At 27.8% G+C, this 43904-nt stretch carries 41 protein-coding genes and 1 pseudogene; 23 read left to right on the top strand and 19 right to left on the bottom strand.

Going from position 1 to position 43904, the window contains the following annotated elements:
* Window positions 1-913 precede the first annotated feature (913 nt).
* The 5 genes from CRU95_RS14415 (at window position 914) to CRU95_RS14395 (ending at window position 4644) form a co-directional block, all read left to right on the top strand.
* Window positions 914-1144: an addiction module protein gene (locus CRU95_RS14415; RefSeq protein ID WP_129101821.1), complete on the top strand. Its 231-nt coding sequence runs from the start codon at window positions 914-916 to the stop codon at window positions 1142-1144.
* 3 nt (window positions 1145-1147) lie between these two features.
* On the top strand, window positions 1148-1438 hold the full coding sequence (locus CRU95_RS14410) for a type II toxin-antitoxin system RelE/ParE family toxin (RefSeq protein ID WP_129101820.1): 291 nt from the start codon (window positions 1148-1150) through the stop codon (window positions 1436-1438).
* Between the two features lie 85 nt (window positions 1439-1523).
* On the top strand, window positions 1524-1958 hold the full coding sequence (locus CRU95_RS14405) for a hypothetical protein (protein WP_129101819.1): 435 nt from the start codon (window positions 1524-1526) through the stop codon (window positions 1956-1958).
* A gap of 119 nt (window positions 1959-2077) precedes the next feature.
* Complete coding sequence (locus tag CRU95_RS14400) at window positions 2078-3418, top strand: GntP family permease (protein WP_129101818.1); 1341 nt, start codon at window positions 2078-2080, stop codon at window positions 3416-3418.
* 119 nt (window positions 3419-3537) lie between these two features.
* Window positions 3538-4644 carry a PQQ-dependent sugar dehydrogenase gene (locus tag CRU95_RS14395; RefSeq protein ID WP_129101817.1) on the top strand — a complete coding sequence of 369 codons (1107 nt, stop codon included), beginning with the start codon at window positions 3538-3540 and terminating at the stop codon, window positions 4642-4644.
* A gap of 63 nt (window positions 4645-4707) precedes the next feature.
* On the opposite strand, the gene CRU95_RS14390 is transcribed toward CRU95_RS14395, so the two are convergent.
* The 3 genes from CRU95_RS14390 to CRU95_RS14380 form a co-directional block, all read right to left on the bottom strand.
* On the bottom strand, window positions 4708-6705 hold the full coding sequence (locus CRU95_RS14390; protein ID WP_129101816.1) for a choline BCCT transporter BetT: 1998 nt from the start codon (window positions 6703-6705) through the stop codon (window positions 4708-4710).
* Between the two features lie 98 nt (window positions 6706-6803).
* On the bottom strand, window positions 6804-7325 hold the full coding sequence (locus CRU95_RS14385) for a hypothetical protein (RefSeq protein WP_164969805.1): 522 nt from the start codon (window positions 7323-7325) through the stop codon (window positions 6804-6806).
* A 61-nt stretch (window positions 7326-7386) separates the two neighbouring features.
* Complete coding sequence (locus tag CRU95_RS14380) at window positions 7387-8568, bottom strand: NAD(P)/FAD-dependent oxidoreductase (RefSeq protein ID WP_129101814.1); 1182 nt, start codon at window positions 8566-8568, stop codon at window positions 7387-7389.
* Window positions 8569-8884: 316 nt separating this feature from the next.
* Between CRU95_RS14380 and poxB the strand changes: the two genes are divergently transcribed.
* From poxB to CRU95_RS14355, 5 genes are all read left to right on the top strand, one after another.
* Window positions 8885-10609 carry a ubiquinone-dependent pyruvate dehydrogenase gene (gene poxB, locus CRU95_RS14375; protein ID WP_129101813.1) on the top strand — a complete coding sequence of 575 codons (1725 nt, stop codon included), beginning with the start codon at window positions 8885-8887 and terminating at the stop codon, window positions 10607-10609.
* 131 nt (window positions 10610-10740) lie between these two features.
* Window positions 10741-11997 carry an MFS transporter gene (locus CRU95_RS14370; RefSeq protein ID WP_129101812.1) on the top strand — a complete coding sequence of 419 codons (1257 nt, stop codon included), beginning with the start codon at window positions 10741-10743 and terminating at the stop codon, window positions 11995-11997.
* A gap of 62 nt (window positions 11998-12059) precedes the next feature.
* The gene (locus CRU95_RS14365; protein WP_129101811.1) at window positions 12060-14648 is read left to right on the top strand and encodes an ABC transporter substrate-binding protein; all 2589 of its coding nucleotides are present in this window, start codon (window positions 12060-12062) and stop codon (window positions 14646-14648) included.
* A gap of 46 nt (window positions 14649-14694) precedes the next feature.
* Entirely contained in the window at window positions 14695-15960 is a 1266-nt protein-coding gene (gene bioA, locus CRU95_RS14360; RefSeq protein WP_129101810.1) for an adenosylmethionine--8-amino-7-oxononanoate transaminase, read from the top strand.
* Window position 15961: 1 nt separating this feature from the next.
* Window positions 15962-16618, top strand: a complete 657-nt coding sequence (locus tag CRU95_RS14355; RefSeq protein WP_129101809.1) for a CoA pyrophosphatase — start codon at window positions 15962-15964, stop codon at window positions 16616-16618.
* 4 nt (window positions 16619-16622) lie between these two features.
* On the opposite strand, the gene CRU95_RS14350 is transcribed toward CRU95_RS14355, so the two are convergent.
* Window positions 16623-16967 (bottom strand): DsrE family protein, encoded by a 345-nt coding sequence (locus CRU95_RS14350; RefSeq protein ID WP_129101808.1) that lies wholly within the window; start codon window positions 16965-16967, stop codon window positions 16623-16625.
* 114 nt (window positions 16968-17081) lie between these two features.
* Between CRU95_RS14350 and CRU95_RS14345 the strand changes: the two genes are divergently transcribed.
* The 3 genes from CRU95_RS14345 to CRU95_RS14335 all read left to right on the top strand — a co-directional run bounded on the left by CRU95_RS14345 (window position 17082) and on the right by CRU95_RS14335 (window position 18927).
* A complete protein-coding gene (locus CRU95_RS14345) occupies window positions 17082-17513 on the top strand; it encodes a DoxX family protein (RefSeq protein WP_129101807.1) in 432 nt (143 codons plus the stop codon).
* Between the two features lie 338 nt (window positions 17514-17851).
* Window positions 17852-18397: a glutathione peroxidase gene (locus CRU95_RS14340; RefSeq protein WP_129101806.1), complete on the top strand. Its 546-nt coding sequence runs from the start codon at window positions 17852-17854 to the stop codon at window positions 18395-18397.
* Between the two features lie 68 nt (window positions 18398-18465).
* Complete coding sequence (locus CRU95_RS14335; protein ID WP_129101805.1) at window positions 18466-18927, top strand: MarR family winged helix-turn-helix transcriptional regulator; 462 nt, start codon at window positions 18466-18468, stop codon at window positions 18925-18927.
* 42 nt (window positions 18928-18969) lie between these two features.
* Here CRU95_RS14335 and CRU95_RS14330 read toward each other — a convergent pair whose 3' ends face one another.
* Window positions 18970-19851, bottom strand: coding sequence for a DMT family transporter (locus tag CRU95_RS14330; protein ID WP_129101804.1), 882 nt, complete (start codon window positions 19849-19851; stop codon window positions 18970-18972).
* Window positions 19852-19961: 110 nt separating this feature from the next.
* Between CRU95_RS14330 and CRU95_RS14325 the strand changes: the two genes are divergently transcribed.
* Entirely contained in the window at window positions 19962-20576 is a 615-nt protein-coding gene (locus tag CRU95_RS14325) for a Crp/Fnr family transcriptional regulator (protein WP_129101803.1), read from the top strand.
* Between the two features lie 69 nt (window positions 20577-20645).
* On the opposite strand, the pseudogene nhaD reads toward CRU95_RS14325, so the two are convergent.
* A pseudogene (gene nhaD / locus CRU95_RS14320) lies at window positions 20646-21710 on the bottom strand (sodium:proton antiporter NhaD); the annotation flags it as partial.
* A gap of 112 nt (window positions 21711-21822) precedes the next feature.
* Here nhaD and CRU95_RS14315 point away from each other — a divergent pair.
* Together CRU95_RS14315 and CRU95_RS14310 are read left to right on the top strand one after the other, a co-directional pair.
* The gene (locus CRU95_RS14315) at window positions 21823-22452 is read left to right on the top strand and encodes a fumarylacetoacetate hydrolase family protein (protein ID WP_129101802.1); all 630 of its coding nucleotides are present in this window, start codon (window positions 21823-21825) and stop codon (window positions 22450-22452) included.
* A gap of 93 nt (window positions 22453-22545) precedes the next feature.
* Window positions 22546-23397: a bifunctional methionine sulfoxide reductase B/A protein gene (locus tag CRU95_RS14310; RefSeq protein WP_129101801.1), complete on the top strand. Its 852-nt coding sequence runs from the start codon at window positions 22546-22548 to the stop codon at window positions 23395-23397.
* Here CRU95_RS14310 and CRU95_RS14305 read toward each other — a convergent pair.
* Window positions 23394-23735: a hypothetical protein gene (locus tag CRU95_RS14305; RefSeq protein WP_129101800.1), complete on the bottom strand. Its 342-nt coding sequence runs from the start codon at window positions 23733-23735 to the stop codon at window positions 23394-23396. The two genes, CRU95_RS14310 and CRU95_RS14305, sit on opposite strands and share 4 nt — an antisense overlap.
* Before the next feature lie 151 nt (window positions 23736-23886).
* On the opposite strand from CRU95_RS14305, the gene CRU95_RS14300 reads away from it, so the two are divergent.
* The 4 genes from CRU95_RS14300 (at window position 23887) to CRU95_RS14285 (ending at window position 27776) form a co-directional block, all read left to right on the top strand.
* The gene (locus CRU95_RS14300) at window positions 23887-26103 is read left to right on the top strand and encodes a cache domain-containing protein (RefSeq protein ID WP_129101799.1); all 2217 of its coding nucleotides are present in this window, start codon (window positions 23887-23889) and stop codon (window positions 26101-26103) included.
* 61 nt (window positions 26104-26164) lie between these two features.
* Window positions 26165-26875 carry an energy transducer TonB gene (locus tag CRU95_RS14295; protein ID WP_129101798.1) on the top strand — a complete coding sequence of 237 codons (711 nt, stop codon included), beginning with the start codon at window positions 26165-26167 and terminating at the stop codon, window positions 26873-26875.
* 5 nt (window positions 26876-26880) lie between these two features.
* Entirely contained in the window at window positions 26881-27390 is a 510-nt protein-coding gene (locus tag CRU95_RS14290; RefSeq protein ID WP_129101797.1) for a MotA/TolQ/ExbB proton channel family protein, read from the top strand.
* Complete coding sequence (locus tag CRU95_RS14285) at window positions 27387-27776, top strand: biopolymer transporter ExbD (RefSeq protein ID WP_129101796.1); 390 nt, start codon at window positions 27387-27389, stop codon at window positions 27774-27776. Before CRU95_RS14290 ends, CRU95_RS14285 begins: the two co-directional genes overlap by 4 nt.
* Before the next feature lie 21 nt (window positions 27777-27797).
* On the opposite strand, the gene ureG is transcribed toward CRU95_RS14285, so the two are convergent.
* From ureG to CRU95_RS14255, 6 genes are read right to left on the bottom strand one after another with little or no spacing between them, the layout of a single operon-like run.
* Window positions 27798-28385, bottom strand: coding sequence for an urease accessory protein UreG (ureG, locus tag CRU95_RS14280; RefSeq protein WP_129101795.1), 588 nt, complete (start codon window positions 28383-28385; stop codon window positions 27798-27800).
* 13 nt (window positions 28386-28398) lie between these two features.
* Window positions 28399-29097 (bottom strand): urease accessory protein UreF, encoded by a 699-nt coding sequence (locus CRU95_RS14275; RefSeq protein ID WP_129101794.1) that lies wholly within the window; start codon window positions 29095-29097, stop codon window positions 28399-28401.
* Window positions 29072-29518 carry an urease accessory protein UreE gene (locus CRU95_RS14270; RefSeq protein ID WP_129101793.1) on the bottom strand — a complete coding sequence of 149 codons (447 nt, stop codon included), beginning with the start codon at window positions 29516-29518 and terminating at the stop codon, window positions 29072-29074. Before CRU95_RS14270 ends, CRU95_RS14275 begins: the two co-directional genes overlap by 26 nt.
* A gap of 9 nt (window positions 29519-29527) precedes the next feature.
* On the bottom strand, window positions 29528-31231 hold the full coding sequence (gene ureC / locus CRU95_RS14265) for an urease subunit alpha (RefSeq protein ID WP_129101792.1): 1704 nt from the start codon (window positions 31229-31231) through the stop codon (window positions 29528-29530).
* A 1-nt stretch (window position 31232) separates the two neighbouring features.
* Entirely contained in the window at window positions 31233-31913 is a 681-nt protein-coding gene (locus CRU95_RS14260) for an urease subunit gamma (RefSeq protein WP_129101791.1), read from the bottom strand.
* 18 nt (window positions 31914-31931) lie between these two features.
* Entirely contained in the window at window positions 31932-32684 is a 753-nt protein-coding gene (locus tag CRU95_RS14255; RefSeq protein ID WP_129101790.1) for an urease accessory protein UreD, read from the bottom strand.
* 232 nt (window positions 32685-32916) lie between these two features.
* Here CRU95_RS14255 and CRU95_RS16855 point away from each other — a divergent pair, with 232 nt between their 5' ends.
* Together CRU95_RS16855 and CRU95_RS16920 are read left to right on the top strand one after the other, a co-directional pair.
* The gene (locus CRU95_RS16855) at window positions 32917-33657 is read left to right on the top strand and encodes an ATP-binding protein (RefSeq protein ID WP_258238731.1); all 741 of its coding nucleotides are present in this window, start codon (window positions 32917-32919) and stop codon (window positions 33655-33657) included.
* Window positions 33654-34223 (top strand): DUF234 domain-containing protein, encoded by a 570-nt coding sequence (locus CRU95_RS16920; RefSeq protein WP_309109226.1) that lies wholly within the window; start codon window positions 33654-33656, stop codon window positions 34221-34223. Before CRU95_RS16855 ends, CRU95_RS16920 begins: the two co-directional genes overlap by 4 nt.
* A gap of 356 nt (window positions 34224-34579) precedes the next feature.
* Here CRU95_RS16920 and urtE read toward each other — a convergent pair whose 3' ends face one another.
* The 6 genes from urtE to CRU95_RS14220 form a co-directional block, all read right to left on the bottom strand.
* The gene (gene urtE, locus CRU95_RS14245; RefSeq protein WP_129101789.1) at window positions 34580-35275 is read right to left on the bottom strand and encodes an urea ABC transporter ATP-binding subunit UrtE; all 696 of its coding nucleotides are present in this window, start codon (window positions 35273-35275) and stop codon (window positions 34580-34582) included.
* A gap of 120 nt (window positions 35276-35395) precedes the next feature.
* Window positions 35396-36184 carry an urea ABC transporter ATP-binding protein UrtD gene (gene urtD / locus CRU95_RS14240; RefSeq protein ID WP_129101788.1) on the bottom strand — a complete coding sequence of 263 codons (789 nt, stop codon included), beginning with the start codon at window positions 36182-36184 and terminating at the stop codon, window positions 35396-35398.
* On the bottom strand, window positions 36184-37323 hold the full coding sequence (gene urtC / locus CRU95_RS14235) for an urea ABC transporter permease subunit UrtC (protein ID WP_129101787.1): 1140 nt from the start codon (window positions 37321-37323) through the stop codon (window positions 36184-36186). The genes urtD and urtC overlap by 1 nt, the downstream gene beginning before the upstream one ends.
* A gap of 10 nt (window positions 37324-37333) precedes the next feature.
* On the bottom strand, window positions 37334-38929 hold the full coding sequence (urtB, locus tag CRU95_RS14230) for an urea ABC transporter permease subunit UrtB (protein ID WP_129101786.1): 1596 nt from the start codon (window positions 38927-38929) through the stop codon (window positions 37334-37336).
* Window positions 38930-38995: 66 nt separating this feature from the next.
* Entirely contained in the window at window positions 38996-40273 is a 1278-nt protein-coding gene (gene urtA / locus CRU95_RS14225) for an urea ABC transporter substrate-binding protein (protein WP_129101785.1), read from the bottom strand.
* 93 nt (window positions 40274-40366) lie between these two features.
* The gene (locus CRU95_RS14220) at window positions 40367-42643 is read right to left on the bottom strand and encodes a response regulator (protein ID WP_258238730.1); all 2277 of its coding nucleotides are present in this window, start codon (window positions 42641-42643) and stop codon (window positions 40367-40369) included.
* Between the two features lie 96 nt (window positions 42644-42739).
* Between CRU95_RS14220 and CRU95_RS14215 the strand changes: the two genes are divergently transcribed.
* Window positions 42740-43783, top strand: coding sequence for a hybrid sensor histidine kinase/response regulator (locus tag CRU95_RS14215; protein WP_129101783.1), 1044 nt, complete (start codon window positions 42740-42742; stop codon window positions 43781-43783).
* Window positions 43784-43904: the final 121 nt, after the last annotated feature.

Below are 43904 nucleotides of genomic sequence, written 5' to 3'. Positions count from 1 at the left end.
AACCCCTTTATAAAGGGGTTGTATGGAGTTATTTTTGTAATTTAGTAGGTGTTTATTTAGTGATATTTTAGATAAAAATTATTAGAGGTTCTAAGGGTGTTTTTTCTTAACTTAACGGCATTGGGGGTCAGGTGATAACGATAATTTAAAATCTAAATAAGTGGTGACAGGATATTTAATTAATAATAGATGTCAAAGATTCTCATAAACACCTAACGGTCTTCGCATCTCTTACTTTGTGTGGACAAAGTAAGCAAAACCACCAACAGAGTTTCAAAGCCCTTTGGGTTCCCTCATTTATTATTTCTCTTTTCTGACTTGTAAAACTCATATAAAAATATGCTATTAGGATATTTGTTATATTCAAACAGTTACAAGTCTTTTCCAAAAAGAGAAATAAACATTCGGCTTTTGCAAATGTTGGAATCAAAGGTGGGATAATGACATTTGCATTTTTGATTAAAAGCTATTCTTAACTTCTTATATTCTCAATTACTAAAAGATTGTTCAAATTATTATTAAAAAGACACCAAAAGATATTACTACATCTACAGAAGCCGAGCGTTTATTTTTTATTTCGGAAAAAGCTGAGGACTTGTTTGAGTAAAAAAGAGTGATAAACTCACTCTTTTTTAGGAGTTCCGCAAGCTAGAAATTAAAAATAATAAGTGAGGGAACCTTTGGCTTCGCAGCTGTAGTTGTTTTTGCTTACTTTTCGTCAATACAAAAGTAAGAAGAGCGGAGAGGTTTACCTCTTCAAGAGAGAGAAAAAATATTGTGACAAAATAAATAAAAATACAAAGAGCATGTTATTACTCTTTCTAAAAAACTAAATATACTATATAATTTATTTAAACAAAAAATTTACATCATTTTGTTAAAATGACATATATTTTGACAATAGGAGCTCATTATGACAGCACTAAAACAGCAACAACTTTTTGATGAAATAGATATTTTACCAATAGATATAAAAACTAAAATTGTTGATAAAATACTAAATAGCATAAGTCCTGCAAATAAAACTATTGATGACTTATGGATAAAAGAAGTAAATAAAAGAAAAAATGATATTGAAGCAGATAATATAAGTTTAGTTGATGGTGATGAAGTTTTTAAAAAAATATCTCAAAGATTAAAATAATAAATGACTTATTCATTTCATCCTGATGCAGAATTAGAATTTAATATTTCAATTGATTATTATGAAGAGTGCAAAAGAAACCTTGGTTTAGAATTTGCTAATGAAGTTTACAAAACTATTCAAAGAATTTTAAAATACCCAAAAGCTTGGCAAATTCTAGATAATGATATTAGAAGATGTTTAATGAATAGATTTCCCTTTGGAGTAATTTATTATCAAAGAAATGAAGAAATAATTATTTTGGCTGTGATGCAATTAAATCGAGAACCAAATTATTGGAAAGAAAGAGACTAAATAATCTAATGAAATAATTATGATTTATATCTTCTACGGAAATTTTAAATAAAATACTCAAATAAAATCTTGACATAGGATACAAATGAATTTATTTTTTAAAATAGTTTTTTTCATAATTGTATACTTTATTATAACTATATTATTAAGTGGCGATTATACTGATGATTCAAAAGCCATTCTCTCTTTATTTTTTATAAGCTGTCTTATATCACTTTTTGTAAGAATTCTTTTAAAAAATAACAAACACTCTACAAAAATTGCTTTTTTGTTAATAGTTTTAGTAAATATACTATTTTTAATGAATACAACGGGTTGGAATGAAGGAACGATGTCTGGAACTAGTTATATTATTCCTTATTTTCAGTACATAAGTGATTGGTTATATGGGATCTTACTTATTTCTGCTTTTATGGCTTTTACTCCAATACTATTATATTTTATTCTTATATATTCAATTGTTGTATTTTTTTGCAGAATAAAGAATCAAAATTCAAAAGAAATAATTTCTAAAAATTAAAATACATTTGCCTTCTAAATCTGAAAAATTTTACTTTTTTTTGCTATACTTTTTTCTTTTATTAATTTTAAAAATTAAAAATAATTTAAGAACATATTCTTAAATACAAAAGGGGTTTTATGTTAGTAGTTATTTTATTGCTTGCTGTTATTTTTATAGTTCTTGCTACAAGTAAGTGGAAATTACATCCATTTATTGCTTTGTTAATTGCAGCGTATGGTATCGCTATTAGTGTTGGTATGGGATACAACGATATTGCAAGTACTATGACCAAAGGCTTTGGTGGAATATTAGCTTATATTGGAATTGTGATTGTTCTTGGAACTATTATTGGAGTAATACTTGAAAAAAGTGGTGCTGCAATTAAAATGGCAAATGTTATTTTAAAAATTGTTGGAAAGAAAAGACCTGTATTAGCCATGTCAGTAATTGGATATATTGTTTCTATTCCTGTTTTTTGTGATAGTGGATTTGTAATTTTAAATGCTTTAAAACGCTCTATGGTTAAGCAATTACAAGTTTCAGGTGTTGCTATGAGTGTCGCTTTGGCAACTGGACTTTTTGCAACTCATACTTTAGTCCCACCAACACCTGGTCCTATTGCAGCAGCAGGTAATTTGATGGTTGATAACTTAGGACTTGTAATTATCTTTGGTATTTTTATATCTATTATAACAATGCTTGCAGGATATTTTTGGGCTTTGCGTTCTGGAAAAATCTATAAAAGTGGAGAAGATACTCTTGTGGATTTGGAAAAAGATAGTGAAGTTATTGAAAAATATGGAGAATTGCCAAGTGCTTTTAAATCATTTGCACCTATTTTTATTCCAATTCTTTTAATGGCATTAGCAAGTATCATAAAACTTGTTTTTAAAGATATGAGTGAAACTTCTATTTATAAATTATTTATATTTTTAGGGAATCCTACAAATGCTTTATTTATAGGTTTATTATTTGCTACGATGCTTTTACCAAAATTTGATGAAGAGAGATTGTCAGGTTGGATAGGTGAAGGGATTAAAAATGCAGGTGAGATTTTAATTATCACAGGTGCAGGTGGAGCTTTGGGAGCTGTTTTAAAAGCAAGTGGAATAGGATCTTATTTAGGTGATGTTCTTCAAACTCTAAGTTTAGGTATTCTTGTTCCATTTATTATTGCAGCTGCTTTAAAATCTGCTCAAGGTTCATCAACAACTGCATTAGTTGTAACTTCTACTATCATTTATCCTTTACTTGCAAATTTAGGCTTAGATAGTGAACTTGGAAAAGTATTAACAGTAATGGCAATTGGTGCAGGAGCAATGACTGTAAGTCATGCAAATGATAGTTTCTTTTGGGTTGTCTCAAGATTTAGTCAAATGGATGTAGCAACTGCATATAAAGCATATACTACTGCTACTTTGCTTCAAGGTCTTGTAACTATTGCTATTGTTTATTTATTAGCTGGAATTTTACTTTAATTTATAACTTCTATAAAATATAGGTACTTTTTAAGTACCTATATCTAAATTACATAATTTATCATACTTAAAACTTATATTATTACAATATATAAATATTAATTTATAAGGATGATCTCATGATAAAAGTTTTTATAATAAATACAATGCTCTTTTTATCACTATTTTCTCAAACTATAACAGAATTTAAAAGTGAAAATATGAATATATCTGTAGAAAAAGTTGCATCAAACTTAGGCATAGTTTGGGGTATGAGTATGTTAGATAATCACAATATGATTTTGAGTTTAAAAAAAGGTCAATTTGTTATATTTAATATACAAAATAGAACTCTAAAACCTCTAAAGTCATCTTTAAAACTATTTTTGCAAGGGCAAGCTGGTTTACTAGATGTAAAGGCTTCACCATCTTTTTCAAAAGACCACACGATATTTTTTACTTATGTAAAAAATATTGATAATAAAGGTGCAACAACACTTGCTAAAGCAAAATTAATTAATGATAAACTAGAGAATATAGAAGATATTTTACTTACTCAATCTTTAAGTGATACTACAAGACATTTTGGAAGTAGAATTGCGTTTGATGATAAAGGACATATTTTCTTTGGTGTAGGTGATAGGGGAATTAGGCCAAATGGTCAAGATTTAAGCACACATGCGGGCACTATTATTAGACTTAATTTAGATGGAACAATTCCTAATGATAATCCTTTTATAAATCAAAAAAATGCTTTGCCAGAAATTTATAGTTATGGTCATCGTAATCCTCAAGGACTTTTTTTTTATAAAAAAAACAAGCAACTTTTTAGTGGAGAACATGGACCAAGAGGTGGTGATGAAATTAATATTATCAAAAAGGGTGAAAACTATGGTTGGCCAGTTATTTCATATGGAAAAGAGTATTGGAATCCTTTATTATCAGTAGGTGAGAGCACACATAAAAAAGGCATGACTCAACCAATAAAATATTTTGATCCTTCTATTGCTCCTGGGTCATTGATTATTTATGAGGGGACTAAATTTAAAGCATGGAAGGGAAATATTTTTCAAGGTGCCTTGAAACTTACACATTTAAATCGCATAGTTATTGATAAAAATAATAATGTTATAAAAGAAGAGCGCCTTTTAGAAAATCTAGATGAACGTATTAGAAACGTAATAGAAGATAAAAAAGGTAATCTTTATATTTCAACGGATAGTGGAAATATTTATAAACTTTTTTAAAAATAAAAAAGATAATGAAAGTTTTAAAATACCAATAGCTTTAAAAGCTATTGGTTTGATTTTTTAATCTATAGGTATAACAGGATTTAATCCTGCAGTTATATGTAAAAAGTGTCTGTGTTTTTCAAACTGATCAATAATATCACTTGCAACTACATCCATCTCATATCCATAAATATCATAGGCTTTATTCCCATCTTGTAAATAAACTTCTGCTCTAGCGTATTTCTTTTGTTCATGATTTGGATTAAGTATTTCAGGAAATGCATATGTTGGTGTATCATATCTACTGAATCTTACTTCATATGTAAAGTCTAAATCACCATTGTGTTCTACTGTTAAAACAGAAACACTTTTTTCTTTGTTGTTAATAACTTCTACATTCCAACCATGTCTCTCAAGCTCTTCTTCTACATTTTGCATAGCAGTAATTACATCTTCATTGATGTATCTTCGTGTTTCCTCTGGCGTTGGAAATTCAATAAGTCTTGAAAGTCTATTTTGCCAAGTTCCAGATACTTCTCCATGTCGTCCTGCATTCATATGATGTTGAAGTGAGTCATATCGAATAGATTCTAAGTGTAAGGCTTTATACAGTCCCCAACATGCAATAAGCATAATAACAGCAAAAGGTAAAGCAATAACAATAGAAGCTGCTTGTAAAGCTCCTAATCCACCAGCTATTAATAATGCTGCTGCAACAACACCTTCAAGTACTGCCCAAAATATTCTTTGCCATACAGGATTATTTTCTCTTCCTCCACTTGAAATAGTGTCAACTACCAATGAACCTGAATCAGAAGAAGTTACAAAGAAAGTAACAACTAAGATAATAGCAAGGATTGAAATAATACTAGAAAAAGGGAAGTGTTCTAAGAATTTGAATAAGGCAGTTGCAACATCTGCTGATACAGCTGAACTTAGACTAGTAAATCCTTCTTTCATAATTGAATGCAGTGCGCTATTACCAAAAACTGTCATCCAAACTAAAGTAAATCCAACAGGAACAAATAAAACACCAAGAACAAACTCTCTTATAGTTCTACCTCTTGAAACTCGTGCAATAAACATCCCAACAAAAGGTGCCCATGCAATCCACCAAGCCCAATAAAAGAATGTCCAAGATCCCATCCATTTTGTATCTAGATAAATGTATTGGTTGAAAGTCATTTGTACAATATGCGATAAATAATTTCCTATATTTTGAACTAATGCTCCAAGTAAAAAGAAGCTTGGACCTGCTAAAAACACAAATAAAACAAGTGCTAGTGCAAGATAAAGATTCAATTCCGATAATCGTTTAATTCCTCCATCAAGTCCTAAAACAACAGAAACTGTTGCCATAGTTGTAATAATAGCAATTAATATAATTTGTGTTGTAAGTCCAACAGGAATATCAAAAATATAATTAAGTCCAGCATTGACTTGTAATACTCCTAGTCCCAATGAAGTTGCAACACCAAAAACAGTTCCAAGTATTGCTATTGTATCAACTGTATGTCCTATTTTTCCATAAATTTTCTCTCCTATCATTGGATAAAGAGCTGATCTAATAGAAAGAGGTAATCCATGTCTAAAAGAAAAATACGCTAGTACTAAACCAACAACAGCATATATTGCCCAAGCATGTAATCCCCAGTGAAAAAAAGTGATTCGCATAGCTTGTTTAGCAGCTTCAATTGTCTCTTTGTCACCAACAGGAGGTGCTCCATAGTGCATAACAGGTTCTGCTACACCCCAAAACATCAGTCCAATTCCCATACCTGCACTAAAAAGCATAGCAAACCACGAAATATGACTATAGGCAGGTTTTGATTGGTCAGGCCCTAATTTAAATCTTCCAAAAGGAGATATTGCAAGAAAGATTACAAATATAGCAAAAATTCCAACACTAAGCATATAAAGCCAACCAAATTTATCTGCTATGAAATGTTTCACTCCATTAAAAGTTTCACCTGCTACTTGAGGCATTGTCATTGCAAATATCACAAGTATTGCAATAATAGCAACCGAGGGATAAAATACTGGTTTTAAAATAGTTGAGTTTTTTTCATTTTTCATTATTCTCCTTTACAAAAAAATGCATTATACCTTATCTATTTATGATATCGCTAAAATGGGGAAATTTACACAGATCAGTAATTTGTATATCTATTTTATCAATTCCTTTTTTCACCCCTTTGAGACCAAACATATTGAGTATCTTTTTTCACTTTTGAGTAAAATAATTCTCCTGAATTTCTCCATGGGTCAAGAACTATTCCATCACTAAAGTTACAATCTTTGCAGGTAACTACCAAAGTGGTGTGTTCTCTCCAATAGTCACCAATATTTGCTCCACCTATATAATAATCAAAGCTTTTTAAATCTAAACTTTTTGCATGTTTTAGCATATCATATGCAAATTGCCAGCATAAGCCTTTATCTTTTAATCCAATATTTACTAAAAAGTTTTGAAATAAAGGAGGGCTTACTAAATCATATGATTCTTTTAAAAATTGAGATTGTTTAAACATTTCATTGGAGAGAATTTTGGCTTCTTTTTTATTGACTTTATTATTTAATGAAGATAATAAAATAGCCAACTTATTATCCTTAGTTAGATTTTTTTCAACTTGAATATTAGATACGCTACAGCCTATAAATAAGATGGTTAATAGTATAGTAATTATATATTTCATGAAAAAAGTATAGCTGATTTGGCTATATTTTTTCATAAAACTTCAAAGCATACTTAAGCTTTTACATCCCAGGTATTCTAGGTATTTTCCCAAGTTTTGTATTACGACAATATACTCCCCAACCTTTTTTAAGCCAGTGACCAAATATAGGCATTGGAAGCATAAATGCTTTTTTTTCGTCCCTATAAACAAAAGCCGCTCCATTTCCTGTATCCATTACACAAAGTATATTTAAGTGTTCATGGTATCCTTTGAAGTTAGTTTTATTTTGTTCTCTTTGGTGTATATTATGTGCAGCATTTTTTGCCATAACTTCTGCTACATGACCTTGTTTTGCTCTCCAATCATAACCTTCTAGCGAAGCTACATCACCAATAGCATAAATATTACTTAGACTTCTATCCTCATTTAAAACACAAGAGTAATCATCTGTTTTAATAAAGCCAGTATCATTTGTAGGAAGGTCAGATTCTTTAATAATCTCATGTCCATCACCTGCTGGTATAAACATTATTAAATCGGCATCAAGTTTACTTTCATCTTCAAATACTACACCATCTTTTTCAAAATGGGTAATTTTTTTCCCAAAGTGTTGTTTGATTTTTAGTTTGTCAAACATAGTAGACATCATCTTAAGTGCATTTTTTCCCATGCGTTTTCCAGGTTCTTCCATAGGTGCAAAAAATGTTAATTCAAATCTATCTCTTATTCCTTTTTTCTTAAGCAAATTGTGAACATTAAAAAGTAACTCAAAGGCAGGACCTCCTCTAACAGCAGAACTATCTTTTGGATTACCTCCAAAACCCATTGCTATTTTTCCACTTTCTTTTTCTATAAGTGAGTCTAATGCATCTCTTATATCAAGTGCTTGGGTTGGTTTTCCACAAATAGAAAGAGTATGCTCTACACCTTTTGGTTTCATTTTTGATGCTCCTATTGCAATAATAAGATAATCGTAATCATCAAGAACTTTACCACTTTTTAAAGTGACACTATTATTCTGTTTTGATATTTTATAAACTCCATCAATTATAAGTTTAAAACCATGTGCCTTTTGAAGTTCATTTAAATCAATGCAAGTTTCTTTAAATGCAATTTCATGGGTTGGAATCCAAATAGAAGTTGGGTATATAAAGAAATAGTCTCTATCACTTACTAATGTAACATCATAATTCATTTTTTTAAGGTGAGATGCTGCATCAATCCCAGCAAAACCACCTCCTAGTATAAGTATTTTTTTCATTTTTTTTAATTCCATTATAATTATAATTTATATTACTATTATAAATATTAAACAATTATAAAATTTATTATAAGAAATAATTATAAGTATAAATTATATTATTTATTTAATATTAATAATAAGTTTTTTTCTATTCTTAAAGATTAAATAATTAAAAGGTGTGTAATTAAAAGGGCTTGGAGAGTTTAAAATATGAAAAAAGTTATGAATATGCCTTTGAAAATAAATTCCAAAATTACAATAAATAGTTAAATAAAAATAAAAATAAAAAGATTATAATGAGCATATGTCAATAATTATTTAAAAGGATTTTTTTATGAATGATAGTATAGCAATGTATTTCGCAAAACTTTTAGCAAAAGTTGGTATTAAAAGAATATGGGGAATCACAGGTGATTCTTTAAATGGACTAAGTGATAGTTTGGAAAAATTAGCACAGATTGAGTGGATAGGTACAAGACATGAAGAAACAGCTGCTTTTGCAGCTGGTGCTGATGCAAAAGTTAGTGGCAAGATAGCAGTTTGTGCTGGTTCCTCTGGACCTGGGAATTTACACCTTATAAATGGCCTTTTTGATTGTCAAAGAAAAGGAGTTCCTATTTTAGCAATTGCTTCTCACATCCCATCAACTGAAATAGGTAGTGGTTATTTTCAAGAAACACATCCAGAAAATTTATTCAAAGAGTGTAGTGTTTTTTGTGAGTTAGTTTCAAACCCTGAACAAATGCCCCATATCTTAGAAACTGCAATTAGACAAGCTATTTTGAAAAATGGTGTTAGTGTAATTGTCATTCCCGGTGATATTATGTTAAAACCAATGCCTCAGAGTTCAAAGTTGTTATGGAATGAACCAAATTTGCCAAAAGTACTAGCAGATGAGGGAGATATAATTGAATTAGCAAAAATTTTAAATGAAAATAAAAAAATTACTTTTATGTGTGGAGCAGGGTGTAAGGATGCACATGATGAGGTAGTTAAGTTAGCCCAACTTTTAAATGCACCAGTTGTTCATGCTCTTGGTGGGAAAGAGTATATAGAAGGCAATAACCCAAATAGCGTTGGAATGACAGGACTTATAGGATATGAATCAGGCTATTATGCTATGGAAAACTCTGATGTATTACTTATTTTGGGTTCAGCTTTCCCTTATAAATCTTTTTATCCACAAAATGCAAAAATAGTTCAAATTGATATAAAACCTGAAGCAATTGGACGACATACACAAGTTGACTTAGGTCTAGTAGGTGACATAAAATCGAGCTTGGAAATGTTAATACCAAGAATTCATAGAAAAGAAGATAACACTTTTTTAAAAAGTGCACTAAAACATTATAAAGGTACAGTTGAAAATTTTGATAAATTAGCAAGTGGAAATAGTAAGTTTGGATTAATACATCCCCAATATTTAACGAAACTTATTGATAAACATGCAAGTGATGATGCAATATTTACTTGTGATGTGGGAACACCTACTGTTTGGGCAGCAAGATATTTAACTATGAATGGAAAAAGAAAGCTTATAGGATCTTTTAATCATGGTTCAATGGCTAGTGCTCTTCCTCAAGCAATTGGAGCAAAAGTAAGTTGTCCCAATAAAGAAGTCATTGCTTTATGTGGTGATGGAGGTTTTGCTATGCTTATGGGAGATTTTTTAACTCTTCTTCAACATAAAATAAAAGCAAAAATAGTTATTTATAATAATAGTTCATTGGGCTTTGTAGCCATTGAAATGAAAGCTGGTGGATATTTGTATGATAATACAGAATTAGAAAATCCTGATTTTTCTGCAATTGCAAAAGCAGTTGGAGTGAAAGGTTTTAGAGTTGAAGAACCAGAAGAATTAGAAAGTACAATAAAAGAGTTTTTACAATATGACGGAGCAGCACTTTTGGATGTTACAACAGCAAAACAAGAGTTAACAATGCCTCCTAAAATCAGTTTTGAAAGTGCAAAAGGATTTGGAATATATATGTTACGGGCAATAATTAATGGAAAAGGTGATGAATTAATTGAAGTTGCAAAAGATAATATATTAAGATAAAATTTCTTATTTGAATAAAATTTGTAGAGGATAGTGTAAAATAATATAAACAATTAGTGGAATATTTTACACTTTATTACTTTCTAATCATATATCTACTATTATCACGAAAAATAAACAAAAGAGGTGAAATGCAAGCAACAAAATCAGTTTTTATAGCTATATCTTCGTTATTCTTTTCAATTGGTTTTTTAGCCATTGGATATGGGATGATTATGACTTTTATAGGTCTGTTTCTTAAAGAACATGGATCTTCTGATATGGTTATTGGTTTAATTAATGCTGCATTTTTCTTAGGTGCTATGGCATCTTCTATTTTTAGTCAAAAAATTATTACAAATATTGGGCATATAAGAAGTTTTGTTACTTTTGCATCTATTATGGTTATTACATTTTTACTACATTCTATGTTTTTAAATGAATTTTTTTGGGCTATTCTTCGGCTTATTTGTGGATTTGCATATTATGGATTATTGATTATATTAGAGAGTTGGTTAAATGAAAAGAGTTCAAATGAACAAAGAGGACAAATATTAGCCATATATACAACTGTTTTTTATCTTTCAAATGCTATTGGTCAGTTATTATTAAATATTGATGAAGATTTAGATCATATTATTTTTTCTATAGGTGCAGTTTTAGTACTTTTTTCTGTTGTTTTTATAGCAATGACAAAAATTAAAGAGCCTATTCTTAAACCATTTGAAAGATATAGTTTCCCAAAACTTTATAATGTGGTTCCTTTAGCTTTAACAGGAAGTTTTATAAGTGGGTTTTTAGTTGGTGGATTTTTTACAATGATTCCTTTATATATTATCAAAATTTATGATTCTAAAGAAGTATTATCTTTTTTTATGGCATTTACTATTTTAGGCGGATTAATTTCCCAATGGCCAATAGGAAAACTTTCAGATATTTATGGTAGACGAAAACTTATTTCAGTAACTGGTTTTTTTACAACTGTTGTTTCATTATTATTTATTTTTTTACCTTCCAATGATTTATTGATATATGCTTTGGGGATTTTATTAGGGGCTAGTATTTTTTGTATTTATCCTTTAAGTTTATCTCGTGCTAATGATGTTATTGATGAAAATAAAGATATAGTAGAGATTTCTAGAGCTTTACTTTTTGCATATGGAACAGGCTCTTTTATTGCACCAATTATTATAGGGCTTGGCTTTAATTATTTTGGATACCAAACATTATTTATTATTTTTGCAATTTTAGGGGTTTATTTAGCCCTTTATTCATTATCTAAAAAAAGAGTAGCGGATGATGATATGAGTGTTTTTGTGAATGTACCAGTTACTTCTAGTTCTGTTATGCCAGAAATCGATCCAAGACAAGATCAAGATTGGGTTGATGAACAACAAAAAATAGTTTAGAATAGTTTAGAGATATTTTATATGTAATTTAGATATAATCTTAACACTATCGAGGAGTTAAGTTGAGATTAATATTTATATCTATATTGATAATTATTTCTTTTGAAACTTTAAGTGCTAAAGCATTAAAAAAAGTTAGCTTACAGTTATCTTGGTTTGATCAATTTCAGTTTGCAGGATATTATATTGCAAAAGAAAAAGGTTACTATGAAAATCTAGGTTTGGATGTGGAAATAAAACCATTCAATTTTGGAATTCATGCGCCTAAAGAAGTAGATGAGGGCAAAGCTGATTTTGGAATTGGAAGAGAAACTTTAATACTAGATAGAGCAAAAGGCAAAAAAATAGTTGCTCTTTATTCTTTATTTCAATCAACACCTCTAATTTTAATAACTACAAATAAAAACATAAATAAAGTAGAAGATTTTGTAAATAAGAAAATTATGACCACAGATGATGATTCTAGTGAAGTTTCTATCAAAGCTATGATTAGTTCAAAAAAAGTAAAATTCGAACAATTGCATTTTATAAAACATACACATAATATAAATGACTTAATCAATAAAAAAACAGATATTATCTCAGCATATATTTCAAAATCACCATTTGATCTTGTTGAAAGAGGAATTCAATACAAAATATTTGATCCAAAAGATTATGGATTTGATATGTATAGTGATTTCTTGTTTACTAGTGAAGATATGATAAATAACCATTTTGCTACAGTAGCAGCTTTTAAAAAAGCATCTTTAAAAGGTTGGGAATATGCTTATTCCCATATAGAAGAGACAGCTAATTTAATATCAAAAAAATATAATTCTCAACATATTACAAAAAAAGCCCTAATCTTCGAAGGTGAAGAACTAAAAAAATTATCTTACCAAGATACAAAGATTTTAGGCGAAATAAAAGAAGATAAAGTACAAAGAATTTATGATTTGTATAATGTAATGGGTTTAATACCTAAAAAAACTGATGCCAAAAAATTTATTTATTATACAAATGATAATAAAAAGATATTTTTATCTAAAGAAGAGATTTCTTATTTAAATAAAAATAATAAATTTAAAATGTGCATTATTCCTAATATTAAACCTTATAGTTATTTTGAAAAGAATGAATTTAAGGGTTTTATAGCAGATTATTTTAAGATAATTAAAGAAAAAACTGGTATGGAATTTGAAGTAATAAAAGATGATAAATTTAAAAATTATGTTGATTTGTTCAAAAATAAAAAGTGTGATATTTTTGCTTCTTTAGAAAAAACAAAAGAGAGAGAAAAATATGCTAATTTTACAAAGCCATATGTCAATATTCCTTTTGTTCTAATTACAAAACAAAACTTTCCTTTTGTAGATAGTTTAAGTACATTAAAAAATAAAAAAATAGGAATAAATGCTAGTTATAATATAAGTAAACGAGTTAAAGAAAAATATCCTGATATACAGTTTATAGGTGTAGAAAGTTTGGATGAAGGTATTAAAAAAGTTTTAAATAATAAAATTGATGGTCATGTTGATTTATTATATACAACTTTATATAGACTGTATGATGATAATTCAAATCTAAAGATTTCTAATAAACTTGATATTGATTCAAATTTAAGAGTTGCTGTTAGAAAAGAAAATAAAATTCTATTTGAGATTATAAGTAGAGCAGTTAATGATATTGATGATGCAAAAATTGAAGCACTTATTAAGTCATGGGTGACAATAGAATATAAAAAAAGTACTGATTTTACTTACCTTTGGATAACTTTATTTATTGCAGGAGTAATATTTTTAGCTTTTATGTATAGACATAAAGTTTTAAGTGGAATGAATAAATCACTAAATGACAAAGTAAAACAAAAAACAGAAGAATTATTGAAAATAAATAGTGAACTTGAAAAAAGAATAAATGAAGAAGTAGAAAAAAATCTAAAAAAAGACCATCTTTTACAAAGACAATCAAAATTGGCTTCTATGGGAGAGATGTTAGAAAATATTGCACATCAATGGAGACAACCCCTTTCTGTGATAACTATGGGAGCTAGTGGAATAAAATTAAAAAAAGAATTAGAACTTTTAGATGATGCATTTTTAACAGATACTTTAGAATCAATTTTAAAGTCATCTTCTTATTTATCACAAACAATTGATGACTTTAAATATTTCTTTAAACCTAGTAAAGATAAAGATAAATTTTCATTGGAATCATGTTTTGAAAAAAGCTTAAATGTCTTAAGTTTAAAGTTAAATAATGAAAAGATAACAATAATTAAAAATATTGAAAAAGTAGAAATAGTAGGATATGAATCAGAATTGGTTCATGTATTTATTAATATATTAAATAATGCTAAAGATGCTTTTTGTGAAGCAAAAGTAAATAAAAGAATTATTTTTTTAGATATCTTAAAAGAAAAATCAAAAATTGTTATTAAAATAAAAGATAATGCAGGTGGAATTAACTCTTCAATTATTGATAAAATATTTGATCCATATTTTACAACAAAACATAAAAGTCAAGGTACTGGTATTGGATTATACATGAGCCATCAAATAATAACAAAGCATATGGATGGACAAATTGAAGTGTTAAATAGCAAATATGAATATGAAAATGAAAAATATAAAGGTGCTTTATTTACAATTACTTTTTATGGTGAATAATTTTAATTTTGATATAATCTTTTAATAAATTAAATGAGGAATTATATTGAATTGGTTAGAAATAGATAAAAAGCATGTTTGGCACCCTTATAATTCTCTTCCATCTAAAACAAAACTTTTACCTGTAAAAAAAACTGATAAAACTTTTATATTTTTAAGTGATGATACAAAATTAATAGATGGAATGAGTTCTTGGTGGAGTGCTATTCACGGATACAATCACCCAAAATTAAATGATGCATTAAAAAAACAAGTTGATATTATGCCTCATGTTATGTTTGGAGGTCTTGCCCATGAAAATGCAGCGATTCTGTCAAAATTATTAGTTGATTTAACAGGTCTAAATTCTGTTTTTTTATGTGACAGTGGTTCTGTTTCAGTTGAAGTTGCACTAAAAACTGCATTACTTTATCAAAAAGCAAAGGGGAAAGAAAAATTTAAATTTTTGGCTTTAAATAATGCTTATCATGGTGATACTTTAGGTGCAATGAGTGTATGTGATCAAAAGAACTCTATGCATACTGTTTATGGTTCATATTTGCCCCAACATATTTTTACACAAGAGCCTGAGTTAGGTTTTGATAGTGATTGTACAGCTTCTTTAAAACAATTAGAAGAAAAATTTGAAAAACATCATAATGAACTTGCTGGATTTATACTTGAGCCAATCGTTCAAGGGGCAGGTGGTATGAGAATATATAATCCAACTTATTTACAAAAAGCAAGAGAATTATGCACAAAATATGATATTTTACTTATAGCTGATGAGATTGCTACAGGTTTTGGACATACTGGAAAAATGTTTGCTTGTGAACATGCAAATATAAAACCAGACATTATGACTTTAGGAAAAGGTTTGACTGGTGGTTATATGACAATGGCATCAATGCTTACAACAAAAGAAGTAAGTGATACTATATCAAATAGTGAAATAGGTGTACTTATGCATGGACCAACTTTTATGGCTAATCCATTAGCTTGTAGTGTTGCTATTGCATCTATTGAATTACTTTTAGAAACTCCTTGGGAAAAAAGAGTTTCTAATATTGAAGAGATATTTTCAGAAGAATTAAAAGAGTTAAAAGATTTATCTATAGTAAAAGATGTGAGAAATATAGGAGTAATTGGAATAATTGAACTACATGATGATAGTTGTGCTCAAGAGATACAAGATTATTGTGTGAAAAATGGAGTTTGGATAAGACCTTTTGGTAAACTTATTTATTCTATAGTTGCTTATACAATAGAAGATGATGATTTAAGAAAAGTTGCTAAAACTATGGTTGAATCAATAAAAAGTATAAAGAGATAAGATGAATAAAAATGGATTTAAAAAACTTATAACAAATTTGCCAAAAAATCCTGGTGTAATGGGTAGAGATAGATTTTTTAATAGTGCCGTTTTAATACCTTTTGTAAAAATAAAAGGTCAGTATTTTATACTTTTTCAAAAAAGAGCTATGGGAATAAAACAAGGTGGAGATATTTGTTTTCCTGGTGGAGGATATGAAGAAGGTATAGATAAAAATTTTAAACAAACAGCACTTAGAGAAACAGAAGAAGAATTAGGTATTTCTAGAAAAGATATAAAAATAATTGGTCAACTTGATACTATGGTAGCTTCTTTTGGAACTATAATTGAGCCTTTTATTGGAATTATAAAGAAAAAAGCTATAAAAAATATGAATATAGATAAAAATGAAGTTGAAAATACTTATTTAATTCCATTGGATTATTTTAAACAAAATGAACCAGAAATTTATAATCTAAGAACAGAAGTAAAACCTTATCACATAGATGAAAATGGAAATAAAGAGGTTTATTTCCCCGTTGATGAATTAGGACTTCCTGAAGCCTATCAAAAACCTTGGGGAAATAAAAAACACAAAGTTTATGTTTATAAATATAAGAAAAAAGTTATTTGGGGTTTAACAGCTGTTATTTTAAATGACCTATTAAGAAGATATTAATCTTCTAAATAGTCATTACTGACCACTTCTCACTTTTTAAAGCTTTTGTTAGTAACTCACCTGTATGTTCTATTTTTATATTTAGTTTTTCCAATTCTTTTATAGCTTTATAATCTTCAACACACACTATACAAGCACTCATTTTTACACCTGTTTTTTGGATTTCTAGTAGTTTTTTTTGAATTTTTTTATCTTTTTTTACAAGTTTTATTGAAGGTCCCCATAGCATTAAATGAGCTTTCTTCCAATATTTTCTTTCTAATATTACAGAAGAATAAAGCAAAGGAAATTTATTTGCAACTTCTTTATCTTGATTTGACCAGACTATTAATAAGTTTGATTTAGACATTTTATAACCTTTTTCTTGATATTTTTTATTACATTTGTTATTATAATAAAATATTAATACACAAAAAGTAAATATTTAGAGAATATAATAAAAATAAATAAAGAAGGATAAAAAATGTTTGTAAAACTATATAATCAAATCTTTGGAGTTTTTGAAAATATTCAATCACTGTTTTTACTTTTAGCTAGATTAGTTCTTGCTTATGGTTTCTATGATCCTGCAATGAAAAAGTGGGCAGATATTGGTAGTATAGCACAATGGTTTGAATCAATTGGAATCCCTTTCCCTATTATAAATGCATATATGGCTGCAACAACTGAAATTTTAGGTGTTGTTTTATTAACTCTTGGGCTATTTACTAGACTAATATCTATTCCTTTAATGGTTGTAATGGTAGTTGCTATTTTTACAGTACATCTAGGAAATGGTTTTGGAGCTGGAGATAATGGATTTGAAGTACCTTTATACTACTTATTATTTTTAGGAATTTTTCTTACCCATGGAGCTGGAAAAATATCACTTGATAATTTTATATTTAAAAAATAAATAGATATAAATTATCAAAATCATCATTTTGATTTTAGTATTCCATGCCAAAGAAATTTTGATAGGAGAACTCCTATCAAATCTAAACTTAAATTTTAAGTTCACTATCTAATCTAGCTTGAAAAAATATTGCAAATTGTGAAAGTAATAATTCTCAACTCTACATTGGCATATTCATTTTTCAAAAATTAAATAAGCTCCAGTGTTAAAGATAACCTAACGTTTTATAAATGTGTGAAGAAAAAATATTTTATCTTGACAAAAAAAATAAAACCTTATATAATTGTGTACAATTTAATTGTACACAATTAAAATTAAAAAATAAATAAAGGATTTACATGTCAATTTACGATTTCAGAGTGAAAGACTCTTACGGAAATGTTGTCAATTTAGATAAATATAAAGGGAAAGTTTTATTAATTATTAATTCTGCAACTGAGTGTGGATTTACTTCTCAATATGAAGGGTTACAACTATTATATGAAAAATTAAAAGGTGAAAAATTTGAAATAATTGATTTTCCTTGCAATCAGTTTGGTAATCAAGCGCCAGGAACCAATGCAGAAATAGCAAGCTTTTGTAATTCAAGATTTGGAATTCAATTTCCAATTTTTGGGAAAATTGATGTTAATGGTAATAATGCTGAACCTCTATTTTCATACTTAGTTGGACAAAAAGGATTTGAAGGATTTGATGCAAAACATCCCCTATCAAAGGGATTGGATGAAATGCTAGCCAAAGTTGATCCTAACTATAAAAATGATCCATCTATCAAATGGAATTTTACAAAGTTTTTAATTGATAAAAATGGAAATGTTGTAACACGATTCGAACCAACTGTTGACATTGAAGTCATTGAAGAACAAATCAATGCACTCCTATAAGTCTTGTCTTATTAATGCAAATCTTGATACACTTCATTGTATAAAATATATTGTAAACAAGGATTTGTATGCTAGAAGAAAACAAAGATGAAATTTTAAAACTTGAAAATCAACTATGTTTTCCTTTGTATGCTTGTTCAAAAGAAGTTGTAAGAATTTATAAGCCTTTTTTGGACAAGCTTGATTTAACTTATACTCAATATCTTACAATGATGGTTATGTGGGAACACAAAGAAATAAATAGCAAATTATTGGGTAAATATTTGTATTTGGATTCTGGAACATTAACTCCTTTATTGAAAAAACTAGAGTCTAAAGGATATATTACTAGGACACGTGCACAAGAAGATGAACGTAATTTAGTTGTACGACTTACTTTAGAAGGTGAAAAGCTAAAAGATAATGCCATTAAAGTTCCAGAGGAACTAGGGCGTTCTTTACAGATGGATAAAGACGATGTAGAAAATCTTTATGCATTGTTGTATAAAGTATTAGGGAAAATTAGTGAAGCAAATAATAAGGTTAAATAGAATATTTTCTACTATAGTTTGAATTGCTCCATTAAAATTCTTTTAACTTTTTCGTAATAACATTACTGTAGAAAAAGTAGATATCAATATACCTATAATTACCCAATAAGCTAAAACTTGTGATGACACAACAAACATAAGTATTGCAATAGAAGCAGGAGTTAAGTAAGTATAAGCCATAATTTTCTTAGGTCCTAAAATCACTGTACACTTTTGATATAAATATGCAGTAACCAAAGTTGCAGGTATACTAATATAACCTAAGGAAACAAAATCATTTGTATTGATTCTATTCCATTGTAAAGGTATATTGAATATAATTAAAGCAATTGACATCCAAATGCAACCACCAACTAATGTCATAAAAACTAAAACAACTAACTTATCATCTTTTTCATAAAAATATTTTGCACAAATAGAATACATTGATATAAATAAAATAGATATAAAAAAAAATATATCTCCTTTATTTAAAGTACGTGACAAAAAAAGTTGTAAGCTTGCTTTAAAAATAACAATACAAGTTCCAATAATTCCAAAAAGATATACTAAATATTGTTTTTTTGGGATTTTTTGTTTGAAAAATATCATTGATAATATTGCAGTAATTAAAGGTACAAGGGTAAATATTGCTCCAGTGTTTAAAGCAGTTGTATATTCTAAAGAGATGAACATTCCTATTAAAAATGATGTATAAAAAAAACTTATTATAAATGCTCTTTTAAAAGTTGAAATAAGTTTTATTCTATACTCTTTTTTTAAAAATATAAAAGGAAGCAAAGTTACAGTTGCTATTAAAAATCTTAATAAATTAATCGAAATAGGATTAATTACTCCTGATAATTTTTGAGATACTATAAATGATCCTCCTGATATAAACGTTGCAAATAAAATTAAAATATGTGCATATAATGTTTTTGACATAAAATATCCTTTTTTGATATAGATTATCAAAATTATTTATCTTTGTCATATACATATGTTGATTTTTAAATAAATTTGTAATATCCTTTCTAAAATATTAAAGATTATTTATGAACACAAGTACAGAAGAAATATTTAACTCACTTAAAAAGACTTTAGATTCTTATTATCCACTTTCAGAAAAAACATGGAAAGATTTTAGAAATATATGCACAATAAAAGAAATAAAAAAAAATGCATATGCATTTGAACTTTATGATAATGTAGATGCTTTTTCTTATGTATATGAAGGTTTATTTAGAACATTTTCATTTAATGAAAAAGCAGAAGAATATACAAAAAAATTTTTCTGGGAAACTAAATTTTATGGACCAATGGTTGCACTATTATATAAAAAACCTATAAATGCAGTAGTTCAAGCAATTGAAGATTCAATAGTTATAGATATTAAACATGACAAATATAGAAAACTTTTAGAAACATATGATGATTTAAAATTTTTTCATATTTTTTATTTAGAAAAACATTGGGTATTAGAAAGAGATGATATAGGCTCTTCTCTTGTTCTTGATAATGCTAAAAAAAGATATGAAAAATTCAATGAAGAATTTAAAAATATCATAAAAAGAATTCCTAAGCACTATATAGCATCATACTTGGGTATTTCACCTACTCATTTGAGTCGTATTAGAAGAGAATTAAAAAAGAAGGGTAATATAGAATAATATTAATTATGATAAATCTCAAGATATTTACTATATTTTATAAAAAAAGAAGATTTAAATTAAGTTTAATTAATAAAGTTTTAACATCTCAAATTGAAAATACCAAATACCAATTGATACAAAATATCCAATTAAAATAGTCCATGCATATTTCATATGACTACTAAAAGTATAAACACCTTTTAGTTTTCCCATAACACCTACACCAGCAGCACTACCAAATGAGATTAAAGAACCACCAATACCTGCTGTTAATGTAACTAATAGCCAGTTTGAAATATCCATATTTGGATTTGCTTTTAAAATAGCAGACATTACTGGAACATTATCTACAATTGCTGATAAGAACCCAACTGCAATATTTGATAAAGTTGGTCCTAAATTATTTGGATGATATACTACTGAAGCAAGAGTTAGCCAACCTACAAAATATAAAGCTCCAACTGCTGCTAAAATACCAAAGAAAAACATCAATGCATTATTTCCAATTTTTGACATCGAATAAAAAATATCAAAGTGTTCACTTCCATATTTTTTTCTTAATTTAAATGAATAGAATTTTAATAACATTAAACCAAACATCATACCCCACATAGCTGGGAAGTCTAAGAATTGATGAGAAATTACTGCCATGACAATTGTAACAACACCTAAGAAAATGATAGTTTTTGCACCGTCTTTCATTTGAGGAACTTCAACTTTTGAATCAAACTCTGGTTTTGTTTTTGGAACAACAAGAGATAATAAAAAAGCAGTTGCTAAATATCCTAATATTGAGGCAGGGAATAGATATAAAAAGTCCATAAATTGACCCTTACCTGAAGTCCAAACCATCAAAGTTGTAATATCACCAAATGGAAACCATGCACCACCCGCATTAGCTGCAACTACGATATTAATTGCACCTGGAACTAAAAACTCTTTTTTCTCTTTTTCAATTGTAATTAAAACAGTTGAAAGAATAAGTGCTGTTGTTAAGTTATCTGCAATTGGTGAGATAAAGAAAGATAAAAATCCAGTAAGCCAAAATAGTTTTCTATAACTATACCCTTTTGAAACTAGATTGTATTTTAGTCTATCAAAAACACCCATAGGAATAAGTGATTCGATATATGTCATAGAAAGAAATAAGAAGATCTTTCAAAATTTATGAGATATAAATTATCAAAATTAGTTCATTTTTGATATAATTTTTTATTACAGCTTTAAATAAAAGCTGTGCAAAATTTATTTAAAAAGTAGAAAAATGAATAAAATACTAATAGACAATAAAGAAATATATCCTTCAAAAGTAGTATGTATAGGTAGAAATTATGTGGAACACATAAAAGAGTTAAATAATGAGACTCCTGAAGAACCAGTTTTTTTCTTCAAACCAAATTCTTCAATAAGTAGTGAATTAGTATTTCCAAAAGGAAATACTAGTTGCCACTATGAAGCAGAAATATCATTTCTAATTGAAGAGAACAAAATCTCAGCTGTTGCTTTTGGTTTAGATTTAACTTTAAGAGAAGTTCAATCAAAGCTTAAACAAAAAGGTTTACCTTGGGAAAGAGCAAAAGCTTTTAATGGAGCAGCGGTTTTTTCTAATTTTGTTAGTTTTAACGAAGACATCTCAGAACTTGCACTTGAGTTATATATAAATGGGGAACTCAAACAAAAAGGTGATGTATCTATGATGATATATAAACCAAATGAAATAATAAAAAATTTAAACACTTTTTCATCTTTTGAAGATGGAGATATACTTATGAGTGGAACTCCTAGTGGTGTAGGGAAATTTGAAGTAAATGATATCTTTGAAGGTAAGCTTTTATATAAAAATGAAGTGTTAATAAATGTAAAGTTTGATGTTAAAGAATCTTCAAAAATTTAACTTTTATTAAGAGCAAAAACTATATTTATAATTTATTAAAGAACTTTTTTTCTTTAGATAGAATTTCAGAAATTATAAATTATAGGATATAAAATGTCATTTAATAAATTAACTGAAGAAGAAATAAGAGTAATAGAAAATAAAGGAACAGAGAGACCTTTTTCTGGTAAATATAATGATTTTTATTCGGATGGTATTTATAAATGTAAAAAATGTGATACAAAGTTGTATTCATCTGATAGTAAATTTAACTCAAGTTGTGGTTGGCCAAGTTTTGATGATGATTTTGGAACTGTAAAAAGAGTTCAAGATAGTGATGGAAGAAGAACAGAAATTGTTTGTGCAAACTGTGGTGCTCATTTAGGTCATGTATTTGAAGGTGAAGGTTTTACATCAAAAAATACAAGACATTGTGTAAATTCTATTTCATTAAATTTTGATTATATAAATAAAACAAACGAAGACCAAGCAATATGTTATTTTGCAGCAGGTTGTTTTTGGGGTGTAGAATATCATTTTGAACACTTAAAAGGTGTTTATAGTGCAGTTTCTGGATATATGGGTGGAGATACACTTCATCCTGATTACCAAAGTGTTTGTACTGGTACAACGGGACATTTAGAAACAGTAAAAATAGAGTATGATAAGAAAGTAGTCACTTTTGAACAGTTAGTCAAATACTTTTTTGAAATTCATGATTTCACTCAAGCCAATGGTCAAGGTCCTGACATAGGTAGTCAATATTTATCTGCAATATTTTATAAAAATGATGAGCAAAGAGAAAAATCTTTGGAAATAATAGATGAGTTAGAAAGTAAAGGGTACAAAGTGGCTACTGCATTATACGAAGCATCAACTTTTTATGAAGCAGAAGAATATCATCAAAATTATTATGACAGACACCAAAAGGTGCCATATTGTCATACTTATAAGAAAATATTTTAGTTATTTACACCTAAAATATAATAAATTGGTCTTTCACTTATTTGTTGAACTTTTACCCCATATTTGTCAGCCCAATGTGAAACTTCATTATGAAATTCTTTTAGAATTTCATCTGAATCATTTTCATCACACTTAATTTTTAAGTATTCTGTTTTATTTGAAAACCCTACATAAGCATTCATTTTTTTTAAATGGTCATTTAAACTAATAATATGTTTTGCAAACTTTTCAAAATCTTTTGTATTTTTTATCATAACTTCTGCTTGCTTTAGTGCACTTTCACTTTTTGAATAACCTAATTGTGATAGAACAACTTCAGGTGACATTTCTATTTGCATAGTAATCCTTTGTTAATATTTTGAATAGTAAATATATCAAAAATGAATTGAAATGTTGGTTAATATTTTATTGTATTATCTAATGGCTAATATATAATTAAGTTATTATTTCTATTATTTTTTGTAATATTGTCTCAACACAAGGGATATCATGCAAAAGCAAAATAATTATATTTTTGAAATTATATTTTTACCAATAATAATTATAATTTTTCTCATCACAAGTATTACTATTTATAATATACATATTACTAAGAAACAGTTAGAAAATCAAATAAAAAATAAAAAAGCCGAGTTTTTTGAAGAAAAGAAAAATCTGATATATAACAAAGTTCATAATATAAATAATATAATAAAAATAGATAACAATAAAGTTAATAAAAAAGTTAAAAGCCAATTAGAAGAAAAAATTATAATTGCATTAAGAGTTGCTAAAAATACATATAAAAAGAATAAAAGTTTATCAAAAAAGAGTTTAATAAATGTACTAAAAAGTAGGCTTTCAATTTTAACATATAACAAAGATAAGAGTTATTATTTTATTTTTGATAAAGCAGGAACTATCCTTGCCCATCCTGAAAAAGACTTAATTGGAAAAAACTTAAATGATTATTTTGATACAGATAATAAAAAAATAGGCTTAAAATTATTTAATAGTTTATCAAATAATGAAAAAATTGGATTTACTCAATATTATTTTAAAAAGCCAAATCTTAGGGATAATGTATTTTTAAAAGCAGTTGCTGTCATATATTTTAAACCATTAGATATATATATAGGAACATTAGTATATCCTCGTGATATTTTAAATGAAGAAAAAATAGATTTAATTAATAAAATAGAATTAAAAGATCAAGTATTTTATTTAACAGTAGTTTCAAACTTAGAAAATCTTGTATACACAAATGCAAAATATGAAATAATAAATAAAATATTAGTAATAAAACTAGATAAAAATACAAAAGATATAATATATTTAAATTATAAATATAAAAAAAAGGGAAGATTAGACTTTAGATATAATGTTATTAATTCATTTGAATATAATTATATATTTAATTATGAAACATTTGTTTATGGCACTGCTTATGGAATAATATTTTGTGCATTTTTATATTATTTAATAATATTCTTTTCCACTCGCATAAAGTATTTTTTATATTATTCTTTAATGCAATTATTTGTTTTATTGAGCCTAATAGCTTTTGTTTATTTAAGTTACAAATCTTTTCCAACTGTTTTAGAACAAGCAATTACTGATATTTTTGAAACCAGTGCCTTTTTATTTACTCTTCTTTTTGCAAAAGACATATTAAATGCAAAAAAACAAATGCCTATTTTCAATATTATTTTCATCATTTTTATTGTTTTAAATGTACTTGATCTTTTTGCTATACTTATATATAAAGAGTCCGTATTGTATGAATATATGCATTTTTATGTTTGTTTTTTTATTCCCATTGTAGCAGGTATTATTTCACTCTATAAAGGTAATTATATCTCTTCTTTTTATATTTTAGGTTGGTCTTTTGTCTTTCTTTTTTTAGTGTTAAATTCTTATCAATTGATTTCTATAAGTCCAATTTATACTATTCATCTAGTTACACCCATAGAATCATTAATATTTAGTTTTGCACTTGGATATACTTTAAAAAAGATTATTGAAGACAAAAATAAAAAAGAAAAACTTTTAATTCATAATAATAAACTCTCTTCCATGGGAGAAATGATTAATAATATTGCACATCAATGGAGACAACCTCTTGCTCATTTAGGATTTATTAATATGAATTTACAATTATCTATTAAAAATGATTATATCGATACAAAATATTTAAAAGAAAAAATAGAAGAATCAAAAATACAATTAAATTTTATGTCAAAAACTATTGATAATTTTAGAGATTTTTACAAAATAAATAAAGAGAAAAATCTATTTTTTATCAGTCATTCAATAAATAATGTAATGGACATAATGAAACCATTATTGCAAGAGAATAAAATAGAATATGAATTTATTATAAAAAATGACAAACAAATATTAGCCTATGAAAATGAATATGCTCAAGTAATACTAAATATTATAACAAATGCAAAAGATGTTTTAATATCAAGAAAAATCCAAAACCCAAAAATCAAAATAATTCTCAAAATTGAAAATGAATCAATAATAACAACAATAGAGGATAATGCGGGAGGGATAGAAGAAAAATACCTAGAATGTTTATTTGACCCATATTTTACAACAAAACAAAAAGGAAGTGGTATAGGACTTTATATGTCAAAAATGATAATCGAATCTCATTTTAAGGGCAAGATAGAAGTATTTAATCATAATAATGGAGCAAATTTTCATATAACAATTTAAAATTAAACAATTTAAACAATAATTAAGATAATCATTATCAATATTATGTTAATATCCTCAAATGGAAAAAAAGAAAAGTCTATTATCAATATTTATACTTGTTATTTGTACTCATATTTATTTATTTGCCCAATTACATACAGAGGAAAATAAAATTATAGCACCAAAACCTACAAATTCTGCTACGCAAATAAAATTAAACAAGATAGTAATAAAAAAACAAGAAGTTAAAAAAGTTGAAGTCAAAAAAGAAGTTAAGAAAAAAGAAGTCGTAAGAAAAAAGCTTCACAAAACAAAAAGTAAAAATATTATCAAACACACAAAGAAAAAGAAGTTTATTAAAAAAGAAAAACCAATAAAAAAACTTGTTCATAAAAAAGAACCTGAAAAAACTTTTAAAGAAAAGATTGTTGAACATAAAGTTCAACAAAAAACTAAAAATAAAACTATAAACATTGATTTAGATAAATTAAAAGCTATAGAGAATGAATATTTATTAAAATTAAAAGAATTAATAGAAAAAAATAAAATATATCCAAATAGTGCAAAAAGACTTAATCAAACAGGAAAAGTATACTTAAACTTTACCATTGCAAAAAATGGAGATATTGTAAATATCAAAATAATGGAAAAGTCAAAATACAAAAGATTAAACAATGCAGCAATGGAAATTATAAACAAAATAAAACATTTTGAACCAATTCCTCAAGAACTAAATAAAAGTTCTTGGAATATTACAGTTCCAGTTTTATATCAAATTATTAGGAGTTAAAATACATGGGTATTGATTTAATGAGTTACATTGATAGAGGTGGAGTTATAGTATACATTCTAATTTTTTTAAATATTATTGGATTTACAATAATGTTTTGGAAATTAGTAGTTATTCTATCTTCAAGAGCTGGAAAAGAAAAAATTGTACAAGATATATTAGCTTTTGTAAAAACTACAAACAGCTCATTTGAGAAAGAGTCTGTTGAAAATGTAATAAATAGAAGAATAAGAAAATTAGAGTTTGGATTAAATACTGTAAAAATAATTGCATCAATTGCTCCTCTTTTAGGTCTTTTAGGAACAGTTATTGGGGTTTTAAACTCATTTGACTCTATTACTAAAAGTGGTTTGGGTGATCCATCTGTTTTCTCAAGTGGTATATCAGTAGCTCTTATTACAACAGTTGCAGGTTTAATTGTGGCTATTCCACATTATATTGGGTACAACTATATTATTGGAATATTAGATGATATTGAACTAAAAATTCAAAAAGAGGTTCTAAAAAGAATATGAAAAAAAGAGAGATTTTAACTCCTGATATTACGCCTCTTATTGATGTTGTTTTTATTCTTTTAATATTCTTTATTGTATCTTCTGTTTTTAAAAAAGATGAATTAGCCTTAGTTTTAAATCTGCCAACCTCAAGTGCAAAAGAGATAGAACTAAAACAAAAAGAAATTATAATTGAACTTGATAGAGGAAAATTAGCAATTTACGGAAAAGAAGTTTCAATATCTAATCTTGAAGAAGAGATAAGTAAAATAAAAGACAAGCAAAGAAATATTATCTTTAGAATAGACAAAGAAGTAAAATATGAAAGAGTTATTAAGATTTTAGATTTACTTCAAAAACATGAGCTATTTAATATTTCACTATTAACTGATAAAAAAGGTAAATAAAGATATTTCTTTATTTACCTTTTATAATAAAGCCTCTATCCAAGAAATAACTTGAACTAAACTTTTTTCATCTTTATTTGAAATAAAAACTGAGGGTTTATTTTTTCTATTATTTTCCACATCACTTTTCATAGATACTAAATCAACTCCAACATAAACAGCTAAGTCAGTTTTATTTACTACAAGTAAATCAGAAAAAAGTAATCCTGCACCTTTTTTACGAGGAATATCAGCCCCTTGTGCCACATCTATTACATACATATAATAATCAATCAACTCATAAGAAAAAGTTGCACTTAAATTATCTCCTCCACTTTCCACAAATGTTATATCTGGATTAAACTTTTTTTCAAGTTCTCGTACAGCTTTTTGATTCATAGAAATATCATCACGAATGGCAGTATGAGGACAACCACCTGTTTCAACACCTGTGATTCTATTCTCATCTAAATCAAGTGTTCTTTTTAAATAGTTTGCATCTTCTGTTGTATATATATCATTTGTCACGATTGCTAGTGAATATTTATCTTTTAGTATGTTTGTAAGACTTTCTATTAGTGAAGTCTTCCCACTTCCTACTGGTCCTGCTATTCCTATTTTTAAACTCATTTCTTATTTTCCTTTACGTTATAAACATCTTTGGTTCTAAATTCTTGTGAGAAAAAATGACTTCTTCAAAAAGAGGATTAAAGTTTGTAATCTTTTTATCAATATCTTCAAAAAGAATATTCTCTAATATTTCATCAAATTCAAAAAGCATTTTTTGTATTTGAGAGGGTTTTATTCTGGATATTTTAAGTGTCGTTGCTGCTATATTTATAAGATTTTTTTTAGTCCACATTACAATAAAATCTTCCATACAAATATCCAAGTCAAAAGATAGAGCACTTAAAACTATGATTTCATTTGCTTCACAAGTTTTATTATCTATATTTAAAAAATAGTTTTTTACTATATCTTTTGTGGGCAAACTTTTAATTTGGGCAAAATAGTTTTCACCAATATCTTTTGAAGCTTTTGCATATTCATAAGTCAAATATGAACCATACTCATTATCAAGTTTTTTTATTAGATTTAATTTATCATTTTCTAAAGCTTTATAGACTTTTTTGATATAAACAAACTCCATCTTTGAATATTGATCTATGATTAAGTTTTTTAAATAAATTTTCAAACTCTTTTCATCATAAACCACTTCTTTTACAATATGAGGCTCTAAACCAAAAGAGTGCACAAACATACCAGAGGGAAAAGTTCCATCAAGTATTTGCAAAAATCTACTTAAAGATTTAAGATTAGTGCGAGTGATGTGCTTTACCATTTGGTTTAAAGTACCCTTTTGTTTTTTCTACATTAATATTCTCATTTGTATAACAATCTTTTATAATATCACCTATAGAAATATCATCTAAGAGTGTAATTTTATAATCTTCTATCATTATGGGTTGATGTCTGTTTCCTATTTCATATGCTGTTTTTGCAAAAACTAAAGCATCTGAGAACTCTAAAACAAAAACCTCATCAACACTTCGTTTTACTTTGATAGCATAACCATCTTCACATATTAAAATATCATTTTCATGTAAATGAGTAAACTTTACTTTTACTACAAAATTTATACCACTTTTACTAACCCCTGTTAAATTTGGTTTTTGCATATCAAACCAAGATAGCTCAACCTCATCAGTTGCATCAATATCCTTACTTATCTTTGCAACTTTTTTTATCATGCAATTTTCCAAACTTTCCTCCTAGAACATAAAATATTTTTTTGCCATTGGTACTACTGAAACATAGTTTGATTCTATTAACTCTCCATTTACTGTTACATCATAAGTTTCTGGATTAACTTCAATATCTCCAATAAAATCATTTAATTTCATATCTTTTTTACCAATATTTCTTGTATTTTTCACTGCTAACATAGATTTGTCAATTTCTAACTTTTCTCTAATGCCACTATCTAAAGCTACTTTAGAAGTAAAAATAACACTTGTTTTTGCAGTTGCTTTTCCCAAACTTCCAAACATAGGTCTATACATATTTGGTTCTGGTGTTGGAATTGAAGCATTTGAATCACCCATCATACTAAGTGCTATAAATCCACCTTTGATGATAATTTCAGGTTTCACTCCAAAAAATGCTCTATTCCATAAAACTAAGTCAGCCATTTTACCAACTTCAATACTTCCCACATACTCATCTATTCCACAAGCAATTGCTGGATTTATTGTATATTTTGCGATGTATCTTTTAATTCTATTATTATCACTTAACTCATCATCTCCAAGTAAAGCACCTCTTTGTTTTTTCATAGAATCAGCCACTTGCCAAGTTCTTGTAAGTACTTCCCCTACTCTTCCCATAGCTTGTGAATCGCTACTTGTGATACTAATAGCTCCCAAGTCATGTAACACATCTTCAGCTGCAATTGTCTTGCCTCTAATACGACTCTCTGCAAAACTTACATCTTCTGGAATCTTTGGACTTAAATGGTGACAAACCATAAGCATATCAAGATGTTCTTCTATTGTATTTTTTGTATATGGTAGAGTTGGATTAGTACTTGATGGTAAGACATTTGCTAAACCAGCCACTTTCATAATATCAGGGGCATGTCCCCCACCTGCTCCTTCACTATGAAAGGTATGTATTGTTCTATCTTTAAAAGAATCAACAGTATTATCTACAAATCCTGATTCATTTAATGTATCTGTATGAATAGCAACTTGCACATCATACTCATCTGCAACACTTAAACAAGTATCAATAGCCTTTGGAGTACTTCCCCAATCCTCATGCAGTTTTAGTCCCATAGCTCCAGCTTTTATTTGAACCTCTAAAGCCTCTTTACAAGAACTATTTCCTTTTCCCATAAAACCAAAGTTAAGTGGTAAGTTATCAACACTTTGTATCATCTTACCTATATTCCACTCCCCTGGAGTACAAGTTGTGGCATTTGTTCCTGTATTTGGGCCAGTTCCCCCACCTACCATAGTAGTAACTCCACTAGCTAGTGCAACATCAATTTGACCAGGGCTTATAAAATGAATATGAGAATCTATACCACCAGCAGTTATGATTTTACCCTCAGCAGACAATATTTCTGTATTTGCACCTATTTCTAAACCTTCTGTAATACCATCACAAAGGTTTGGATTTCCAGATTTTCCAATAGCCGATATTATTCCATCTTTGATACCTATATCAGCTTTGTAAATACCTGTATAATCAATAATAACAGCATTTGTAATAATCAAATCAGCAACATCTACAGCAGTTGGACTTTGTGCCATACCATCTCTTACTGTTTTACCACCACCAAACTTACTCTCTTCTCCATAAGTTGTATAATCTTTTTCTATCTTAGCTATTAAAGATGTATCAGCGAGTCTAAATCTATCACCAGTCGTTGGTCCATACATTGAAGCATATTTTTCTTTTGATATTTTCATCTTATACTCCTAGGAACTTTTCTAAATTTTTCATGGCATTTTCTTTTGTTGGAACATCATCTAAAAATCCCTCAACCAAACCATTAAATCCACTCATATATCTTTTTCCACTAAAATCTATTAGATTTATCTCTTTTATTGAACCTGGCTCAAATCGTACTGAAGTTCCTGCTGGAACATCAAGTCTTTTTCCATAAGCTTTTACTCTATCAAAGGCAAGTTCCTTATTAACTTCAAAAAAGTGATAGTGTGATCCAATTTGCACTGGTCTATCGCCCTTGTTTTCTACTTGTATTGTGGCAATTTTTTTATTTTCATTTAGAGCTATTTCACCTTCACTTACAAAATATTCACCCGGTTCTATTTTTGCTTTTTTACTTGTAGTAATAGGATTGTGAACTGTAACGAGTTTTGTACCATCATCAAAGGTAGCTTCTATTTGAACCATATGCATCATAGAGGCAATTCCATCCATAACATCATCTTCACCTAAAACCTTTGTAGCATCAACCATAAGTTGTGCTACAGTTTTACCTTCCCTTGCACCTTCAAGAATATATGAACTCAAAATTGCAACAGCTTCTGGATAGTTTAGCTTTAAACCTTTTTCTTTTCGCTCAAGTGCCAATTTTGAAGCTGTATAAATCATCAATCTTTCTTGTTCACGATTTGTTAGAAACATCTCTTACCTCCAGTTAATTTATTGTTTTCCTAGACTAAATTTCTTTTTATTTAAATCATTTCTATAAAGTTCCCAGATATACATAACTTTTGATTTAAGCTCTGACATACTGTTTGAACTAATTACTCCAATAATAATTCTTTTATTATGACTAAAAGAAAAAGATTCAAAGCCATTTTGCTGTATATTTTTTATTAGATTGTCATTTTCTTTTATTTTAATATATATTTTTGCAAAAATAAAATTATCACTGCTTTTTCTATAAATATAATCTTTAAGCTCATCACCACACACATCAAACTTTTCTATGTATTCAAGTTTACTCTCACATGAAAAACTGTTTTTTATTAACATCTTTGAGAAAACAAAGTCCTCGAAACTTCTTCCACGACTTAATATATCTGAATAAAAAAATGTTGAACTATCATCACACTTTAAATTAAAAAACTGAATATATTTTGAGTCTTTGTATAAAATAAGTTCATCATTTAGAAACTCTAGGTTTGAACTATTTTCTAATCTTATATCTATTTTGTTTATTCCATACTCTTTTTTAGATGGATAGATTTTTGTAGCTGATTCAGTTGTTAGAATTAGGTTTGAGTTATCAAGTTTAAATGATGTTCTTATTTTATCTTTGGGAAATATTCCCTCTCCAATATTTAAGAGCTTTATATAATTCTCTTCATTTTGAAAATAGTAGTATCTTGAGGGAAGTTCTAATTTATCTAAAGAAAACTTATTATTTTCAAACTTAAATTTTATATTCATTTTTTTCCTAAAATTGTGCTTTAATTCATAATATTTTATCACAAAAATAGAGATTACTTTTTCTTTAGCTGTATAAATTATATATAGATTTAGGCTCTTGACTTTTGAAAAAACAACACTAAAGCAACACTTCTTAAATATGAATTTAAAGGTGGCGACTGTCCCTTTTTTCTTCAAAAATTAGAATAATTTTGTTATAATAACACAGGTTATCATAACAAAGGTTTTTATAATGAAATTTTACAATAGAGAAAAAGAGCTTGAAGTTCTAAAAAAAGCAGATATATTAAAATCTCAAAAATCAATAATGACAATGTTAATAGGTAGAAGAAGAGTTGGAAAAACAACTCTTGTTTTACAAAATTATTCAAATGAAAAGGTTTTATATTTTTTTGTTTCTAAAAAAAATGAACAACTGCTTTGTGAAGAGTTCTGTAACGAAATAGTTGATAAGTTAGAAGTTAAGATTTTTGGAAAAGTTACAAAATTTGAAGAACTTTTTGAATATATTTTAGAGCTTGGAAAAACAAAATCATTTACACTTATAATTGATGAATTTCAAGAGTTTTTTAGAATAAATGAATCAATTTATTCATCTATGCAAAAACTTTGGGATTTAAATAAAGATAAAACAAATATTCATCTTATAACTTGTGGTTCTGTTTATTCACTAATGAAAAAAATCTATGAAGATAATAAAGAGCCACTTTTTGGAAGATGTGATTTTAAAGTAGATTTAAAACCTTTGAAAGTTAGTGTATTAAAAGAGATTTTAAAAGACTACAACTCATATTCAAATGAAAACTTACTAGATTTTTTCCTTTTAACAGGTGGAGTTGCAAAATATATTGAACTATTTATTTTAAATAGTAGTTTTGATTTAAAATCAATGATAGATACAATAATTGACCCAAACTCAATGTTTTTAGAAGAGGGTAAAAATAGACTTATAGAAGAGTTTGGAAAAGAATAGGAACATATTTTTCAATTCTTGCACTTATCTCTGATTCAAAAACTTCAAGAAGTGAAATAGAATCTATCTTAGAGAAAAACATTTCAGGACATTTATCACGACTTGAAAAGGACTATAACATCATAAAATCAATCAAACCAATAAATGCAAAACCAAACTCAAAAATTCAAAAATATGAAATAGTAGATAACTTTTTAGCTTTTTGGTTTAGATTTATTTTTAAATACCAATCACTTATCGAAGCTGAAAATTTTGATAGATTAAAAAAGATTATTTATAGAGATATTTCAACTTTTAAAGGAAAATTCCTTGAAAAGCTTTTTGTTGAACTATTAAAAGAGAAACAAACTTTTACAACTATTGGTTCATATTGGGAACGAAATAATCAAAATGAAATAGATATAGTCGCTATTGATGATATAGATAAAAAACTTCTTATTTGTGAAGTAAAACTAAATGAAAAACGACTAAGTTATAATGATTTAGTTTTAAAATCTCAAAAATTAGTACAAGAATATAAAGGTTATGAGATTGAATATAGGCTTTTATCTGTAAAAGATATTTAAAAAATGGTATTTGTCCCCTTTTATTTTATTTTCAGATTTTATAATAAATGGAGGCTTTCCGATAGTTTTTTCATTTTTCTTTTCTTTATTCTCACAGCCATTAAAGAAAATAAGTACTAATAATAAAATAATAAGATTTTTCACTATTTAATTCATCCAAAGAAATGTATAATCCCAAGTATTGCACCAAGTGGAAGGAAAAATGTTCCTGCAATATTAAGAAACTTTGTTCCAAAAAAATCTTTCATATTTTATTCCAAATTAATTTTCATTGATGGTACAATAAATTTAATAAAATTAATGTTTATTATATAAGAATACTCCCAACTAAAAAGTTGGGAAAAAAAAGAAAAAATCTAAACCGACATATACTTCCGAATAATCTCATCACTAAGTTGCCCAATCTCTCCTTGTGCAACTACACTTCCCCTATCTACTACATAAAAATCATCACCATGTCGTCTGGCAAATGGAAGCTTTTGTTCCACAAGTAAAACTGTCATATCTTCTTCTTTTGTAAGATAATCAATTACTTCCCCAATTTGAGCTACAATATTTGGTTGTATCCCTTCACTTGGCTCATCAAGAATTAAAAACTTTGGATCAATACAAAGTGCTCGGGCGATTGCAAGTTGTTGTTGTTGACCTCCTGATAAATCCCCACCTTTTCTTTTTTGCATATCTTTAAGTACTGGGAAAAGTTCATATATCTTTTCTGGAACTTTTAAGATTTTATTTCTATTTGCCAAAACTCCAATTTGCAAGTTTTCTAGGACACTTAGTTGTGAAAATATCTCTCTTCCTTGAGGAACATAACCTATTGCAATACTTGCCCGTTTGTGATCTGGTAGTTTTGAAATATCTTGTCCATCATAAATGATTTGCCCATCACGAATAGGAAGTAAACCCATAATAACTTTACTAAGTGTTGTTTTACCAACTCCATTTCTTCCCATAAGACAAGTACAACGACCCTTTTTAATCTCTAAATTCAAATCCCAAAGGGTATGACTTTGACCATAAAATTGATTTATATTTTCTATTTTTAACATCTGTTTCCCTTCAATTAAAAAAAATTCAAAGTATGTTGCTAGTACAAGGCGGAAACTTGAAGGTTTACTATAAGTAAATCAAAAGTTTTCAACGCCGTAATAGTGGCATAATTTGAATTTTTATTCTCCTAAATATACTTTTCGCACTTTTTCATTGTTCTGTATCGCATCCATATTACCTTCTGCCAAAACAGAACCCTCATGTAGCACAGTTACTTTTGAAGCGATACTTCGTATAAACTCCATATCATGTTCAACCACAACTACAGCATTTTCTTTTGATAAACTTGTCAAAATCTCTGCTGTTTTGTCCACCTCTTGTGGTGTCATTCCTGCAACGGGTTCATCTACTAGAAGTAACTTTGGCTCTTGCATGATAAGCATACCTATTTCAAGCCACTGTTTTTGACCGTGAGATAAAATACCAGCATCCATATTGTAAAGCTCTTTTAGACCAATTAATTTCATAGTCTCTTCTATTTTGTCTTTTTGCTCACTTCCTAGTTTCGAAAAAAGTGTTTTAAAAAATCTTTTATCATCTTTCATTGCTAACTCTAAATTTTCGAAAACTGAATGATTTTGAAATACTGTTGGTTTTTGGAATTTTCTCCCAATACCTATTTCAGAAATTGTTGGTTCATCTAGTTCTAATAAATTTACGGCATTACCAAATACAACTTCTCCCTCATCAGGTCTAGTTTTTCCTGTAACCACATCCATCATAGTAGATTTTCCTGCACCATTGGCTCCAATGATACATCTAAGTTCCCCATAGTTTATGGAAAAACTTAAGTTATTTAAGGCTTTAAATCCATCAAAACTAACACTAACGCCATCAACTAATAATATTCTATCTCCAATTTTAAGATTACCAATATTTTGTTCATTTTCATGTCTTAATAGATTCATTATTTAGCCTTTCCAAGTTTTCCATTGATTTTACTTATAAGTCCAACTACACCTTGTGGAAGATATAAAGTTACAAGCACAAACAATCCACCTAAAGCATATAACCAAACTTCTGGAAGTGCAGAGGTAAAATATGTACTTGCAAAATTTACAATAATTGCTCCAATGATTGCACCATATAAAGTTCCTCTTCCACCTATTGCTACCCAAATAACAAGTTCAATAGAAAATAGTGGTGAGAAAACTCCTGGATTTATGATGCCCACTTGTGGAACATAAAGTGCTCCTGCTATTCCTGCAAGTATTGCTGAAACTACAAATATAAATACTTTGTATTGTTCAACTTTATATCCAATAAATCTCACCCTACTCTCTTCATCTCTAATAGATATAATTACACGACCTAATCTTGAGTTGATAATAAATCTACAAATCAAATATCCCAAAGTCAAAGCTAAAAAAGTAATTATAAGAAGTCCTACTCTTGTCGTATCCGCTTGTAAATCAAATCCTAAAATATCTTTAAAATCTGTCAACCCATTATTTCCACCAAAGCCCATATCATTTCTAAAAAATGCTAACATAAGTGCATAAGTCATTGCTTGAGTTATGATTGAAAGATAAACTCCTGTAACTCTTGATTTAAAAGCAAACCAGCCAAAAACAAAAGCTAAGATTGCAGGTACGAGCATAATCATTATAAAAGTAAACAAAGGATTATCAAATCCATACCAAAACCATGGTAACTCTTTTAAGTTCATAAATACCATAAAATCTGGTAAATCAGGATTCCCATAAACTCCTCTATCACCTATTTGACGCATAAGATACATAGCAAACCCATATCCACCAAGGGCAAAAAATGCTCCATGACCAAGGCTTAAAACCCCTAAATATCCCCACACTAAATCTAATGCAAGTGCTAAAAGAGCAAATGCTAAATATTTACCTAAAATCGTAACTGTAAAAGTTGAGATATAAAATGCTGAACTACTTGGTACAAATAAATTACAAAATGATACTACAAATACTACAACTGCAAGAGTTGATAAAACTATCTTCCCACCTTTGTCATTTTCCAAAATTTTAAAAATTATTGATTTATTTTTACCTGCAAGCAGGATTTCACTTTGTTTCATCATTTTCCCCTTAATCCTGTGCATCTCGACCTTTTTGAGGAAATAATCCTCTAGGTCTTTTTTGTATAAATAAAATAATAAATACTAAGATAATAACTTTTGCTAACACTGCTCCTGAAATTGGCTCAATAAACTTGTTAATTTCACCTAAAGTAAGGGCTGCTATTAAAGTTCCCCATAGATTTCCAACTCCACCAAATACAACAACCATAAAACTATCCACAATATAAGCTTGTCCTAGATTTGGTCCCACATTTGTAAGTTGAGATAGGGCAACCCCTGCAACTCCTGCTATTCCTGAACCTATTCCAAAAGTAGCTGCATCTATAAAACTTGATTTTATACCCATAGCTCTTGCAATTGGTCTATTTTGTGAAACAGCTCTTACTTTTAACCCTAAAGAAGTCTTTTTCATAACATACAAAATCGCTAAAAATACCATTACAGAAAATATCACGATATATAATCTATTGTATGTAAGAAACAGTGAACTATTTACTTCCCAAGCTCCACTCATCCATGAAGGAGTTTTTACTTCTTGATTAAGTGGTGAATATATTGTTCGCACTAACTGTTGTAAAATCAAACTTACCCCAAAAGTTGCAAGTAGTGTTTCAAGAGGTCTTCCATAAAGATGTCTTATCACCAATCTTTCTATTATGATTCCCACAATTCCACTTACTATAAAAGCAGCAGGAATTGCGATAATCACAGAGTATTCAATGAGATTTGGGAAAAGTTGTTGAATCGTATATGTGGTATAAGCACCTATCATAATAAGTTCACCATGCGCCATATTGATTACTTTCATAACACCAAAGGTAATTGCTAAGCCAATAGCTGCTAAAAGTAAAACAGAACCCATACTAAGTCCAAAAAATGCAGTTTCGATAAATGAATAAATACTCTTTTTTATCTCAACTATATCAAGTGAAGATTCAGCTATTGTTTTTAGTTTTTCATCTTCACTATTATTAAGTACATCTTTTAGTGTTGCAAGAGTTTTAGATGAAATAAAACCTCCAAGTTTATCTACAGCTTTATATTTTTCTTCAGCAGTTCCATATTGAGCAATTAAAATAGTATTTGCCTCATCTAAAATATCTCTAATATTTGAGGATTTTTCACTTTGTAAAGCCTCAATGATAATCTCCTTATCATCAAGTTTTAGGTTTTTTAATAAATTTTTAGCAGAATTTAATCTTTTATCTTCATCAGTAGAAAAAAGATTTATTTTTGCCAAAGATGCTTTTATAATATTTCTTAATTTATTATTGATTTTAACTTTTTTAAAATCATATTTTGAAGCTTCACTTAACTTCTCGCCAGAAAAAACATCAACTGTATGATAGTTATTCTCTTTTTTCTCTTTTAAAAATACAATTTGTTTATCACTTTTTGTATAATATAAATCTCCTGCTAAAAGTTTTTGTAATAAGTACTCAAACTTTTTTTCACTTTTATACTTTTTAGTTAAATCTAATATAACTATTTCTTTTTTAGAATAACTATTTGTCAAAAGTTCTTGTGAATCACTTTGAAGATCTGAAGCAATTAGTGAAGATAAAATTAATAAATTAAGCAATATTATTTTTAAGATTTTCATGATTACCTTTCATTTATTATGTAGAGCAAAGAAATATGAGAGTTGAACTCTCATATTTTAATTTTGTTAGTTAGCACCCATACACTTTTTAGTTTTAGTGTTATAGTTTCCACAATTGATTGGTTTAGTCCAATCTGAGATTAAGTCTTTACTTCCTGGTAAGTAGTTTGACCAAGCATCACCTGGAACTTCTTTTTCAGTTTGCCATACAGTTTCAAATTGGCCATCTTCTTGAATCTCACCGATTAAAACAGGTTTTGTAATATGGTGATTTTTAAGCATAGTTGCAGTTCCACCAGTAAGATTTGGAACAGATAATCCAACGATTGCCTCTCTTACTTTATCAACATTTGTAGTTCCAGCTTTTTCAACAGCTTTTACCCATAAATTAAATCCGATGTAAGTAGCTTCCATTGGGTCATTTGTAACTCTTTTATCATCTTTAATATATTTATGCCAAGTTGAAATAAATTTGTCATTTTCTGGAGTAGAAACACTTTCAAAATAATTCCATGCAGCTAAATGACCAACTAAAGGTTTAGTATCAAGTCCTGATAGCTCTTCTTCTCCAACAGAGAATGCAATAACTGGAATAGATGAAGATGTAATACCTTGGTTACCTAATTCTTTATAAAAAGGAACATTTGCATCACCATTGATTGTAGATACAACAGCAGTTTTTTTACCAGCGCTTCCGAATTTTTTGATTTCACTTACAATACTTTGCCAATCAGAGTGTCCAAATGGAGTATAGTTAATCATAATATCAGATGATTTAACACCTTTTGATTTTAAGTATGCTTCTAAGATTTTATTTGTAGTTCTTGGATATACATAATCAGTACCAGCTAAAACCCATCTTTTAACACCCATATCGTTCATAAGATAATCAACTGCAGGAATTGCTTGTTGGTTAGGCGCAGCACCTGTATAAAATACATTTTTGCTAGACTCTTCACCCTCATATTGAACAGGATAAAAAAGTAAACCATTTAACTCTTCAACAACTGGAAGAACTGATTTTCTAGAAACTGATGTCCAACAACCAAATGTAACATCAACTTTATCTTTAGTTAAAAGTCCTCTCATCTTTTCAGCAAACAGTGGCCAGTTTGATGCAGGGTCAACTACAACTGGTTCTATTTTTTTACCTAATAAACCACCTTTTTTATTTTGCTCATCAATAAGCATTAAAACTGTATCTTTTAAAGTTGTTTCTGAAATCGCCATTGTTCCAGATAGTGAGTGTAAAACACCAACTTTGATTGTATCAGCAGCTTGAGCCATCATACTCATAGTTACAATTGCTGATGCAGCTAAAACTTTTGTGAATCTACTTTTCATTTATTCTCCTTTAGATTTAGTCTCTTTGACTACTAAGGGAAGTATAAAATAGAAGTGTTGTTTAAGTGTTGTTTTTTTGTAAAGTTAAAAAGTTTACTGTATATTTTTTATACAGATTTCACTTATCTCTTTATATTTGAAGTTTTCCACAAGTTCTTTTAAATATAGTTTTAAATCATTTTCAATATCACTATTTTCTAAAAACTGCTCAATACTAGAAGAGTCCATTAATAAAGCGAATTCATTTAGTTTTATAAAAAACTTTTTATCAAGTTTTGATATTCTTTCAAAAATATCAGCTTTTTCTTCATTATTTTCTAAATATTTTAATTTCAAATTAAAATACTTTGCCAAAATAATTAATAACTCTTTTTCATCAACTGGTTTTGCTAAAAATCCATCTGCTCCACTTTGTATTGCTATTTCTTTATCTTCATTAAATACATTTGCAGATACTGCAACTATTGGTATATTTTTGTCTTTTTCATCTTTTCTTATAAGCTTTATAGTTTCTAAGCCATCTAAGCCACTCATTTTTATATCCATAAAAATAAGATTAAACTCTTGCTTTTCAAAAAGTTCAATGGCCTCATATCCACTACTTGCTTGAAATACTTCAAAGCCATGGGAAGTTAATATTTGTGTTAATAGATTTCTATTTACTTCAATATCATCAACTACAAGAATAGTTTTTTTATTTTTATTCTTTTCTATTCCTATAATATCTTTTAATTTTAACTGAGCATCAATATCACTACTATTTGCATTTTTATAATCAACACTAAAATAAAACTCTGTTCCAAGATTAACTTTACTTTTTGCATAAATAGAACCATTCATTAAAGTTACTAACTCTTTTGTAATAGATAGTCCCAATCCTGTTCCATTTTTATTATAATCTTCATGTTTAATTTGCTCAAAGGGTTTAAATATTCTTTTTAAATCTTTATTATCAATACCTATTCCACTATCTTTTATTTCAAAAAATAGTTTTTGGCTCTTTTCATATAAATATAGTGATATTTCACCTTCATTTGTAAATTTCAAACTATTACTTAAGAGATTTATAAGTATTTGCCGAAGTCTTAAATCATCCATTTTTACAACTTCAGGTAGATTATCATCTAAAACAATTTTAAACTCCAAGCCCTTTTCTTTACATCTAAAGGCAAAAATTGAATTAATATCTTCTATTAACTCTTTTAGATTAAAAACTTTTGGAATAATTTCTATTTTTCCAGCTTCGATTTTTGATAATTCTAAAATTTCATTTATGATATTTAAAAGATGTTCTCCACTTCTTTTGATTATATTTAAATTGTTTTTTTCTTCTTGTGTAGCATTCATAGATTTTTTTAAAATATTTGAAAATCCAAGTATAGCATTTAGGGGAGTTCGAAGTTCATGACTCATTCTTGCTAGAAATATAGATTTTGCTTTATTTGCACTTTTTGCTTCTTCCATGGCAAGTTTGATTTGGTGTTCACTCTCTATTAGTTTTTTAGTATTTTCTTTGAAAATAGAAACAGAACCTATCATGTCGCCCACTTCATCATCATACTTGTTCTTATCCAACTCCACACTCATATCATTTGATGAAAGTTTTAACATGGCAACTCTTAATAAATCTATTGGGTAAATGATTCTAAATAAAATTATAAAAAATGACATCAAGAAAAAAATAACTGAAAAAAGAACTATCACATTTACATAAAACTCTTGTTGTTTTACGGTCTTTCTCTCATCATTTACTCTTTCTTGGGTTCTTTTTTCAAAGGCTTTATAGAAGTTATCCAAAGGTTGCATAATTCTTATTTTTGCTTTGTGATACTCATCTGAGTGCATAAGTTCCCTTGCTAGTTTAAAATCAGGTTTTCCTTTTATAGTAAAATTTCCATTTTCATCTTCAAAGATTCCTTTAACTGCATTCATGGCTTTGTGTTCAAGGTTTGTTAAATCATCCGATTCATTTTGTGAAGCAAAAAGTAAATTTAACTCTTCATCTGGGAAGTTTGCCCTTTTCATAAGATCTCTTAAAGGAACTTTTTCACCATCTAAAATAGGCTTTGTACCATCTAAAGTATAAAAATCCCAAAATATTCCATTATATCTTTTGGGTCTATTCTTTTTCCCATTCCTTATATCCAATACTGTTTTATATTGTTCTTCAAATAATGGATTTCCAGTAATCACATAAGTTCTTGCCATCCTTGTCAGGTCATCACTACTTTGTCTTAGCTCATGGGCAAGGATAAGTGATTTGTATTGTAGTTGATAGGCATTTTCTAGTTTTACTGTAGAGTTTTGGTATTTATTTATGACAACTGCAACACTAATAAAAGAAATAGTATTTAATATAAAAAGTAACATAAAGAGTTTTTTTAGATTCAAGGAGGTGCCTCATTTTGATTTTATATCTTTTACTCTATAATCTTATCAACAAAGCAATATAAAATGAGATAATTGATGCATAAAAAATATACAATATTAATCATAGATGATAAAAATGAAAATCTTCATTATCTAAATAGCATACTAAAAGTTTATGATTATAATATTAGAGCCACTACTGATCCTAGTTTTGCTTTAACTTCGTCAGAAAGTTATCCTCCTGATTTAATCTTACTTGATATTAAAATGCCAAATATTGATGGCTTTGAAGTTTGTAAATTATTTAAAGAAAAGGATAAATTAAAAGATATTCCTATTATTTTCATAAGTGCCATTGATGATATAGAAATAAAAGTAAAAGCTTTCGAACAAGGTGGAGTTGATTATATTACTAAACCCTTTGAAAAGGAAGAAGTACTTGCTAGAATAAAGACTCAACTTAAGATTTTTGAAAATAATCAAACTATTTTAAGCCTTCTTCAACAACAAGATTTTTTCTTAAAAAAAATAATCCATGAGATGAATACTCCACTTAGTATTATTTCACTAAATGTAGATAATTTGGAGCGACAATTAGGACCAAAAGAACAATTTGAAGCCATAAAAGCTTCATCAAAATCTCTCTCTTCTATTTATAATGACCTTTACTATTTAACAAAAAAACAAACTATGCAAAAACAAATAAAAGTGATAAATCTTGTAAACTTTTTATCTTCAAGAATAATCTTTTTTGATGAGATTGCAAAAACAAAAAATATCATTTTGGACTTAGAGATAAGTGATGAATTTGAAATTTCAATAGATGAATATGAGTTCGAGAGAATAATTGATAATACACTTTCAAATGCCATAAAATACTCATTTGAAAATACAACAGTAGTAATTGCTCTCAAAAACTATCAAGTAGAAGTAATAAATGAAGGAATAAAAATACAAGATACCTCTTTAATTTTTGAAAAATATTATCAAGAAAAAGTAAAAAACATAGGTCTTGGACTAGGACTAAATATCGTAAAGTCAATTTGTGAAAATTATGATATAAACATAGAAATACTTTCAAATGAATTTACAACATTTAGATATATATTTCCAAAAAACCTTATAAATAAAGGCTCTTAAAATGAAAATATTTTTACTAGAAGATGACTATTCACTTAATAAAATCATAAAACTCTCACTAGAAAATAGAGGTTTTTTTGTAGAAAACTGTACAGATGGATATGAAGCAGCTAGTAAAATC

It is taken from the genome of Arcobacter sp. F2176, assembly GCF_004116465.1.
In the GTDB taxonomy this organism is placed as follows: Bacteria; Campylobacterota; Campylobacteria; order Campylobacterales; family Arcobacteraceae; genus Arcobacter; species Arcobacter siniprincipis.
Note: the sequence above shows the minus strand (reverse complement) of the source record. Positions and strands in the feature narration are given on the sequence as shown.

Bases quoted from the DNA above. Each gene is read 5' to 3' on its own strand.
- CRU95_RS14385 (WP_164969805.1), bottom strand. From the start codon at position 7,325: ATGAAATATATAATTACTATACTATTAACCATCTTATTTATAGGCTGT.
- CRU95_RS14220 (WP_258238730.1), bottom strand. From the start codon at position 42,643: ATGTTACTTTTTATATTAAATACTATTTCTTTTATTAGTGTTGCAGTT.
- CRU95_RS14340 (WP_129101806.1), top strand. From the start codon at position 17,852: ATGTCAATTTACGATTTCAGAGTGAAAGACTCTTACGGAAATGTTGTC.
- CRU95_RS14370 (WP_129101812.1), top strand. From the start codon at position 10,741: ATGCAAGCAACAAAATCAGTTTTTATAGCTATATCTTCGTTATTCTTT.
- poxB (WP_129101813.1), top strand. From the start codon at position 8,885: ATGAATGATAGTATAGCAATGTATTTCGCAAAACTTTTAGCAAAAGTT.
- urtA (WP_129101785.1), bottom strand. From the start codon at position 40,273: ATGAAAAGTAGATTCACAAAAGTTTTAGCTGCATCAGCAATTGTAACT.
- CRU95_RS14415 (WP_129101821.1), top strand. From the start codon at position 914: ATGACAGCACTAAAACAGCAACAACTTTTTGATGAAATAGATATTTTA.
- CRU95_RS14350 (WP_129101808.1), bottom strand. From the start codon at position 16,967: ATGTCTAAATCAAACTTATTAATAGTCTGGTCAAATCAAGATAAAGAA.
- CRU95_RS14305 (WP_129101800.1), bottom strand. From the start codon at position 23,735: ATGCAAATAGAAATGTCACCTGAAGTTGTTCTATCACAATTAGGTTAT.
- CRU95_RS14330 (WP_129101804.1), bottom strand. From the start codon at position 19,851: ATGTCAAAAACATTATATGCACATATTTTAATTTTATTTGCAACGTTT.
- CRU95_RS14300 (WP_129101799.1), top strand. From the start codon at position 23,887: ATGCAAAAGCAAAATAATTATATTTTTGAAATTATATTTTTACCAATA.
- CRU95_RS14345 (WP_129101807.1), top strand. From the start codon at position 17,082: ATGTTTGTAAAACTATATAATCAAATCTTTGGAGTTTTTGAAAATATT.
- CRU95_RS14290 (WP_129101797.1), top strand. From the start codon at position 26,881: ATGGGTATTGATTTAATGAGTTACATTGATAGAGGTGGAGTTATAGTA.
- CRU95_RS14310 (WP_129101801.1), top strand. From the start codon at position 22,546: ATGTCATTTAATAAATTAACTGAAGAAGAAATAAGAGTAATAGAAAAT.
- CRU95_RS14380 (WP_129101814.1), bottom strand. From the start codon at position 8,568: ATGAAAAAAATACTTATACTAGGAGGTGGTTTTGCTGGGATTGATGCA.
- ureC (WP_129101792.1), bottom strand. From the start codon at position 31,231: ATGAAAATATCAAAAGAAAAATATGCTTCAATGTATGGACCAACGACT.
- CRU95_RS14405 (WP_129101819.1), top strand. From the start codon at position 1,524: ATGAATTTATTTTTTAAAATAGTTTTTTTCATAATTGTATACTTTATT.
- CRU95_RS14325 (WP_129101803.1), top strand. From the start codon at position 19,962: ATGAACACAAGTACAGAAGAAATATTTAACTCACTTAAAAAGACTTTA.
- CRU95_RS14395 (WP_129101817.1), top strand. From the start codon at position 3,538: ATGATAAAAGTTTTTATAATAAATACAATGCTCTTTTTATCACTATTT.
- CRU95_RS14335 (WP_129101805.1), top strand. From the start codon at position 18,466: ATGCTAGAAGAAAACAAAGATGAAATTTTAAAACTTGAAAATCAACTA.
- CRU95_RS14260 (WP_129101791.1), bottom strand. From the start codon at position 31,913: ATGTTTCTAACAAATCGTGAACAAGAAAGATTGATGATTTATACAGCT.
- CRU95_RS14285 (WP_129101796.1), top strand. From the start codon at position 27,387: ATGAAAAAAAGAGAGATTTTAACTCCTGATATTACGCCTCTTATTGAT.
- urtB (WP_129101786.1), bottom strand. From the start codon at position 38,929: ATGAAAATCTTAAAAATAATATTGCTTAATTTATTAATTTTATCTTCA.
- CRU95_RS14295 (WP_129101798.1), top strand. From the start codon at position 26,165: ATGGAAAAAAAGAAAAGTCTATTATCAATATTTATACTTGTTATTTGT.
- CRU95_RS14315 (WP_129101802.1), top strand. From the start codon at position 21,823: ATGAATAAAATACTAATAGACAATAAAGAAATATATCCTTCAAAAGTA.
- urtC (WP_129101787.1), bottom strand. From the start codon at position 37,323: ATGAAACAAAGTGAAATCCTGCTTGCAGGTAAAAATAAATCAATAATT.
- CRU95_RS14410 (WP_129101820.1), top strand. From the start codon at position 1,148: ATGACTTATTCATTTCATCCTGATGCAGAATTAGAATTTAATATTTCA.
- CRU95_RS16855 (WP_258238731.1), top strand. From the start codon at position 32,917: ATGAAATTTTACAATAGAGAAAAAGAGCTTGAAGTTCTAAAAAAAGCA.
- CRU95_RS14215 (WP_129101783.1), top strand. From the start codon at position 42,740: ATGCATAAAAAATATACAATATTAATCATAGATGATAAAAATGAAAAT.
- CRU95_RS14275 (WP_129101794.1), bottom strand. From the start codon at position 29,097: ATGGTAAAGCACATCACTCGCACTAATCTTAAATCTTTAAGTAGATTT.
- CRU95_RS14390 (WP_129101816.1), bottom strand. From the start codon at position 6,705: ATGAAAAATGAAAAAAACTCAACTATTTTAAAACCAGTATTTTATCCC.
- CRU95_RS14255 (WP_129101790.1), bottom strand. From the start codon at position 32,684: ATGAATATAAAATTTAAGTTTGAAAATAATAAGTTTTCTTTAGATAAA.
- CRU95_RS14400 (WP_129101818.1), top strand. From the start codon at position 2,078: ATGTTAGTAGTTATTTTATTGCTTGCTGTTATTTTTATAGTTCTTGCT.
- urtD (WP_129101788.1), bottom strand. From the start codon at position 36,184: ATGAATCTATTAAGACATGAAAATGAACAAAATATTGGTAATCTTAAA.
- urtE (WP_129101789.1), bottom strand. From the start codon at position 35,275: ATGTTAAAAATAGAAAATATAAATCAATTTTATGGTCAAAGTCATACC.
- ureG (WP_129101795.1), bottom strand. From the start codon at position 28,385: ATGAGTTTAAAAATAGGAATAGCAGGACCAGTAGGAAGTGGGAAGACT.
- CRU95_RS14355 (WP_129101809.1), top strand. From the start codon at position 15,962: ATGAATAAAAATGGATTTAAAAAACTTATAACAAATTTGCCAAAAAAT.